The organism is Roseomonas aerilata DSM 19363, assembly GCF_000711725.1.
GTDB lineage: Bacteria > Pseudomonadota > Alphaproteobacteria > Acetobacterales > Acetobacteraceae > Roseomonas > Roseomonas aerilata.
In genome coordinates, this window is sequence record NZ_JONP01000014.1 from 106,680 (window position 1) to 154,462 (window position 47,783).

At 71.3% G+C, this 47,783-nt stretch carries 46 protein-coding genes, 1 tRNA gene and 1 rRNA gene (1 of these 48 only partly in view); 22 read left to right on the plus strand and 26 right to left on the minus strand.

Features of this window, described 5'->3' with window-relative positions; genetic code table 11:
* From fdxA to BO39_RS17140, 3 genes are all read right to left on the minus strand, one after another.
* On the minus strand, nt 1-225 hold the 5' portion of the coding sequence (gene fdxA, locus BO39_RS17130; RefSeq protein ID WP_043835573.1) for a ferredoxin FdxA. It extends 108 nt beyond the left edge of the window; 225 of the gene's 333 nt are visible here — the first part of the coding sequence; its start codon is at nt 223-225; the stop codon falls past the left edge of the window.
* Nucleotides 226-361: 136 nt separating this feature from the next.
* Entirely contained in the window at nt 362-655 is a 294-nt protein-coding gene (locus tag BO39_RS17135) for an RNA-binding S4 domain-containing protein (RefSeq protein ID WP_043835575.1), read from the minus strand.
* Between the two features lie 9 nt (nt 656-664).
* Nucleotides 665-3,655, minus strand: a complete 2,991-nt coding sequence (locus BO39_RS17140) for a helicase-related protein (protein WP_245615226.1) — start codon at nt 3,653-3,655, stop codon at nt 665-667.
* Nucleotides 3,656-3,725: 70 nt separating this feature from the next.
* Here BO39_RS17140 and BO39_RS17145 point away from each other — a divergent pair, with 70 nt between their 5' ends.
* On the plus strand, nt 3,726-4,997 hold the full coding sequence (locus BO39_RS17145; protein ID WP_169742775.1) for an MFS transporter: 1,272 nt from the start codon (nt 3,726-3,728) through the stop codon (nt 4,995-4,997).
* A gap of 16 nt (nt 4,998-5,013) precedes the next feature.
* Here the strand turns inward: BO39_RS17145 and BO39_RS17150 are convergent, their stop codons facing one another.
* The 3 genes from BO39_RS17150 to acnA all read right to left on the minus strand — a co-directional run bounded on the left by BO39_RS17150 (nt 5,014) and on the right by acnA (nt 9,544).
* Nucleotides 5,014-5,775, minus strand: coding sequence for a metallophosphoesterase family protein (locus BO39_RS17150; RefSeq protein WP_043835580.1), 762 nt, complete (start codon nt 5,773-5,775; stop codon nt 5,014-5,016).
* A complete protein-coding gene (locus BO39_RS17155) occupies nt 5,772-6,683 on the minus strand; it encodes a diacylglycerol/lipid kinase family protein (RefSeq protein ID WP_043835582.1) in 912 nt (303 codons plus the stop codon). The genes BO39_RS17150 and BO39_RS17155 overlap by 4 nt, the downstream gene beginning before the upstream one ends.
* 155 nt (nt 6,684-6,838) lie before the next feature.
* Nucleotides 6,839-9,544: an aconitate hydratase AcnA gene (gene acnA / locus BO39_RS17160; protein ID WP_043835585.1), complete on the minus strand. Its 2,706-nt coding sequence runs from the start codon at nt 9,542-9,544 to the stop codon at nt 6,839-6,841.
* Nucleotides 9,545-9,646: 102 nt separating this feature from the next.
* Here acnA and ccmA point away from each other — a divergent pair, with 102 nt between their 5' ends.
* The 4 genes from ccmA to BO39_RS17180 all read left to right on the plus strand — a co-directional run bounded on the left by ccmA (nt 9,647) and on the right by BO39_RS17180 (nt 12,847).
* A complete protein-coding gene (ccmA, locus tag BO39_RS17165; RefSeq protein WP_245615228.1) occupies nt 9,647-10,237 on the plus strand; it encodes a heme ABC exporter ATP-binding protein CcmA in 591 nt (196 codons plus the stop codon).
* Nucleotides 10,234-10,884 carry a heme exporter protein CcmB gene (ccmB, locus tag BO39_RS17170; protein WP_043835588.1) on the plus strand — a complete coding sequence of 217 codons (651 nt, stop codon included), beginning with the start codon at nt 10,234-10,236 and terminating at the stop codon, nt 10,882-10,884. Before ccmA ends, ccmB begins: the two co-directional genes overlap by 4 nt.
* 88 nt (nt 10,885-10,972) lie before the next feature.
* Nucleotides 10,973-11,344 (plus strand): hypothetical protein, encoded by a 372-nt coding sequence (locus BO39_RS17175; RefSeq protein ID WP_043835590.1) that lies wholly within the window; start codon nt 10,973-10,975, stop codon nt 11,342-11,344.
* Nucleotides 11,345-11,791: 447 nt separating this feature from the next.
* A complete protein-coding gene (locus BO39_RS17180; protein ID WP_169742776.1) occupies nt 11,792-12,847 on the plus strand; it encodes an alginate lyase family protein in 1,056 nt (351 codons plus the stop codon).
* Between the two features lie 3 nt (nt 12,848-12,850).
* Here BO39_RS17180 and BO39_RS17185 read toward each other — a convergent pair whose 3' ends face one another.
* Nucleotides 12,851-13,303, minus strand: coding sequence for a response regulator (locus BO39_RS17185; RefSeq protein ID WP_052402227.1), 453 nt, complete (start codon nt 13,301-13,303; stop codon nt 12,851-12,853).
* A complete protein-coding gene (locus tag BO39_RS30090; RefSeq protein ID WP_052402228.1) occupies nt 13,264-14,274 on the minus strand; it encodes a histidine kinase dimerization/phosphoacceptor domain -containing protein in 1,011 nt (336 codons plus the stop codon). The genes BO39_RS17185 and BO39_RS30090 overlap by 40 nt, the downstream gene beginning before the upstream one ends.
* A gap of 139 nt (nt 14,275-14,413) precedes the next feature.
* Between BO39_RS30090 and BO39_RS30095 the strand changes: the two genes are divergently transcribed.
* Nucleotides 14,414-15,913 carry a sensor histidine kinase gene (locus BO39_RS30095; RefSeq protein WP_052402229.1) on the plus strand — a complete coding sequence of 500 codons (1,500 nt, stop codon included), beginning with the start codon at nt 14,414-14,416 and terminating at the stop codon, nt 15,911-15,913.
* 8 nt (nt 15,914-15,921) lie between these two features.
* Here the strand turns inward: BO39_RS30095 and BO39_RS17200 are convergent, their stop codons facing one another.
* The 3 genes from BO39_RS17200 to tsaD are packed head-to-tail and all read right to left on the minus strand — an operon-like array spanning nt 15,922 to nt 18,769.
* On the minus strand, nt 15,922-16,920 hold the full coding sequence (locus BO39_RS17200) for an NAD(P)H-dependent glycerol-3-phosphate dehydrogenase (RefSeq protein WP_043835599.1): 999 nt from the start codon (nt 16,918-16,920) through the stop codon (nt 15,922-15,924).
* Complete coding sequence (locus BO39_RS17205) at nt 16,917-17,741, minus strand: 23S rRNA (adenine(2030)-N(6))-methyltransferase RlmJ (RefSeq protein ID WP_043835600.1); 825 nt, start codon at nt 17,739-17,741, stop codon at nt 16,917-16,919. Before BO39_RS17205 ends, BO39_RS17200 begins: the two co-directional genes overlap by 4 nt.
* A complete protein-coding gene (gene tsaD / locus BO39_RS17210; protein WP_043835602.1) occupies nt 17,738-18,769 on the minus strand; it encodes a tRNA (adenosine(37)-N6)-threonylcarbamoyltransferase complex transferase subunit TsaD in 1,032 nt (343 codons plus the stop codon). Before tsaD ends, BO39_RS17205 begins: the two co-directional genes overlap by 4 nt.
* Before the next feature lie 121 nt (nt 18,770-18,890).
* Between tsaD and hemC the strand changes: the two genes are divergently transcribed.
* The 7 genes from hemC (at nt 18,891) to BO39_RS17245 (ending at nt 25,178) form a co-directional block, all read left to right on the plus strand.
* Nucleotides 18,891-19,919 (plus strand): hydroxymethylbilane synthase, encoded by a 1,029-nt coding sequence (hemC, locus tag BO39_RS17215; RefSeq protein ID WP_084698201.1) that lies wholly within the window; start codon nt 18,891-18,893, stop codon nt 19,917-19,919.
* On the plus strand, nt 19,912-20,673 hold the full coding sequence (locus tag BO39_RS17220) for a uroporphyrinogen-III synthase (RefSeq protein WP_052402231.1): 762 nt from the start codon (nt 19,912-19,914) through the stop codon (nt 20,671-20,673). Before hemC ends, BO39_RS17220 begins: the two co-directional genes overlap by 8 nt.
* Nucleotides 20,674-20,683: 10 nt before the next feature.
* Nucleotides 20,684-22,261: a mitofilin family membrane protein gene (locus BO39_RS17225; protein ID WP_043835605.1), complete on the plus strand. Its 1,578-nt coding sequence runs from the start codon at nt 20,684-20,686 to the stop codon at nt 22,259-22,261.
* Nucleotides 22,261-23,571 (plus strand): heme biosynthesis HemY N-terminal domain-containing protein, encoded by a 1,311-nt coding sequence (locus BO39_RS17230; RefSeq protein WP_052402232.1) that lies wholly within the window; start codon nt 22,261-22,263, stop codon nt 23,569-23,571. Before BO39_RS17225 ends, BO39_RS17230 begins: the two co-directional genes overlap by 1 nt.
* A gap of 102 nt (nt 23,572-23,673) precedes the next feature.
* A tRNA-Thr gene (locus tag BO39_RS17235) sits at nt 23,674-23,748 on the plus strand.
* 201 nt (nt 23,749-23,949) lie between these two features.
* On the plus strand, nt 23,950-24,579 hold the full coding sequence (locus tag BO39_RS17240) for a trypsin-like serine peptidase (protein WP_052402233.1): 630 nt from the start codon (nt 23,950-23,952) through the stop codon (nt 24,577-24,579).
* 212 nt (nt 24,580-24,791) lie between these two features.
* Nucleotides 24,792-25,178, plus strand: a complete 387-nt coding sequence (locus BO39_RS17245) for a hypothetical protein (RefSeq protein ID WP_169742777.1) — start codon at nt 24,792-24,794, stop codon at nt 25,176-25,178.
* 103 nt (nt 25,179-25,281) lie between these two features.
* On the opposite strand, the gene BO39_RS32660 is transcribed toward BO39_RS17245, so the two are convergent.
* The 13 genes from BO39_RS32660 to BO39_RS17305 form a co-directional block, all read right to left on the minus strand.
* Entirely contained in the window at nt 25,282-25,449 is a 168-nt protein-coding gene (locus BO39_RS32660) for a hypothetical protein (RefSeq protein ID WP_156963729.1), read from the minus strand.
* Nucleotides 25,450-25,563: 114 nt separating this feature from the next.
* Nucleotides 25,564-26,586, minus strand: a complete 1,023-nt coding sequence (locus BO39_RS17250) for a hemin-degrading factor (RefSeq protein ID WP_043835610.1) — start codon at nt 26,584-26,586, stop codon at nt 25,564-25,566.
* Nucleotides 26,587-26,676: 90 nt separating this feature from the next.
* Nucleotides 26,677-27,711: a uroporphyrinogen decarboxylase/cobalamine-independent methonine synthase family protein gene (locus BO39_RS17255; protein WP_043835611.1), complete on the minus strand. Its 1,035-nt coding sequence runs from the start codon at nt 27,709-27,711 to the stop codon at nt 26,677-26,679.
* Between the two features lie 2 nt (nt 27,712-27,713).
* Complete coding sequence (locus BO39_RS17260; protein ID WP_043835612.1) at nt 27,714-28,085, minus strand: nuclear transport factor 2 family protein; 372 nt, start codon at nt 28,083-28,085, stop codon at nt 27,714-27,716.
* Between the two features lie 9 nt (nt 28,086-28,094).
* Nucleotides 28,095-28,994 (minus strand): NAD(P)-dependent oxidoreductase, encoded by a 900-nt coding sequence (locus tag BO39_RS17265; protein WP_052402234.1) that lies wholly within the window; start codon nt 28,992-28,994, stop codon nt 28,095-28,097.
* A gap of 2 nt (nt 28,995-28,996) precedes the next feature.
* Nucleotides 28,997-29,728, minus strand: a complete 732-nt coding sequence (locus BO39_RS17270; protein ID WP_043835613.1) for an ABC transporter ATP-binding protein — start codon at nt 29,726-29,728, stop codon at nt 28,997-28,999.
* Entirely contained in the window at nt 29,718-30,431 is a 714-nt protein-coding gene (locus BO39_RS17275) for an ABC transporter ATP-binding protein (RefSeq protein WP_043835614.1), read from the minus strand. The genes BO39_RS17270 and BO39_RS17275 overlap by 11 nt, the downstream gene beginning before the upstream one ends.
* Nucleotides 30,428-31,408, minus strand: coding sequence for a branched-chain amino acid ABC transporter permease (locus BO39_RS17280; protein ID WP_084698204.1), 981 nt, complete (start codon nt 31,406-31,408; stop codon nt 30,428-30,430). The genes BO39_RS17275 and BO39_RS17280 overlap by 4 nt, the downstream gene beginning before the upstream one ends.
* Nucleotides 31,405-32,286 carry a branched-chain amino acid ABC transporter permease gene (locus BO39_RS17285; RefSeq protein ID WP_043835616.1) on the minus strand — a complete coding sequence of 294 codons (882 nt, stop codon included), beginning with the start codon at nt 32,284-32,286 and terminating at the stop codon, nt 31,405-31,407. The genes BO39_RS17280 and BO39_RS17285 overlap by 4 nt, the downstream gene beginning before the upstream one ends.
* On the minus strand, nt 32,286-33,551 hold the full coding sequence (locus BO39_RS17290) for an amino acid ABC transporter substrate-binding protein (protein WP_043835727.1): 1,266 nt from the start codon (nt 33,549-33,551) through the stop codon (nt 32,286-32,288). Before BO39_RS17290 ends, BO39_RS17285 begins: the two co-directional genes overlap by 1 nt.
* A gap of 63 nt (nt 33,552-33,614) precedes the next feature.
* Nucleotides 33,615-34,520 carry a dioxygenase family protein gene (locus BO39_RS17295; protein ID WP_043835618.1) on the minus strand — a complete coding sequence of 302 codons (906 nt, stop codon included), beginning with the start codon at nt 34,518-34,520 and terminating at the stop codon, nt 33,615-33,617.
* A 70-nt stretch (nt 34,521-34,590) separates the two neighbouring features.
* Entirely contained in the window at nt 34,591-35,583 is a 993-nt protein-coding gene (locus tag BO39_RS17300; protein WP_043835620.1) for a Bug family tripartite tricarboxylate transporter substrate binding protein, read from the minus strand.
* A 2-nt stretch (nt 35,584-35,585) separates the two neighbouring features.
* A complete protein-coding gene (locus tag BO39_RS17305) occupies nt 35,586-36,452 on the minus strand; it encodes a fumarylacetoacetate hydrolase family protein (protein WP_043835622.1) in 867 nt (288 codons plus the stop codon).
* Nucleotides 36,453-36,563: 111 nt separating this feature from the next.
* Here BO39_RS17305 and BO39_RS17310 point away from each other — a divergent pair, with 111 nt between their 5' ends.
* The 5 genes from BO39_RS17310 (at nt 36,564) to BO39_RS17330 (ending at nt 43,045) form a co-directional block, all read left to right on the plus strand.
* Nucleotides 36,564-37,256 (plus strand): GntR family transcriptional regulator, encoded by a 693-nt coding sequence (locus tag BO39_RS17310; RefSeq protein WP_043835624.1) that lies wholly within the window; start codon nt 36,564-36,566, stop codon nt 37,254-37,256.
* A gap of 177 nt (nt 37,257-37,433) precedes the next feature.
* Nucleotides 37,434-37,976 carry a (2Fe-2S)-binding protein gene (locus tag BO39_RS17315; protein WP_084698206.1) on the plus strand — a complete coding sequence of 181 codons (543 nt, stop codon included), beginning with the start codon at nt 37,434-37,436 and terminating at the stop codon, nt 37,974-37,976.
* The gene (locus BO39_RS17320; RefSeq protein ID WP_043835626.1) at nt 37,973-38,992 is read left to right on the plus strand and encodes an FAD binding domain-containing protein; all 1,020 of its coding nucleotides are present in this window, start codon (nt 37,973-37,975) and stop codon (nt 38,990-38,992) included. The genes BO39_RS17315 and BO39_RS17320 overlap by 4 nt, the downstream gene beginning before the upstream one ends.
* A gap of 12 nt (nt 38,993-39,004) precedes the next feature.
* Complete coding sequence (locus tag BO39_RS17325; RefSeq protein ID WP_043835629.1) at nt 39,005-41,251, plus strand: xanthine dehydrogenase family protein molybdopterin-binding subunit; 2,247 nt, start codon at nt 39,005-39,007, stop codon at nt 41,249-41,251.
* 123 nt (nt 41,252-41,374) lie between these two features.
* On the plus strand, nt 41,375-43,045 hold the full coding sequence (locus BO39_RS17330) for a methyl-accepting chemotaxis protein (protein WP_043835631.1): 1,671 nt from the start codon (nt 41,375-41,377) through the stop codon (nt 43,043-43,045).
* Between the two features lie 38 nt (nt 43,046-43,083).
* Here the strand turns inward: BO39_RS17330 and BO39_RS17335 are convergent, their stop codons facing one another.
* The gene (locus BO39_RS17335) at nt 43,084-43,794 is read right to left on the minus strand and encodes an ImuA family protein (RefSeq protein WP_052402235.1); all 711 of its coding nucleotides are present in this window, start codon (nt 43,792-43,794) and stop codon (nt 43,084-43,086) included.
* Nucleotides 43,795-44,052: 258 nt separating this feature from the next.
* Here BO39_RS17335 and BO39_RS17340 point away from each other — a divergent pair, with 258 nt between their 5' ends.
* Nucleotides 44,053-44,766 carry a serine protease family protein gene (locus tag BO39_RS17340; protein ID WP_043835633.1) on the plus strand — a complete coding sequence of 238 codons (714 nt, stop codon included), beginning with the start codon at nt 44,053-44,055 and terminating at the stop codon, nt 44,764-44,766.
* A 3-nt stretch (nt 44,767-44,769) separates the two neighbouring features.
* On the opposite strand, the gene BO39_RS17345 is transcribed toward BO39_RS17340, so the two are convergent.
* Nucleotides 44,770-45,021 (minus strand): DUF1127 domain-containing protein, encoded by a 252-nt coding sequence (locus BO39_RS17345; RefSeq protein WP_043835635.1) that lies wholly within the window; start codon nt 45,019-45,021, stop codon nt 44,770-44,772.
* Between the two features lie 74 nt (nt 45,022-45,095).
* Between BO39_RS17345 and BO39_RS17350 the strand changes: the two genes are divergently transcribed.
* The 3 genes from BO39_RS17350 to BO39_RS17360 all read left to right on the plus strand — a co-directional run.
* The gene (locus BO39_RS17350; RefSeq protein WP_245615230.1) at nt 45,096-46,016 is read left to right on the plus strand and encodes a LysR substrate-binding domain-containing protein; all 921 of its coding nucleotides are present in this window, start codon (nt 45,096-45,098) and stop codon (nt 46,014-46,016) included.
* Nucleotides 46,017-46,127: 111 nt separating this feature from the next.
* On the plus strand, nt 46,128-47,126 hold the full coding sequence (locus BO39_RS17355; RefSeq protein WP_043835637.1) for a Bug family tripartite tricarboxylate transporter substrate binding protein: 999 nt from the start codon (nt 46,128-46,130) through the stop codon (nt 47,124-47,126).
* 443 nt (nt 47,127-47,569) lie between these two features.
* Nucleotides 47,570-47,783 (plus strand): 16S ribosomal RNA (locus BO39_RS17360); the annotation flags it as partial.

A 47,783-nucleotide genomic window follows, 5' to 3' on the forward strand; every position in this document is an offset into this window, starting at 1 on the left:
CGCGGAATAGGTGCGGTTCAGTTCCGCCCAATCGGTCGCGCGCTCGTCGCTGTCCGGGAAGATCGCCTCGGCCGGGCATTCCGGCTCGCAGACGCCGCAGTCGATGCACTCGTCGGGATGGATAACGAGCATATTCGCGCCAACGTAGAAGCAGTCCACCGGACAGACCTCGACGCAATCCATGTACTTGCAGCGGATACAGTTCTCGGTGACGACGTAGGTCACAGTCAGCCCCTTATACGGCCCACGGAACGGTGGGCGGCCCCGACGGGGCGGAGATGGACCGGGCAGGCCCGGCATGCAAGCGCGGGAATCGACAGGCAGGACCGCAGCGGGCGAACAGCGCGCGTGGGAGGCTCACTCAACCGGCCGGAAGCTCCTCGTAGAGCAGCCGCGCCTCGGCCGGCGGGCCGCGCCGCTCGGCCAGTGCCTGCACGCGCCAGACCTTCACCACACCGCGCTCCGCCCCGCCCAGGGCAAGAGTCAGCACGTCCCCCGGGCGGAGCCGCGCGTGCGGCTTGTCCACGGGCTGGCGGTTCAGGCGCACCCCCCCGCGCTCGACGAAGGCGGCGCAGGCGGACCGGGTCTTAATCAGGCGCGCGCACCAGAGCCACTTGTCCAGGCGCTGCCAGTCCCGGTCCTCGGTCTCCGCCATGCCGCCGCGTCAGGTCTTTCCGAGCTTCAACCGCGCGAGCACGGCGAAGGGGCTGTCCGGGTCGGCTGCCTTGTCGCGCCGCGCCTCGAAAACGGGGCGGGGCTGCGGCGGGCCGTCGTCGCGGCGGTCGCGGCGGGGGCCCCGGTCGCCGCGAGGCCCATCGAAGCGCTGCCCCTCGGGGCGCGGCCCACGCGGCGGTCCGTCCCCGCTCGGGCGGGGGCCACGGTCCTGGCGGTTGCCGCGGTCGCCGGCGGGCCGGCCTTGCTGGCCACCTTCCGCATTGCGCTCGCCGCTCTGGCGGTTGCCGTGCCGGTTGTCGCGGCGCGGCGGGCGCGCCTCGCGGGCGGCCGGAGTCCCCTCGGCCTGGGGGGCGCCTTCGGTGGGCGCGGTCTCCGCACCCTCGGGAAGTGGCGTGCCCTCCGCCGGAGCGGCCTGGGCGCCGTCGCGGTTCTGCCGGTCGCGCCCGCGGCCGCGACGCTCACCGTCGCGCTGCCGTCCCTCCGCCGGCTGCCCCTCGCGGCGCGGGCCGCGATGGCGGTGGCCGTCCTCGCGCCGGGCGGCCACGAGCTGCGGCGCGGGCGGTCCGTGGGCACCCTCCTCCAGCGGCTCCGGTGCGATCAGGCGGAATCCGAGGGCGTTCAGCACGGCCGGCAGCGTGTCGGCTTTAGCGCCGAGCCGGCTGGCCACGTCCATCGGCAGGGCGGCCGGGGAGCGGCGGGTCAGGTGGCCCAGCTCCCCTGCGATCCGCTCGGCGACGTCCAGCCGCACCAGGGCAGGTCCGGCCTGGACCCAACCCATGGTGGCCGCGAAGCCGCGCGGCCAGTCGCGCGGTGGCACGATGGAGACAAGGCCGCCGCCGGGCAGGGAAGGAACGGCGGAGTTCGCCTGCAGCGCCCAGAGCTGGGCGCGCAGCGCCATCGGGCGCGGCTTCAGCATTTCCGGGATGTAGAGGGCGAAGCGGCCGGCGCGAACGCCGATCGCCTTCAGCTTGCCGCGCAGCTCCGGCGTGATCTCGCGCTCCGTGCCGCCGGGGAGCAGGCCGAGGTATTCGCGCAGGCGGAACAGATGGCCGCGCAGCTCCGCGTCCTCGGCGGCCTTGCCTTCGGCCTCGATCAGCGGGGCGAAGTCGCGGGCCACCAGGGCGTCGAACCAGGTGGCGAGCTTCGCGCGGATACGGTCGCGCTGGGCGCTGTCGATGAACTCGGAGTCGATCGGCTCGATGACCGGCTTCTCGGGGGAGGTGCCGGGCTTGAGCTTGGCGACCTCCGCCGGCTCGTCCGCGCCCTCGGCCTTCCAGGTGATGCGCTGGAACTTCGTCAGGGCGAAGGCATCGTCCGGCGCGGTCTCCAGGGCGGCGACGCGGCGCGGCATCTCCTCGCGTAGCGCGCGGCGAGCGGCGCGGAGCATCACCTTGCGCTCCTCCTCGTCCTCGGCGTCGGCCGAGGTCTCGAAGACGAAGCCCTTCACCTGCCCGACGGGATGGCCTTCCACCACCACGTCCCCGTTGCGCGCGACGGCGGAGAGAAGGTCGTCCTCCCCCTCGTCGAGCTTGCGGATGAGGTGGGCCGCCCGGCGGTCCACGAAACGGGCGGTCAGGCGTTCGTGCAGCGCGTCGGAGACGTGGTCCTCGGCGGCGCGTGCGGCCTCCTGCATGGCGGTTGCGTCCTTCAGCCAGTCGGCACGTGCGGCGACATAGGTCCAGATCCGGATACCCGAGAGCCGGGCCATCAGCGTATCGAGGTCGCCCTCGGTGTTGTCGAGATAGTTAATCTGCGATGCCACCCAATCGCTGGGCAGCGTGCCCTCCTGCGCCAGGTGCCCGAAGACCCGGGCGCAGAAGCGGGTGTGGCTCTCGTCCGCCAGCTTGCGGAAGTCCGGGATCTGGCAGGCCTCCCAGAGGAGGCGCACGCGGGCGCGGGAATCCGCCAGCCGCCGCACATCCGCCTCGCGCGAGAGGGCCTCGAGGGTCACGTAGTCGGTCGCGTCGTTCCCGCGCGCGAGGCCCTGGAAGGGTGGCGGCTGGGAAAGGCTGTTCAGCAGCCCGTCAATGCTCGCCAGATCGAGGTCGCTGTTGCGCCAGGCAAGTGTCGTCAGCGGCTCGAAGTGGTGGCCCTCGATCTTGTAGACCATCTCGTCCGAGAGCGGCGGGCAGTCGGCAGTGACGCCGAAGGTGCCGTCGCGCATCCCGCGCCCGGCCCGGCCGGCGATCTGTGCGGCCTCCTGTGGGTGCAGAAGGCGGGGGCGGTGGCCGTCGAACTTCTGGAGGTTGGCGAAGGCGACATGGTCCACGTCCATGTTCAGCCCCATGCCGATCGCGTCCGTCGCGACGAGGAAGTCCACCTCACGATTTTGGTAAAGCGCCACCTGGGCGTTGCGGGTGCGGGGGGAGAGGCGCCCCATCACCACCGCGCAGCCGCCACGACGCCGCCGGATGGCCTCCGCGATCGCGTAGACCTCCCCCGCCGAGAAGGCGACGACGGCGCTGCGCGACGGCAGGCGGGTGAGCTTGGCCGGGCCGGCATAGGTGAGCTGGGAGAGGCGCGGGCGGCTCTCGATCTCGGCCTGGGGCACCAGCCGCTGGAGGAGGGGGCGGATGGTCTCGGCGCCCAGGAACATCGTCTCGACCAGCCCGCGCGCGTTCAGCAGCCGGTCCGTGAACACGTGCCCGCGGTCGGCATCGGCGCAGAGCTGGATCTCGTCAACCGCCACGAACTCGGCCTGACGGTCGAGCGGCATGGCCTCCACCGTGCAGGCGAACCACTTCGCCCCCGGGGGGATGATCTTCTCCTCCCCGGTGATGAGGGCGACGTTCCGCTCCCCCTTGGCGGCCACCATGCGGTCGTAGTTCTCGCGGGCCAGCAGGCGCAGCGGGAAGCCGATGATGCCGCTGGAATGGGCCAGCAGGCGTGTGATGGCCAGATGTGTCTTGCCGGTATTCGTGGGGCCGAGAACGGCCTTCACGCGGGAGGGAAACATCTGGCGGTCTGAGGACGGGCTCATTGGGCGCGACGTGTGGCCCCGCGTGGCCGCCTTGGCAAGCGCCGAGGTTGGGGGGAGGGTGGGCCAGCCCATGAACGCACCGCTTCCCGGACCCTCGCCCGCCGCCGAAACCCTCCCCCGCGGCGACGATCCGGCCACAACCGCGCAAAGTGAGGGAGCTGCCGCCGCCAATCCTGCGCCATCTGGCAAGCCGCCGCCGGAGCCCCTGGTCCGCCTCGCCCTGCTGCTCGCTGCCTGCTTCCTCGGCGTGGGCGTCACCATGCCCTTCCTGCCGCCCTTTCTTGCCGGCAAGGGGCTCGGGCCGCAGGCGGTGGCGGGGGTGCTCTTCGCGGGCTCGCTGGTGCGCTTTGCCGTCGGCCCCGCCTTCGGGCGCCTCGCAGACCGGCTGGGGGACGGGCGGCTCGTCCTAGCGCCCTGCGCGGCGGCGGCGGGCCTGGCCGCGCTGATCTTCCTGCCGGCGGAGGGGTTCCTGGCGATGCTGGCCGTGCAGGTGGCCTTCGCGGCCGCCATGGCCCCCCTTGGCCCACTGGGGGAAGCCTTGACCTTGGCGGCGACGCGTCGTGCCGGGGCCGATTTCGGGCGCGTTCGCTCGGCGGGATCGGCGGCCTTCATCCTGGGGGCGGCCGGGGCGGGGGCCGTGGCCTCCTGGATCGGCTACGCCGCGATGCCATGGCTCCTGGGCGCCTGCTATGCCGCCGCGGCCTTAACGGCCTGGGCGTTGCCCCGTGCCGGGCAGCCGCCGAGCCCGCCCGTGGCGGCGAAGGGTGGGCTTCGAAGCCTCTTCGCGCTCCACCTGCTGCGGCGGCCCGGCTTCGGGCGGCTGGTCGCCATCACCGGCCTCGTCCAGGGCAGCCACGCCGCCTATTATGGCTTCTCCTCCATCCACTGGGCGCGCGCAGGGCACTCCCCGGACACGATCGGCCTTCTTTGGTCGGAAGGGGTGCTGGCGGAGGTGCTGCTCTTCTTCTGGGCGCGGCCGCTGCTCGGGCGCCTCTCGCCGCGCGCCCTCATGCTGCTGGCGGCGGGCGCCGGGCTGCTGCGCTGGTCCGCCCTGGCGGCCACGACCGAACTCTGGGCCCTCGTTCCTCTGCAACTCCTGCACGCGCTCACCTTCGGCGCCCAGTATCTCGGCGCCATGCGCTGGCTCTCGGCCCATGCGCCGCCTGGGGAGGCGCTCTCGGCCCAGAGCCTGCACGCGGCGCTCGGCAATACCGGGGCGCAGGCCCTGGCGATGCTGGCGGCCGGTGCACTCTACGCCGCTGCTGGCCCCGGCGCCTTTCTGGCCATGGCGGCACTTTGTGCTCTCGCACTGCCGGTGGCCTGGCATTGGCGGGCGGGGTGAGGGGAGGTGCCGGTCCCTAGGACCAACGCTCCCCGTCCCAGTGATGCGCGGTCCATCGCGCCCTGCCGTTCTCCACCACCACGCGGTTATAGGCGTTCTGCTCTCCTCTGAGCCGCGTGGAGATGGCCGAGCCCGCCTGCAGGACGAGGAGCGTGTCGCCCTCCGCCGCGGTGACGGCGTGGAGGTTGTGGTAGCCCACGTGCAGGTGCCCCGAGAGCACCAGCCGCACCCCGGACTGGGCGAGGTCCCGCAGCGCCCGCTCCCCACGCTTCACCACCGGCGTGTCCGGCCGCTCCGGGGGCGCGAGGAAGGGGTGATGGGCCACGACGATCCGGAAGGGCCCCTCCGGCAGGCGCCTGAGCCGGCGGAGCAGCCGCAGCAGGCCGGAGCGGGGGATCTTCCCGTTCTCCCAGTTGAGGTGCAGCCCCCCGCGCGAGACGGTGTTGAGGCCGATCACCTGGATCTCCTCATCCTCGAACATCGGCTCGGTGTCGGGCGCGATCATCGACTGCCATCGCCCGAAAGGATCCAGCAGGCGTTCCCAGAGGTAGTAGGCGGTAATGTCGTGGTTCCCCGGCACCGCCAGCCAGGGCACCTTCAGCGCGTCGAGGAAGGCGCGGGCGGCGCGGAACTCGCGCGGGCGGGCGCGCATGGTCAGGTCGCCCGAGATCACGACGAGGTGGGCGGGGTCCGAGTTCAGCCGTTCGAGCAGCGCGTCCGCGGCCCGCAGGTCGACCCGCCGGAAATGAAGGTCGGAGATGTGGTCGATGATCCTCACCTTTCCGCCTCCGGCGGGGCAAGGACCGTCAGCGCGCGCGGGTGGATGGCGTATTGCAGGGGCGTCTCAAGGATGCAGGCCTCGCCGTCGTTCATCACCCGAAGGCGCCGACGTCGGGAACGGATGGTGAAGGCAGGGCCGGAGACGATCTCGATCTCGCGCGAGCGCTTCCAGATGCCGAGCGCCATGGCCAGCAGCATTTTCGCCGACCAGCCGATGGAGAAACGGCGGCTGACATAGAGGTGCAGCGCCCCACCATCGAGGGAGGGGCGGTGGAACATCCTTCCCGTCCCCTCCTCGTAGTCGTTATTCACGACCGAGAGGGCGCGGGTCCAGATTCGCCAGGGCTTGTGCCAGCCGGGCGCATTGACCATCAGCCGGTGTGGCCGTTGGCGCAGCAGCGTGCGGAAGGCCGCGATGAAGACCTTCAGCAGGGAGCGCCAGGTCTTCTCCCGCCGGTGCAACTCACGATAGCGATTGATCGTGTTCGGCAGGCCGATGACGGACTGGCAGAGGAAGACCTCGCCGTTCACCTCGCCGACATCGATCCGCCTCTCGGTCGCGCGGCCAAGGGCGAGTGCCGCCTCCACGGGGTCGAGCGGCATGCCGAGGTCCCGGGCGAGCAGGTTGAGCGTGCCGAGCGGCAGGACCGCGAGGACCTTGCCGCTCTCGCCGAGGCGCGCGGCGACGCTGCGGATGGTCCCGTCGCCGCCGCCGACGATAACGACCGGCGCATCCGTGGCGATGGCCGCCTCCACCCGCCCCTGCATGTCGGGCGCGGCGTCCTCGGCGATGATGGTGAGGTCGAAGCCCGCGCTGCGCAGGGCCTGCGGAATAAGCTGTGGCAGTTCAGGACGGGCCGACAGCGTCCCCGCCCGCCCGTTCATCACCAGGACAGCCCGCCTCATGGGGCGCCGAACGTCCAGGACCCTAGCTCCCCCTTTTGCGCCGGGCGAACGCGGCGCGGCGCGGCAGGGTTTCGCGGGCGGTACGGCCTGCTTGCGAAAAGGGGCGCGGACCCTTCGGCCCGCGCCCCCTCAACTTCTTCGCCGTAGCCCCTGGATCAGGCGGCGACCTTAACCCCGGCCATGCTGCGGAGCACGTAGTGCAGGATGCCACCCTGCTTGTAGTACTCGACCTCGTCAGCCGTATCGACGCGGCACTGGACCTGGGTGCGGACCTCGGTGCCGTCGGCGCGGTGGATGACGATGTCGAGCAGCATGCGGGGCTTGAGGTTCTCAAGGCCCAGGATGTCCACCGTCTCGTTGCCGGTGATGCCGAGGCTCTTGCGATCCTCGCCCGGCTTGAAGACCAGCGGCAGCACGCCCATGCCCACGAGGTTCGAGCGGTGGATGCGCTCGAAGCTCTCGGCGATCACGGCCTTCACGCCGAGCAGCATCGTGCCCTTGGCCGCCCAGTCGCGGGAGGAGCCGGTGCCGTATTCCTTGCCGCCGAAGATCACCAGCGGCACGCCCTCGGCCTTGTACTTCATGGCCGCGTCGTAGATCGGCATGACGTCGCCCGAGGGGTAGTGCTTGGTGATGCCGCCCTCGATGCCCGGGACGAGCTCGTTCTTGATGCGGATATTGGCGAAGGTGCCGCGCATCATGACCTCATGGTTCCCGCGGCGCGCGCCGTAGGAGTTGAAGTCGTTCTGCCGGACCTGGTGTTCCAGCAGGTACTCGCCGGCGGGCGAGGCCTTCTTGATGGAGCCGGCCGGGGAGATGTGGTCGGTCGTGATGCTGTCCGCCAGCTCGGCCAGGATGCGGGCGCCCGACACGGAGGCGACCGGCGCGGGCTCGGGCGAGATGCCCTCGAAATAGGGCGGGTTCTGCACGTAGGTGGAGCCCGAGTTCCAGCGATAGGTGTCGCTGCCCATCTCGACCTGGATGCCCTGCCAGTGCTCGTCGCCCTTGAAGACGTCGGCGTAGCGGGACTGGAACATCGTGCGGGTCAGGACGCGGTGGACGACCTCGTTAATCTCCGCCTGCTCCGGCCAGATGTCCTTGAGGTAGACGGGCTGGCCATCGCTGCCGGTGCCGAGCGGCGCCGTGGTGATGTCCTTCGTGATGGTGCCAGCGAGGGCATAGGCGACCACCAGGGGCGGGGAGGCGAGGTAGTTGGCGCGCACGTTCGGGTGCACGCGGCCCTCGAAGTTGCGGTTGCCCGAGAGGACGGAGGCGACGACGAGCTTGTTCTCCTCCACCGCGTCCACGATGGCATCCTCCAGCGGGCCGGAGTTGCCGATGCAGGTGGTGCAGCCGTAGCCGACCGTCTGGAAGCCGAGCGCGTCCAGTTCGGGCTGCAAGCCGGAGGCGTTCAGGTAGTCGGTGACGACCTGGGAGCCGGGGGCGAGCGAGGTCTTTACCCAGGGCTTCGGCTTCAGCCCCTTGGCCCGCGCCTTCTGCGCGACGAGGCCGGCGGCCACGAGCACATAGGGGTTGGAGGTGTTGGTGCAGGAGGTGATGGCGGCGATCACCACGTCCCCGTGCCCGAGGTCGTAGTTCGCGCCGGCCACCGCCACGCGCGCATCGGCCGGCGGGGCGCCTGGGGGCGTGAGGTTCGGCAGCTCCTTGGCGAAGGAGGGGGCGATGTCGGTCAGCACCACCTTGTCCTGCGGGCGCTTCGGGCCGGCCATGGAGGGCACGACGGTGGAGAGGTCGAGCTCCAGCATGTCGGTGAAGACCGGGTCGGGCGTGCTGTCGTCGCGCCACATGCCCTGGGCCTGGGCGAAGGCCTTCACGAGGGCGATGCGGTGCTCCTCGCGGCCCGAGAGGCGGAGGTAGCCGAGCGTCGCCTCGTCTACCGGGAAGAAGCCGCAGGTGGCGCCATACTCGGGCGCCATGTTGCCGATCGTCGCGCGGTCGGCCACGGGCAGGTGCGTCAGGCCCTGGCCGTAGAACTCGACGAACTTGCCGACCACGCCCTTCTTGCGGAGCATCTGCGTGACGGTCAGCACGAGGTCGGTCGCGGTGACGCCCTCGCGCAGCTTGCCGGTCAGCTTGAAGCCGATGACGTCGGGGATGAGCATGGCGATGGCCTGGCCGAGCATCGCGGCCTCGGCCTCGATGCCGCCCACGCCCCAGCCGAGCACGCCGAGGCCGTTCACCATCGTGGTGTGGCTGTCGGTGCCGTAGCAGCTGTCGGGATAGGCGTACTCGTCGCCGGCATCGGTCGCGGTCCAGACCACCTGGGCGAGGTATTCGAGGTTCACCTGGTGGCAGATGCCGGTGCCCGGGGGAACGACGCGGAAGTTGTCGAAGGCGGCCGAGCCCCAGCGGAGGAACTCGTAGCGCTCGCCGTTGCGCTCGTACTCGATGTCGACGTTCTTCTTCAGCGCGTCGGCGGTGCCGGAGACGTCCACCATGACGGAGTGGTCGATGACGAGGTCGACCGGGACGAGCGGGTTCACCTTCTGCGGGTCGCCGCCGAGCTTCAGCATGCCGTCGCGCATGGCCGCGAGGTCCACCACGGCGGGGACGCCCGTGAAGTCCTGCATGAGGATGCGCGCGGGGCGGAAGGAAACCTCGCGGTCGGACTGGCCCTTCTCGAGCCAGCCGGCGATCGCCTTGGCGTCGTCCACCTTGTAAGTGCCGCCATTCTCGAAGCGGAGGACGTTCTCCAGCAGCACCTTCAGGCTGTTCGGCAGGCGGGCGAAGTCGGTGCCCAGGGCCTTACCGGCTTCGGGGATGGAGAAGTAATGATAAGTCTTGCCATCGACGGACAGCGTGCGCCGCGTCTTGAGGGTGTCCTGGCCGATCTTGCTCATGCGTCGCAACTCCCCTGGGCATGCTTGAAATTCGTGGCTGCTTGAAGCATGGCGGTGCTTTCCGGTCCAGGGGCAGGACCGATACCTTGGGGGTATGGCACCTTGCTGGCGGCGGATGAACTGGCCGCCCGGCGCGGCGGCAGGGTGGTCTTCGCCGGTCTCTCCCTACGGGCCGAACCGGGGGAAGCGCTGCTGCTTCTAGGCCCGAACGGCGCCGGCAAGTCGACCCTCCTGCGCGTGCTGGCCGGCCTGCTCCGCCCCGCCGCCGGAAACCTGAGCTGGGAGGGGGAGGAGATCGCCCTCGATCCCGCTGCTCACGGCGCCCGCACCCGCTATCTCGGCCACCAGGACGCCATCAAGCCGGCCATGACGCCGGCGGAGGACCTCGCCTTCTGGGCCCGCCTCCGCGGCGGCGACCCGGGGGCCGCGCTGGCGGCGCTGGGCCTCTCCGCCTTGGCGGGGCTGCCCTGCCGTACCCTTTCGGCCGGCCAGCGTCGCCGGCTGGCGCTCGCCCGCCTCCTGCTCGGCGATGCGCCCCTCTGGCTGCTGGACGAGCCGACGCTCGGGCTCGACACCGCCTCGGTTGCGCGGCTCGGCACCCTCCTTGCGGCGCATCGCGCGCGCGGCGGGATCGTGCTCGCCGCCACCCACCTGCCGTTGCCGCTGCCTGGCGCGCGCGAGTTGCCGCTTTGATCGCCGTGTTCCTGCGCGAGCTGCGCCTCGCGCTCCGCCACCCCGCTGAGGCGCTGGCAGCGGTGCTCTTCTTCGTCATTGTCTGCGCGCTGTTTCCTTTCGGTGTCGGGCCCTCGCCCGAGGCACTGGCGCGGCTGGCGCCGGGCGCGCTCGTTACTGCGGCGCTGCTCGCTGCCCTGCTGCCGCTTGACCGCCTCTTTGCGGCGGAGGCGGAGGACGGCTCGCTCGACCTGCTGCTCACCACCGGCCTTCCCCCGGCTGCGCTGGCCGGCGCCAAGGCCGCGGCGCACTGGGCGGTGACGGGCGTGCCCCTGATCCTCGCGACGCCAGTCGCCGCCGCCCTCCTTGCACTTCCAACCGAGGCCTGGGGTGTGGCGATCCTCGCCCTCGGCCTCGCCTCGGCCGTTCTTTCGCTTCTCGGCACGGTGGGTGCGGCGCTGACCCTCGGCGCGCGTCGGGGAGGGGTTCTGCTCCCGCTGCTCGTCCTGCCGCTCGCGGTACCCGTCGTCATCTTCGCCGCCGGGGCCATCGAGGCGGCCTCGGCGGGCGGAGAGGCGCGGCCTTTCCTGCTGCTGCTCGCGGCCTTCCTCGCCGGTGCCCTGCCGCTGACCCCTCTCGCGGCCGGCGCGGCGCTGCGCGAGGGTTGAACGCGGAGGCGTCTTCCCCGCAGGCCCGGCCGCGCTACGATGGGGCATGGCATTTAAGGGAAAGCCGCCGGGTTCCGGCTCCGGGGAGATGTCGCGCCGCACGGTGATGCTGCGCCCCGCCATCGACCTTGAGCCCCGCAAGCGCGACGAGGCCCGCCGCCTCCGCCGCGCCGGCCACGAGCCCGCCTTCATTGCCGAGACCATCGGAGCGCCCATCGAGGAGGTGGAGAAGGCCCTTGTCCAGATGCGCATGCCGCGCCCCGAGACCACGCGCGGCACCCTGAACGTCACCCTCGCCGCCCACGCGCTGGTGATGAAGGAACGCCAGGGAAACGAGCCGCTCTGGCAGACCATGGACCGGCTGCTGGACGAGCTGCTCCGCCTCCGCGCCGCCGAGGCCGCCCGCGCCCGCCGCCGGCGAGAGGATGAGGGCGCGCTGCCCCTCTTTCCCGAGGGCTGAGGGCGGCCTGACGCGGGCCGCCCCTCGGTGCAGAATAGGGATATGACGTTCCGCCGCGCCGCGCTGATCCTCGCTTGCCTGCTCGCCGGGCCGGCACTTGCCCAGGCGCCGCGGCCCCCGGGCACCGGCTCCTCCGCCCGGTCGCAGCTGGGCGTCGCGCCGGGCAAGCAGGCGACGGTTAAGGGAACCGCCGCGCCTAATCGCCCGGCGGCCACGGCATCGCGCGGTGCCGTGCCGCCCCGCAGCGCCTCCGCATCCCGGCCTGCCGCGCCGCGCGGCGGCGCAGCTCGGGGCACTGCGGCTTCGCGAACAAGGTCCCCGGGCGCCGCCGCATCCCGCCCGGGTCTCGCGGCGTCGCGCCCTCCCGCCCAACCGACACCCGCCGCTGTTCCTGCCGCGCCCGTCGTCCTCCCCGCGACCGAAGCGGCCGTCGTGCCGCATGGCGCTGTGCCCCTCCTCCCCGCGGCAGCGGCCGCGCCCTCGGCGGTGCCGGTCGCGCGTCGCGGGGCACCCGTGCTCGCCGGCCCCTTCCTCCCCGCACCCGAACCTTCCGGCCCCATCGCCTCCTGCGAGCCACCCGGCGCCCCCGTGCGGAACCTCGAGAGCACCGGCTTCTACGCAGACCCTGCCTTCTCCCGGCCCGATCCCCTGCGGATGCGCGCGGATGCGGAGGCCGGGCGTCCGCTGGTCGATTGGCTCTCCCTCGTCCAGCGCGCCGTCGCTCGGCACCGCGCGGGCGAGGCCGGGGCGGCGGCCTGCGCCCTTGCGGCGCTGGACCAATGGGCGAAGGGCGGCGCGCTGCTTGGCGCCTTCAACCTCCAGGGCGGCTACCACCGGAAATGGGCGCTCGCCGGCGCCGCGCTTTCCTTCCTGGCCATCCGCGAGGCGCCGGGACTCGACCCCGTGGCGCTCGGCCGTACCGCCCGCTGGCTCGGCGAGGTGGCTGAGGCGGTGCGGCCCCATTACGAGCGCACCTCCACCGCCATCATCAGCGACGTCCGTAACAACCACGCCGCTTGGGCCGGCCTCGCCGTTGCCGCAGCCGGGATCGCCGGTGGCAACCGGGCGCAGCTCGACTGGGGCGTGGCCCGCCTGCGCGCCCAGCTCGCCCAGGTCGATGAGCGCGGCGTCCTCCCGCAGGAGGCCAAGCGCGGCGCCATGGCCCTGCACTACCACCTCTTCGCACTCGACGCGGTCGCGGCGCTGGAGCGACTGGCCGCCGCGAACGGCATCGCGCTGACCGAGGGGGAGCGCGCCGCCTATGCCCGCCTGCGCGACCTCTGCCTCGCCGCGGGGCGCGACCCGGCCCGGATGGAGGCGATCGCAGGGGTTCCCCAGTCCGACCCCTGGCTGGGCGAGCGCGCGCCGCTCGCCACGGCGAATGGGCTGGAGATCGCCTCCATCGCCACGCCCGATTCTGGGCTGGAAGAGGCTCTGGCCCCCTTCCGCCCCTATGCCGCACGCTGGCTCGGCGGCGCGATTACCGGATGGTGGAAGGGCTGAGGCCTACCCGCATGCGTCGCGCGGCGGGCTCCCGCTCGGGCCGCTCTCTTCCTGGCGCTCGGCACCACGGGCCGCGCTTGCCAGCACGGCGGTCAGCGCCGAAGGGCTCACGGGTTTCTGCAGGATCGCGAGCGGCCCGGTCGCCTCGCAGCGTGCGCGGAAGGCCGGGTCGCCGGAACCGGTGACGAAGAGGAAGGGCGGCCCGCCGCGCGCCCGCAGCATCCCCGCGAGGTCCACGCCGTCCGCCCCGCCCGGCAGCTTCACGTCGAGGCTGACGAGATCGACCGTCTCGCCGTCTAGGATTCGAAGGGCCGCCGCCACGGTTGGCGCGATGCCCGCCACCTCGTGGCCAGCATCCTCGATCACCTGCCCGAGGTAATCCGCGATGAGAAGCTCGTCCTCGACGACGAGCACCTTCAGGGGCCGATGCCCCGTGTTGGAACCGTGATTCGCCATGTCGTGCCGGGGAGTGATGCCCCGCCAGTCTCCATCTCGCCGCCGACCTGCTGCACGAGGCGATGGACCAGCCGCATACCCAATCCCCCCGATCCCCCCGATCCGCCCTTGGGCTCCGCCGGCTGCTTGCCGTTGCCGTTGTCCGATATCTCAAGGCGGAAGCGGTCCGCGTCAATCCGATGGAAGCGGACACCCAGCCGTCCCTCGCCCTCGGCGAAGCGGGCGTGCTGGAGCGAGTTGGTGATCAACTCATTCGCGACCAGGGCGAGGGGCACCGCCAGGTCCACTGGCAGGGGGGTGGCCTCCACCTCGACCGATGCCGTGACGCCACGGCTGTCGAGCCCGAGCAGGTCGTCCACGAGCTGCCCCAGGAAATCCGCGAAGTCCACGCGGCGGAAGTCGCCCCCACGGTAGAGCCGTTCCTGCAGGAGGGAAAGCGACTGCACGCGCCGGCCGAGATCCTCGAGCTTCGTCCGCGCGTCCGCGTCCGCGATCGCGCGGGCCGTGAAGCTGATCAGCCCGACCATGAGCTGCAGGTTGTTGTGCAGGCGGTGGTAGAGTTCCTGGGTCAGGAGGTCCCGGTTCTCCTCCAGGCCGCGCCGTGTCTCCGCCCTCGTCACGGCCGCCCGCGCGGCGGCGGCCAGCCGCTGCAGCTGCCGTGCCGACTTCACGACGTAGTCATCGAACCCTGCCTTGATGGCGCGGACCGCGACCTCCTCGCTGCCGGTACCGGTGAACATCACGGCGGGGCAGCCTGGCGCTACGGTCCGAACCCTCTCCAGGATATCGAAGCCGGTCGTCCAGTTCAGTTCGAGGTCGGAGACGAGCAGGCCGGGCGGCGTTCGCATCGCCTGGTCGAGGGTGGCCGGATCGCCGGCTTCCAGGATCTCGGCCCCCGGGAACTCGCGCCGCATCGCCCGCGCGGCCAGGCCTCGGAAATCAGGGTCATCATCGGCAATCAGGATTCGCATCGCCCGAGAACGACGCGGCCCCGGCCAGGGTTGATCCCGGCTCTGCGGCGCGATCGTACCGCAGGATGAAACCCACCATGGGCTGCTTGCCTTGGAATGTACCCTTGCTTGAGACGGACGAGAGGAGACGGTCCCGGGCATGACGGCGATGCTGAGCGAGGCAGAGCCCTATGGCCGTTCGACGGGGCGAGGGGGCCTTGGCCCGCCCGCTTGGCGACCGCGATGGACAGGCGACCTCTCGGCCCTTGCGGCCGTCGCCGTGGCCACCTCCCTGGCCATGCTCATGGCAGGGGTCATCCTGCTGAACATCAACCTGAGGCGCATCGCGGAGGCGCGGGCGCTGGTGGAGGTCACGGTCGCCGTGCTGGACGGCGCCAGGTCCGTCGTCGTCGGAATCGTTGACGCCGAGACCGGGCAACGCGGCTACCTGCTGACGGGGGAGGCGCGATACCTCCAGCCCTATGACACGGCGGTCCGGCGGATCTGGAATGATTGGGAGCACCTGATCGTCCGGGTACGCCTCCCCGAACAGCGGCGGCGGCTGTTGGCGGTCCGCCCGCTCATCGAAGAAAAGCTGGCGGAGCTGGCGGAGACCGTCCGCCTTCGCCAGCACTCGCTCGACGACGCTCTGCAGGTGGTGCGGACCGACCGGGGCATCCGGATCATGGACGAGATCCGCACCCGCTTCAGCGAGTTCGAGGGGGTGGCGCGCGACCTGCTGGTGGAACGTAGCCGCATGCAGGAGGAGCGCACCCGCTTCACCACATGGGTGGCGCTCGGCTGCGGCGCCCTGGCGCTCATCTCCGCCGCCCTTGGGGGCTTCATGGTCCTGCGCCGCCGGGATGTGCGCCGGCTGGCCGAGCAGAACCTCAGCCTGGAGCGGCAGGTGACGGCGCGGACGGCGGCGCTGGAGGAGTCCAACGACGAACTGCAGGCCTTCGCCGCGGCCATCTCGCACGACCTGCGCGCCCCCGCCCGCGTCATCGGCGGCTACGCGGCCGCACTGGAGGAGGATGCCGGCGAGCGCCTGGCCGCGGAGGAGCGCGGCTTCCTCGCGCGGATCGCCGGGGCGGCGGCGCGGATGGATGGGCTGATCGACGACATTCTCGGCTACAGCCGCCTCGCGCGGCAGGATCTGCCGCTGAGACGGGTTGCGCTGGAGGACGTGGTCGATGCCGTGCTCGACAGCCGGCGGGAGGAAGCCGCCGCGGCCAATGCACGGATCGAGCTGCGCCGCCCGATGGGCGCGGTGCGTGGCCACCTTTCGGCGCTCACCCAGGCCTTCGGCAACCTCTTCGGCAATGCGCTGAAATTCACCGCGCCGGGCCAGCGGCCGGAGGTGCTCATCCATACGGAGCCCGGCTCGCCCGGGACGATCCGTCTTCTGGTGGAGGACCGTGGGATCGGCGTCGCGCCCGGACAGGAGGAGCGGGTCTTCCGCCCCTTCGAGCGCCTGCACGGCCGGGAGGCCTATCCCGGCACCGGGGTTGGGCTTGCGATCGTGCGGCGCGTGGCCGAGCGCCTCGGCGGCCACTGCGGTGTCGCTTCACGGCCGGGAGGTGGCAGCCGTTTCTGGATCGAGCTGCCGGCCTGGACGGAGGAAGGCGCCGGCGACCCGCCTCGCCGCCCGCCGGAATAGGGAACCGGCTACTCGGCGCGCGGCGGGCGGCCCATCAGGCGCTCCACGGCCGCGTCCATTTCCAACGTGCCGTCCAGCACGGCGGCCACGGCGGCGCAGACCGGCAACTCCACCCCCGCCTGCGCCGCACGGGCGAGAAGGGCCGGCGCCGTCGCCACACCTTCCGTTACCGACTGCCGCCCGGCCAGCACGGCCGCCGCCGATTCCCCGCGCCCGAGGGCGAGGCCGAGCGAGAAGTTCCGGCTGCCCGCGCCCGCGCAAGTGAGCATGAGGTCGCCGAGGCCCGAGAGCCCCGCCACTGTCTCCGCCCGCCCGCCGAGGGCCACGACCAGCCGCGCGATCTCGGCCAGGCAGCGCGTGACGAGGGCGGCGCGAGCGTTCTCGCCCAGCCCCGCGCCCATCACCGCCCCGGCCGCAATCGCCGCCACGTTCTTCGCGGCCCCTGCCACCTGCACCCCCAGCGGGTCCGTGCCGGCGTAGAGGCGGAAGCCCGGGGAAGCGAGGCGTGCCATCACCTCTCCCCGCAACGCCCCGTCCGCCCCCGCTACCACGGCCGCGGCGGGAAGGCCCGCCGCCACTTCATGCGCGAAGTTCGGGCCGGAGAGCACCGCCGCCGCCAGCTGCGGCCGGGCCTCCGCGAGGATCTCCAGCGGGAAGCGCAGCGTCCCGGTCTCTACCCCCTTCGCGACCACGACGCAGGGCGGCAGCGCGCCCAACCCCTTCAGCACGGCGCCGAGGTGCTGGGTCGGCACTGCCAGGATCGCGAGGGAGGCACCGGCCAGCGCCGCCCGCGCATCTCCCGTTACCGCCAGGCCAGGGGGCAGGGGGGTGCCCGGGAGGTGCCGCGCGTTCTTCCGAAGCGCGTCGATCGAGAGGGCCTGCGCCGGCTCCCTTGCCCAGAGAACCACCTCCTGCCCTGCCGCCTCGGCCGCGCGCGTGGCCTGGATGGCCAGTGCGGTTCCCCAGGCACCGGCGCCGATCACCGCGACCTTATTGCCCCCGCTCATTCCGGCACGATCTCCGTCACGGCCCAGCCGCCGCCACTCCCGTGATCGTCGAAGCGCGCTTGGAGGGCGGCCAGGAGGGAGCGGGCCGTCTCCGCGAAGCCGTAGGGTGGGTTCACGACGAGAAAGCCGCAGCCGTTCAGCCGCCGCGGGTCGGTCGGCTCGCGCAGCCACAGCTCGCAGCCGATCACGTCCCGCAGGCCGGCGGCGGCGATGGCATCGGTGAAGGCCCGCACCGGCGTTCGGTGCTTGATGGGGTACCAGGCCGCCTGCACCGCTGGGCGGAAGCGCTGCGCCAAGCGAGCTATCGCGGCCGAGAGCCGGGCGAACTCGTCCTCCACCTCGAAGGGCGGGTCGAAGAGCACCAGCCCGCGCCGCTCCGGGAAGGGAGTGAGGGCGGTGATGGCTTCGTACGCGTCCCGCCGGTGCACGGACACCTGGGGATCGCCCTTGAAGGCCGCGCGCAGCGTCGCGGCGTCCTCCGGGTGCAGCTCGCAGAGGGAGAGGTGGTCCCCCGGCCGCAGCATGGCGCGGATCAGCGCCGGGCTGCCCGGATAGGTGCCCGGCGGAAAGCTCCGCACCAGGGTGAGCCAGGGCAGCAGCGGCCCGTCTTGAATGGCCTCCAGCAGCCCGATGCCGTCGCGCCATTCTCCGGTGCGCCGGGCCTCCTCGGATTGCAGGTCGTAGAGGCCGATGCCCGCATGGGTATCGAGCACGCGGAAAGGCGTCGCCTTCCGGCCCAGCGCCGCGACGAGGGCGTGCGCCAGGGCGTGCTTCATGCAATCAGCGAAATTCGCGGCGTGGAAGGCGTGCCGGTAGTTCATGCGGGCGGGGTCAACTCGTCCAGTGGCCAGCGGGGGCGGGGGGCGTGATCCCAGGGATCGGTGAGGCCGGCGTGCAGGCGCTCGATCCCCGCCCAGGCGACCATCACCGCGTTGTCGGTGCAGAGGCGGATGGGGGGCGCGACCATCGGCAGCCCCGCGGCCGCCGCGACGGCGGTCAGCGCCGTTCGCACCCCGGTGTTGGCCGCGACGCCGCCCGAGACCACCAGCGCGGTCGCGCCCGGCGCCATGGCGAGGGCGTGGCGCGCCCGATCCGCGACCACCGCCGCGACCGAGGCCTGGAAGGAGGCCGCGATATCGGCCGGCGCGGCCACGCCCTTGGCCACCGCCTGCGCAACGGCGGTCTTGAGGCCGGAGAAGGAGAAGTCGCAGCCCGCCCGCCCGAGAAGGGGGCGTGGCAGCGGCACGCGGGCGGCGTCGCCCCCGGCCGCCAGCCGTTCGAGATGTGGCCCGCCCGGCCAGGGCAGGCCCAGCAGCTTCGCCGCCTTGTCGAAGGCCTCGCCCACCGCGTCGTCCAGGGTGGTGCCCAGGCGGCGGTAGCGTCCCAGCCCCTCCACTGCCACGCACTGGCAATGCCCGCCCGAGAGCAGAAGGAGAAGATAGGGAAAGGCCGCCCCGCCCGGCAGCAGGCCGGGAAGCCGGGGGGTGAGCGCGTGCGCCTCCAGGTGGTTCACCGCGACGAAGGGCAGGCCTTGGGAGAGGGCCATGCCCTTGCCGAAGCTCGCGCCCACGATCAGCCCGCCGATCAGCCCAGGGCCCGAGGTGGCCGCCACTCCGCCGAGGTCGCCCGGCGCGACGCCCGCGCGCTCCATCACCCCGGCCACCAAGCCCGGCAGGTGGGACAGGTGGGCGCGCGCGGCCAGTTCCGGCACCACGCCGCCGAAGCGGGCGTGGTCCTCGGTCTGGCTGAAGACCGCTTCGGCCATGATCGTCCCGTCCGGCGCCAGCACGGCCGCCGCTGTCTCGTCGCAACTGCTCTCGATGCCCAGGACCGGACCCTTCAGGTCCATCCGCCATGCCCCCGCCTGCTCGCGGCGGCTTCTAGAGCAATTCCGGCGCGGGGAGGAAATGCGCGGCAGATTCCCGCTCCGGTCGTTTCCGGGGAGCGGTGAACGTCTCTATAAGGCCGCCATGTCGCTCGCCCATCCCGGCCCCCGTTCCAGCCACGGGGGCGGCGCATCCGCGGAAGCAACGCGGGTGCGGCCCCATATGCGCTCCCTGCCCCTTCGCGTGGGCACGCGCGGTTCGCCGCTCGCCCTTTGGCAGACCCGCTGCTTCGTCGGGATGGTCACGCATTTCTGCCCGGTGCTCCGCGCCGCCAATGCTTTCGAGGAGCACGTGATCCAGACCTCGGGGGACCGGATTCAGGACCGGCGCCTGGCGGATCTCGGCGGCAAGGGGCTCTTCGCGAAGGAGATCCACGAGGCGCTGCTCGACGGCCGCATCGATTTCGCGGTGCATAGCCTGAAGGACCTGGAGACGGAGATGCCGCCCGGGGTGGTGCTCGCCTGCACCCTCAAGCGGGAGGACAGCCGCGACGTCCTCATCCCCGGCCCGCACCTGCCGCCGCTCGACCCTTCGGACCCGATCGGCAGCATCCCGGCCGGCACGCGGCTCGGCACGGCCAGCCTCCGCCGGCAGGCCCAGGTGCTGCACGTCCGGCCGGACCTGCGGGTCGGGATGATCCGCGGCAATATCCAGAGCCGCCTTCGCAAGCTGGAGGAAGGGGAGGCGGACGCCACCCTCCTTGCCCTTGCCGGCCTTCGGCGGATGGAATTGGCGCCGGAGGGAATGATGATCATCGACCCCGAGGCGATGGTGCCGGCGGCGGGCCAGGGCATCGTCGGCGTCACCGTGCGGGCCGAGGACACCGAGCTGCACGAGCTTCTCTCGGGCATCGAGGACCGGGAGGCCCGCGCCGTCTCCCGCGCCGAGCGCGCCCTGCTCGCCTCGCTCGACGGCTCCTGCCGCACGCCCATCGGTGGCCATGCCCGCCTGTTGCCCGATGGCCGCCTGCACCTGACCGGCCTCGTCGCGCGGGCGGACGGTTCCTTCCTCCTCAAGCGCAGCCTGCACGGCCCGGCCGCCGACGCGGAGCGGATCGGTGTGGAGCTGGGCAGCAGCCTCCGTGCCGACAGCCCGGCGGACATCTTTGGTTGAGAACGAGGATGAAGCGGGCGCGCCCGCCTGCCTGATCACGCGGCCCGAACCGGGGGCCGCCGCCACCGCGGCGCGCGTTGCCGCGCTCGGGTGGCGCCCTGTTCTGGCGCCGGCCCTTGTCCTCACGCCCCTGCCGATGCCGCCCGCGCCTGCCGCGCAGGCTGCCCTGGTAGCCAGCGCCGCCGCCATCCCTTCCCTCGCCGCCGCCTGCCCGCCCGGTTTGCCGCTGCTCGCGGTGGGGGAGGGGACGGCCGAAGCCGCGCGCGCCACCGGCTTCGCCACCGTGTTCGCCGCCGGCGGTGATGCCGAATCGCTCGTGGCCCTCGCTACCGCCCGGCTGGCTCCGGGCGATGGTCCCCTCCTGCTCGCCGCCGGCCGCGGCTACGGCGACGACCTCGCCGCGTCCCTTACCGCTCGCGGCTTCGCCCTTATCCGCCGCGAGGCCTATGCCGCCGCCGAGGCCGCTGAACTGCCCGCGCCCGCCCGCGCCGCACTCGTTGCAGGCTCGGTCCGCGCGGCGCTATTCCTCTCGCCGCGCAGCGCGCGCGCGGCCGTTTCCCTCCTGCGATCGGCCGGCTTGAGCGGCGCGGCAACTGCCATCCGCGCCATCGCGTTGAGCGGCCGGGTGGCCCGCGCCCTGGACGACTTGCCCTGGGGGGGGCTGGACGTGGCGGCGCGACCGGATCAGGACACGTTGCTGGGCCTTCTCGGCCCCGCTCCCCCGCTGGCCCCTCACGCCCGACCAGAAGGATGACCCCGACCTCATGAGCGACAAGCCCAGCACGCCCCCCGGGGGACCCGGCGCCAAGGGCCGGCCCGCGGCGGATACGTCAGGCAGGGGGAACAAGCCCGGCACGACCAACGCCACCGGGCGGGACGCGACGGCCTCCAGTGCCGGCGTTCCCTCCGCGGCGGAGCTGGCCTCGTCCTCGTCCTCCTCGGCCGCCGCCTCCTCCGCAGCTGCGCCGATTCTGGCGGCCACGGCGCCCGTACCACCCAGTGCTGCGGCGCCCTCCGGCGGCACGGGCCCCTCGTCCGCGCCGGCCATGCCGCCCCGCCCGCCTGCCGCGCCCGCGAAGCGATTCGAGCCGGCGATCCTTCCGATCGCGGCCGCGCTGATCGTGCTGGTCGGCGCCATCGCCTATCTTCTCTCCAGCCCGCGCGCCACGGTGAACAACCCTGTCGCGCTGCAGCAGGCCGATGCGGCGCGGATGAACGCGGTGGACACGCGCCTCGCCGCCCTTGAGGCCCGTCCCTCCGCCGCTGGCTTCGCCGAGCGCGCCGCCGCCACCGAGCGCCGGCTGGACGCCGCCGAGACGACCGTACGCGAGCTGGGCGCCAAGCCCATCGTGGACGCCGATGCCCGCGCGGGCGTCACCGCCCTGACCGCCGCGGTCGAGACCGCCCGGAACGCCTCCGCCGAGGGGCTGAAGCGGCTGGAGGAGCGTCTCGCCGCCCTCGATGCCCGCACGCAGGAGGAGCGGCGCCAGGCCGATGCCCGCCTCGCCGCCCTCGACACCCGTGCCCAGGAGGACGCCCGCCGCACGGAGGCGCGAATCGCCCAGGCCGAGGCGACCCTCGCCAACCGCCTGACCGGCGCCGAGCAGTCCCTCGCCGCCCGCGTGACCGCGGCCGAGCAGGCCTTCGCCCCGCGCCTGGCCGCCCTCGACGCCGCGCTGAACCAGCGAGTGGAGGCGGCCGGACAGTCCATGGCCCAGCGCCTGGACGCCGCCGGCAAAAGCCTCGACGAGCGGCTCGCCCGCGCCGAGGCCGGCGTGAACGAGCGCATGGGCCAGCAGGAGGCCGCCCTCGCGCAGCGGGTGCAGGGTTTCGAGCAGCGCCTTGCCCAGGCCGAGGCCGCTGAGCGCCGGCTGACCGCGCTCGCCGCCCGTGGCACCATCCAGGCCGCGCTGGAAGCTGGCCGTCCGCTCGGGCAGGCCCTTTCAGGCCTGCCGGGCACGCCGCCGGTCGCGCTCACCCGCTACCGTGACGCGGCGCCGCCGACGGAGGCTGCGCTGCGCCTCTCCTTCGAGGACGCGGCCCGTGCGGCCCGCGTCGCAGCCGAGCCGCAGGGGCAGTCGGTGACCGATACCGCCCTTTCCCGCCTCCAGGGCCTCGTTACCGTTCGTCGCGGCGAGCAGGTGGTGGTCGGCGACGCTGTCTCGGGCGAGCTGGAGCGCGCCCGCCGCTCGCTCGACGCCGGCGACCTGTCCGGCGCGGTGGAGCGGCTGGAGAAGCTGCCCGCTCCGTCGCGCGATGCCATGGCGGGTTGGATCGGCCAGGCGCGTGAGTTGGTGGAGGCCCGGGTGGCCCTCCGCGACATCGGCACGGGGTCCAACTGATGCTCCGCGCGATCTGGCTGCTGATCCTCCTCGCCCTCGGGGTCTGGGCGGCGCTTTTCCTCCGCCAGATGGGCGGGAACGTGGAGATCAGCGTCGGGCAGACCTTCATCGGCATCCCCGTCTGGCTGGGGCTGCTCGCGCTGGTGGTCGGCTTCGTGGTGCTGCACGGCATCCTCTCCGCCTGGAAGTCGCTGCGGGGCTGGCCGGCGCGGATGCGTGCCCGCCGAGCCGAGCGGCACCGCCGCGACGGCGATGCCGCCGTCACCCGCGCCCTGGTGGCGCTGGCCGCCGGCACCCCGGATCAGGCCCGCACCGAAATCCGGCGCGCCCGCGGCCTGTTGGGCGACACGCCCCACACCCTGCTGCTGACGGCCGAGGCCGAGCGCATGGCCGGGCGCAACGACGCCGCCAACGAGGCCTTCCGTGCCTTGGTGGCGCGGGAGGACGGCAAGTTCCTCGGCCTGCGCGGCCTGCTGCGGGACGCCATGCAGCGGGAGGACTGGCCGACCGCGCAGCGCCTTGCGCGCGAGGCCGAGGCCGCCCAGCCCGGCGCCGAATGGGTGAAGACCGAGCGTGCGGCGCTCGCCCTTCGCACGCGCGACTGGCGCGAGGCGCTGGCCCTCTCCCCGCCAGGGCAGCTTACCGGGCATCGGCGCGCGGCGCTCGCCCTGGCGGCCGCCATGCAGGAGCCCGACCCGGCGAAGGCCGCCACCTTGGAGAAGGAGGCGCTCTCGGCCGATCCGCGCTTCGCCCCGGCCGCGCTGGCTGTGGCCCGGCGGCAGGCGGCCGAGGGCAGCCCGCGCCGTGCGAAGACCACGCTGCAGAATGCCTGGACCGCCGCCCCGCATCCCGACCTCGCCACCGCCTATCTCGGCGAAGAGGTTGACGCACTGGCGCGGGTGAAGTCGGCGGAAGCCCTGACGCATGACAACCGTGGTCATCCCGAAAGCCGCCTCGTGCTTGGCCGCACGGCGCTCGCCGCCGGGCTGACCGGGCGGGCGCGGGCAGAGCTGGAGGGGCTGGTCTCCTCCGGTCAGGCCGACCGCCGCGCCTATCTGGCGATGGTGGACATGGACGCGGTGGAGTTGGGCGACAGCGCCGCCGGCCGCGCGACCGAGGCGAAGTGGCTGCGCCTCGCCGCTGCCGCACCGCCCGAGCCGCGCTGGCAGTGCCTCTCCTGCGGCACGGCGCACAAGGGCTGGGAGCCGCTCTGCGAGAGCTGCGGCACGCCCGGCCGCATCGAGTGGACCGGCAGCGCGCCGGTGGTGGATCCCGGGGCGGCCAAGGGCGGTGCGGTGGCCACGGCCTGAGCTGGCCGGAGCCCCGCGCGAAGCAAGTGGTGTTGCCCCCGCGCGCGGGGGCGGCTAGAAGGCGCCGCAGGACGTCGTCGCCCCCGCAGGCACGGCGTCGGGGCCGGGTTAGCACAGCGGTAGTGCAATCGATTCGTAATCGATAGGTCGCGAGTTCGATTCTCGCACCCGGCACCATCCTTTCCCCGAAGAACCATGTCAGATCGCCCTTCTTCGCCGCGTTCCAGGCCGAGGCGGACATCCCGCGCGCGCAGGGGATGCCGTGCGATCCTGTGCCTGTTCGTAGCGCTCATCCTCCCTTTCGCGGCCGATGCGCGCGAACCGCTCATCCCCCGCTCGGAACTGCCCGGCCTCGGCGCCGCCGACCCACGGCAACCCGTGGAGTCCGGTGCCGCGCCCTGGGCGGCGCTCGGGCGGGTGCAGACGGAACTCGGTGCCCGTTGTACGGGCACCCTCATTGGTCCTCGCAAGGTGCTGACCGCCGCGCACTGCCTTGTGGCGCCGGGCGCCGAGAGATGGGTGCGGCCTTCCTCCGTTCATTTTCTTCTCGGCTACCGGCAAGGGGCCTGGAGAGGGGAAGGGCGGGCCAGCAGCTTCGTCACTGGCCCCGGCTTCGACCCGGTATCGCGCACGCCGGCGGGCGCCGACTGGGCAATCCTCACCCTTGCCGCGCCCCTGCCCAATGACGCCGCTCTGCCACTGCTGGGCATAGAGTTGTTGTCCGGGACGCCCCTGATGCTGGGCGGCTACCAGCAGGACCGGCCGGAGATCCTCTTGGCAGACATTTCCTGCCAAGTCCTGGGCGGTGCCGTTCACGACGGGCGCCCGCTGCTCATCCATGACTGCGGCGGCACGCGCGGGACCAGCGGAGGACCGGTGCTTGCACGTGGAAGCGATGGAGCCTGGGCGGTCGCGGGCGTCGCAGTCGCCGCGTCCCGCGCCCGGGCGCTCGGCCTTGCCGTGCCTATCGCCGCCCTGCGCCAAGCTTCCGAGCGGGCAGGGGAGTAGCGTGAGGTGTGGCTGCGGCGTCCGGCACAGTGCGGCCCCCGCTGAGGCAGCGCTGCGCGTAGCCTTCCTATAGCGGCCTGGGCCATGCGCCGACATCCCAGGCTGCGGGGCGGCACAGTTGGGCTCTTCGATACGAAGCCGGACCGTGTCATGTTTCCCGGCATGACCGCAGCGAACAAGGCGGGCCGAAGCGCCGCCACATGTCCCCCGCCATGAGGATCTTCGGTGTCCTCATCCTGGCGGCGCTGATGATCGGGGGCGGCTTCCTGGTGACGGAGGCCCTAGGGTTACGCGAGCCGTCTACCTCGGCCGACCGCTGCGCCGAAGCGACGGATGGCGCCCGTCAGGCCTTCGAAGCAGGCCCTATGGCGCGCGGAGGCCTGCGTCTGGCTGAACTGTCGCCGGGCAGGCGAGCCGAAGCAGGAGAGGCGGCGGCTCCAGGCCTCGTTCTCTGCCGGGCAGAAGCGCTCTTCGCCAACGGCATGCGGGATACGCTCTGGTTCGCCCTCGTGCCGATGGCCAATGGCGCCGATAGAAGGTTCATGGTGCACGCGGCCCCCGGCGACATCGGGCGCCGAAGCATTCTCGCCCTTCGCTAGAAGGGGGCGGTCAGAAGGCAGATGGCGGGAGAAAGGGAAGGCACGGGCATCCCCCTGCCTTCCCTGCCGGCGGAAGCTTCCGCCGGAACCCGGCTAACAAGCCTCAGCGAACGATGACGGACGGGCTGGCCGGCGTCGGCATGACCATCGGCGCCGGCGCGGGCGTGACGACGGTGGCCGTGGGCGGCGGAGCCGGGGGAGCGGTGTTCACCGTGCAGGCGGCGAGGCCCAGGGAAACCGCCACGACCGCAAGGACAGGAAGCAAGCGCATTCGAGTTCTCCGTTGCATGAACCAACAAGGGCGTAACTTCGAACCCCGCATTTCGTATCGAATGGCGCACCATGACAGCTTCGTGAAGATTGCCGCCTGGAGCGTGCAGCGCGGTCAGGCTGCGGCGTCGATGGCCCCGTCCTCTACCGCCGCCACCAGGGCACGCCAGTCCTCACGCTCGGGCTGCCCCGGTTTGCGTTCCCCAAAGAGAAGGGTGATCGGCGCGCCGTTCGCGTCCAGCAGCTCGATGCTCGTCACGGCCCCGTCTGCAGTCGGCTTCACCACGCGCCAGGCTTCGGCCACGCCCGCTTCGCGCAAGTGGAGGTTGAAGTCGGTGTCGAGCACGTTGAACCAGCCGTAGACTTCAGCCAGCCGGTGGATGGGACCGGTGTGGATCTGGATGGCGTGGCGGTTGCCCACGAAGACCATCACCGGCACCGCGCCGGAGGCCGCCAGCCGCAGCGCCGCCGATCCGGCCCGGCCGTCCAGCCGCCGCGCCAGGTCCTCGCCGGCCAGGCGGAAGGCTTGGCGCCGTGTTGCCTTGTGCCGCCGCAGCATGGCGATGAAGTCGTGCGTGTCGCGAAGCGCTAGCCAGTCCTCGCGCAGCGTCTTGGCGTCCACCAACCCCTCCGAGGGAGCGGCGTGGATCGTGGGCATGGCAGCGGGGGGCGGCGTCCCGGCGGTTGCGAACTCCGCGACCAGCGCGGCCCAGGCGTCGCGGTCCGTCCTCTCGGTCGCGAAGACCTTGTGCACGGCCTCGCCGTCCTTGTCGAAGATCTGGATCGAGGGGCGGGCACCATCCAGCGCGTAGGCATTGGCCCAGGCGCCGGGAAAGAGCCGGAGGTCGATCTCCGGCCCGAGCACGAGGATATGCCCCGGCCCTGTCGAGACATGGCGGAAGCTGCCGTAGCGCTCGTGCACCGCGTGCTCGTTGCGGGTCAGCGCCATGATGCGCCCGAGCCGGGGAAGGGCGCCGACCAGCGCCGGCCAGTCGCGGCGGATCAGCGCCACCGGCCCTTCCGCCCCCGCGGCCACCAGCGCGGCCTCCGTCGTCCCGAGGCTGGCGGCCGCGTCGCGGATCCGCAGCCTCGGATTTTCCCCCTTCAGCGCAGCGTAGCGTTCGAGGAGGTCCGTCATCCAAGCTCTCCCGCCGGCCCGCCGTCCAGGCGCGACGGGCCGGAAGAGGAGTTTGCGCCCGATTACGCGCGCCGCAAGACCCGTGGGGCGTCAGCCCTGCAGCTCGCGCCGCACGATCGCGGCCCCCTCGGCCATGGCGCGCAGCTTGCCGAAGGCGCGGGCGCGGGGGAGGTACTTCATGCCGCAATCGGGCGCGACCACCAGCCGCTCGGCCGGCAGCCGCTCCAGCGCGGCGCGGATCCGCTCCGCCACCACGTCCGGTGTCTCCACCTCCGCGCTGCCGAGGTCGATCACGCCGAGCATGATCGTCTTGCCGGAAAGCTCGTCCAGCACGGAGAGGTCGAGCTTCGGCTGCGCCGCCTCGATCGAGATCTGCGCCGCCGTGCAGTCAGCGAGCTGCGGCAGGAAGGAGTAGCCGGAGGGCTTGTCCTTCACGACGGCCGCGTAGCCGAAGCAGAGATGGACGACGGTGTCCCCCTCCAGCCCTTCGAGTGCGCGGTTGAGGGCGCGGACGCCGAAGCGGGCCGCCGCCTCCGGCCGGGCCTGCATCCAGGGCTCGTCGATCTGAATGATGTCGATCCCCGCGGCCTTGAGGTCACGCGCTTCCTCGTTCACGGCGACGGCATAGTCCATCGCCATCGCCTCTTCGTCCCGGTAGTGCTCGTCATAGGCCTGCTGGGACATGGTGAAGGGGCCGGGCAGGGTGATCTTCGTACGGCGCTCGGTGTTGGCGACGAGGAACTCCACGTCGCGCACCTCCACCGGGCGCGTGCGGCGGATGGGCCCGACCACGCGGGGCACCATCGTCTCCTTGCCGGCGCGGCCCATGGTGCGGGCGGGATTGTCGAGGTCCACGCCGTCGAGCGCGAGGGCGAAGCGGTTGGAGTAGCTCTCCCGCCGGATCTCGCCGTCCGTCACGATGTCGATGCCCGCCCGTTCCATGTCGCGGATCGCGAGCAGCGTCGCGTCGTCCTGCGCGCCCTCCAGCGCGTCCTCCGCCACCCGCCACATGCCCTTCATCCGCACGCGCGGCACGAGGTTCTGCGCCAGCACCGCGCGGTCCACCAGCCAGTCCGGCTGCGGGTAGCTACCAACGACGGTGGTGGGAAGAAGGGTTTCGGTCATGCTCAGGCTTTCGGTAGTGAGGTCGGCTGGTAGGCGAGAAGGCGCCAGACCCCATCCTCGCGCGCCCAGACCGCACAGGTAAGGGAGCCGATGGTGCGGTCGGTGCCGTGGCGGGTGATGTCGGCCCCCATCGTGCCGAGTGCAACCGCGGCATCGGCACCGGCGGGCAGCACGGTCTTCACCTCGTGCCAGGTCTTGCGGTAGCGCAGCGTGCCGTCCGACAGCGTGGCGAGGTAGCTCGCCTTCGTGTCCTGGCTGCCGTCCGAGTGCGAGTAGACGAGCCGGTCCGATAGCAGCGCGCCAAGCGCCTCCATGTCGCCCGCCTCCATGGCGGCGTAGCGGCGCGCCTCGAGCGCGCGGATCTCATCCCTCATGGTGCTTCCCTAGCGTGGATTGGGCGCGAGCAGCCGCTCGGGCCAGGTGGCGACGCGGAAGAAGTCGAGCCCGCCCTCGCCGGAGGCCTGGTAGGCGGCGGCGAACTGGCGGGCCATGGCCGAGAGCGGCATGGGCGCGCCCTCGCGCTGCCCAACGGCCAGCGCGAGGTCCAGATCCTTGGCTACGAGGTCCACGTCCGCCGCGGGCGTCCAGTCGCGAGCCTTCAGCATCTCCGCCTTGTAGGCCAGGAGCGGGGAGGCCACGACGCTCTTCGACAGCGCCTCCACCATGGCGGACCAGTCGAGCCCAAGCCGGCCACCGAAGGCCAGCGCCTCCCCGATGATGGCGGGGGTCATGGCAACGACCATGTTCACCATGAGCTTCACCGCCCGCGCCTCCTCGGCCGGCCCGCAGCGCAGCGTCTCCCGGCCGAGCACCGAAAGGAGCGGCGCGCAGCGGTCCAGCGCGGCCTCAGGGCCGGAGGCGAAGATCGTCAGCGCGCCGGCCGCCGCCGTGGACGTGCTGCCGGAAACGGGGCAGCGCAGGTAGTCGGCCCCGCGCGCCGCGATCACCTCGGCCACGCGCGCGGAAGCGGCGGGGGAGACGGTGCTGAGGTCGATCAGCACCTGCCCGGGCCGCATCTCCTCGGCCAAGCCGCCCGGCCCCGTCACGACCGAGAGCAGGGCGAGGTCGTTCGGCACCATCGAGAGGACGATATCCGACGCCTCCGCCAGCGCCGCCGCGGTCACCGCCGGGCGTGCCCCGGCCTCGGCCATGGGCGCGAGGCGGGCCGGGTCCGTATCTGTTACCGACAGCGCGGCCCCGGCCTCGATCAGACGGTGGCAGAGCGGCGTGCCCATGCGGCCGACGCCGATCCAGCCGAGCTTCCAGCCCTCCAGTGCAGCCATGCTTAAAGCCCCAGGTAGAACTTGCGGACCAACTCGCTGTCGCCGAGCGCCGCGGGGCTGTCCCCCTGGAACTCCACGTGGCCGTGGACGAGGACGTAGCCGCGGTCGGCGATGCGGATCGCCTGGTGGAAGTTCTGCTCGGCCATCAGCACCGTGAGCCCGAGCTTCTCCTTCAGTTCCGCGATCTTCTCGATCGTGCGCGCGACAAGGATGGGCGCGAGCCCGACCGAGGGTTCGTCCACCAGCAGGATCTTCGGCGCGCACATCACCGCGCGGCCGAGCGCCACCATTTGCTGCTCGCCGCCGCTCATGCTGCCGACGGCCTGGGAGCGCCGCTCCTTCAGCCGGGGGAAGGCCTCGTAGCAGAACTCCAGGTGGCGCGGGATGGAGGGCCGGGCGGCACGGCGATAGGCGCCGAGCAGCAGGTTTTCCTCGACACTCAGGCGCGGGAAGAGGCGCCGCCCCTCCGGCACGATGGCGATGCCGAGGTTGACGATATCCTCCGGCGAGCGCCCGACGAGATCCGTCGTCACCCCGTCGATAGTCACGCTGATCCGCCCGCGCGTCGGCTTGAGCAGGCCGAGGATGCAGCGCATGAGCGTCGTCTTGCCGTTGCCGTTGGTGCCGAGCAGCGCGACCGTCTCGCCGCTGTCCACCCGCAGCGACACGCCGTCCAGCGCACGCACGGCGCCGTAGGCGGCGTCCACGTCCTCGATGAGAAGGCTAGCGGCCAAGATAGGCCTCCTCGACCTCGGGCATGGAGAGGACGGCGCGCGGATCGCCGTCCGCTACCTTCTTCCCGGCCACCAGCACGGCGATGCGCTGGGAGAACTCGGTGACCGCCCGCATGACATGCTCGATCATGATGATCGTCGTGCCGCGCTCGTTCAGCCGGAACAGCAGGGCGAGGATCTGGTCCACCTCCGTGTGGGAGAGGCCGGCCATGGCCTCGTCCGCGATCAACAAGTCGGGCTTCAGGGCCGTTGCGCGCGCCAGCTCCAGGCGGCGCAACTCCACCTGGGTCAGCTCCTTCGGCATCCGTGAGGCCTTGCCCGCCAGCTCCACGGATTCGAGGCAGGCCATGGCCGCCTCGTCCGTCGCGGCCTCCCGCCCGGCGTAGGCGAGTGGCACGCGGATGTTGTCGATCACGGAAAGGCCGCGGAAGGGCCGCGGAAGCTGGAAGGTGCGTGCCAATCCGCGCCGCGCCCGCTCGTGCGACTTCAGCCCGGCCAGCTTCTCACCCTTGAAGGTGAAGCCGCCGTCATGGCTCGGGAAGGCGCCGGCGAGGCAGTTGGTGAAGGTGCTCTTGCCCGAGCCGTTGGGGCCGATCAGCCCCAGCCGCTCCCCGGCGCGCACCTCGAGGTTGATGCCGGACAGCGCGGTGAAGCCGCCGAAGCGCTTGCCCACACCGTCGGCGCGGAGAACGATGTCGCTCATCGACGCCCCCGGAACAGCCCGATGATGCCGTGCGGCGCGGCGCAGACGAAGACCACCAACAGCACGCCCACGATCAGCAGGTTCGCCGCCGAGGAGATCGTCACCGTTGCCGCCTGCTGCAGCGAGGAGAGCAGCACCGCCCCGATCAGCGGCCCCGCCCAGCTCGAGGTGCCGCCGATCAGCGGCATCGCGATGGCGTTCACCGCGTAGGAAAGCCCGAAGGCCGAGCCCGGCTCCACATAGGAGCCGATGAAGGGCAGGGGGGCGCCCGCCACGGCCATCATCGCGCCACTGACGGTGGTGGCCACCAGCTTCAGCCGCAATGTCGGAACGCCCGTGGCCTCCGCCGCCTGCTCGTCGTCGCGCAACGCGGCAAGCCCGAGGCCGAGCCGCGAGGTCTCGATCGTCCGCGCGATGGCGACAGACGCCGCGGCGAGCACGACAAGCACCGCGCAGAGAAAGCCCGAATAGGTCTCGAAGGGCCAGGGCACGTCCCGCGGGCGCAGCACATAGGCGCCGCGCGAGCCGCCCACATAGGACCAGTTCACCACAATCGTCTGGAGCACCACCGAGAGGCAAAGGGTGGCGATGGCAAAATAGGCGCCGCGCAGCCGCAGCGTCAGCACCCCCGTGCCGAAGCCGAGCGCCCCGCCGACAACGGCCGCCAGCCCGATGCAGGGCAGCAGCCCCAGCCCCATCGCCTTGCCGAAGGCGACCGTCGCATAGGCCCCCGCCGCGAAGAAGGCGGCGGCGCCGAAGTTCACGTAGCCTGCGTAACCGCCGAGGATGTTCCAGGCGGTGGCCAGCACGACGTATTGCAGCACGATGGTGCTGACGAAATAGACGTACTCGCTGCCGATCCCCCTGAGCGCCAGAATTACTGCCAACCCCACGGCCGCGGCGGCCAGCCAGAAAGCTGCATGACCCATCCGGCGGGGGGCTGTCAGCGTCACGCCGGGAAGCGTCGCATCGCTCATGCCGCCCTCCCGAACAGGCCCTGGGGCCGCACCGCCAGCACGAGCAGCAGGCAGCCGAAGGCGACCGCCGGGGACCAAGAAGGCCCGTAGAAGGTCGCCGTCACGTTCTCCACCACGCCGAAGGCGAGGGCGGCCAGCACGCAGCCGCCGAGGGAGGAGAGCCCGCCCATGATGACGATGGCGAAGACCCGGCCGATGAACACATGGCCGGAGGTCGCGTCCACCGGCTGCACCACCACGAGCGCGCCCCCGGCCAGCGCCGCGAGGGCGATGGAGATGCCGAAGGCGAGGCGCTTCACCCGCACGGGGTCGATGGCCAGCAGCCGCAGCGCCTCCCGGTCCTGCGCGACGGCCGCGATCGCGCGCCCCATGAAGGTCCGCCGCAGGAAGAGCGAGAGCCCGCCGATGGCCAGCAGCGAGACCAGCATCGGCACCAGCATGCGCAGCGGCAGGTCCACCTCGCCGAGCTGGATGGTGGTGTTGGCGTAGGAGGCGTCGGCGAAGTGCTGCTCGGGCCCGAGGGTCAGCACCAGCCCGACCTCGATAATGAAGAGAACGCCGAAAAAGAAGGCGAGGCCCTGGATGGCCTCGTCCCCGCGCCGCTCGAAGAAGTGGTGATAGGCCACGTAGAGCGCCGCCCCCAGCGCCCAGAAGGCGGGGGTCAGCAGGATGGAGAGAACCAGCGGGTCGATCCCCGTCGCCCCCCAGAGAAGGGCGACGAGCATGGCCCCCAGCACCATGAAGGCTGGGTGGGCGATGTTGACCACGTCCAGCATCCCGAAGGAGACGGAGAGTCCCGCGGCCGCGGCCGCGTAGAGGCCGCCCAGCAGCAGGCCCGAAACGATGCCGTTGAGAAGGAGGACGAGGTCGGGGTCCATCAGGCACCCGCCGTGTAGGGCTTGCGCAGCTCGCCGGACTTATACTTCGGCGGGTACAGGACGACCTGGGTGTCGGGCCGGCGGAACTGCTCGATCCCGTTGCCCTGGATGCCCTGGTACTGGGTATAGAGGTTGCGGTCCTCGGTCCACTCGCCCTGGGCGTCGAAGCGCATCGGGCCGATCACCGTGTCGAACTGGTTGGCGTGCATGTCCGCTGCCAGCGCCGCCTGGTCGATCTTGCCCACGCGCCGCACCGCCTGCTCCAGCACCTGCATCTGGGCATAGGCCATGGGCGGCACGTAGTAGCCGAGCGCGTCCGTCCCCTCTCGGGCGGCGATCGGCTGGTAGCGCTCGATCAGCGCCTGGACGCCCGGGAACTGAAGCGTCGGGGCGGGCGCGTACACATCCCAGACCACCAGGTTGTTCAGAATGGGGCCGAGCTGGAGCTTCTGCGCCGTGATGTGCGGCCCGATCATCGGCCCCCCCATCAGCGGGAAGTTCACGCGCAGCTCGCTCGCGGCCCGCAGCATGCCCGCGGTATCCGGCGGGTAGGAACCGATGAAGACCGCGTCCGGCCGCGCCGACTGGACGGAGCGCATGATGGGCGAGAAATCCACCGTCGTCGGCGGGTAGGCGCGGTCGTAGACGATCCGCAGGCCGCGCTCCCTTGCCAGGAACCGCGCGCTCTCGGCGGCGCGCTGGTGGAAGTCGCTGTCGAGATAGGCGATGGCGATGGTGCGCGGCCGCGGCTCCATCGCCATGGCGATGTCGATGAAGCCCTTCGCGAAGGTGCCCTTGAGGTCCGTGCCGGTGGTGGTGACGGAGAAGTAGCGGTCGTACTTGAAATCCGCGTTCACGTTGGCCGCGAAGAGCGACACGAAGGCCATGTTCCGCTGCATCACCACGGGCATGGCCGGCGCCGCGATCGCCGTGGAGTAGCCGGAGACGACGAGGTCCACCTTATCGACGTCGAGCAGCTTCGTGTAGATGCCCGGCACCTGGGAGCCGTTGCTCTGATCGTCGTAATAGACCAGCTCCACCGGCCGCCCGAGCAGGCCGCCCTTGGAATTCACGTCCTCCGCCCAGATGCGGTGCGTGGTCAGTGCCGGGCGGCCGTTGCCCGCCAGCCCGCCCGAGAGCGACATCGAGAAGCCGATCCGGATCGGCGGACCCGAGGGCGCCGTCTGCGCGCGGGCGGCGGCCGGCAGGGCTGCGGCCGTCGCCAGTGCCAGCCGGCCCATGTCGCGCCTGCTGATCTCTTTCATGAACCTAACCTCCTCCATGGCCGGGCTTTCCGCCCTGGTCCGGTGTCGATGCTGGGGCCGGGCTTACTCCGCGGCGATTTTGGACGGATCGGCGCCCACGCGGCCGGTCTTGTCGTGCTCCGCGCGGCGGGCGATGTGGAAGTCGTAGTGCACGCTCGGCACGGCGGGGTCGGGCGAGCCTTCCACGCCGGTCCGCGGATTCACGACGAGGGATTCCGACACACCGAAGACCACGTCGCTGTCGATATACTGGTCGCTGCCGAGATAGAGGGCCGTCACCAGCTCGCGGTAGCCCTCGGCGCCGATCAGCATGTGGATATGCGCGGGGCGGCAGCCGTGGCGGCCCTGGGCGGTGATCATGGTGCCGACCGGCCCGTCCATCGGGATGTAGTAGCCGAGCGGGAACAGGGTGCGGACGACGTAGCGCCCCTCCTCATCCGTGCGGAACTGGCCGCGCATGTCCATCTGCTGGGGGTCGATGGCCTGGAGGTCGTAATAGCCCTCCGCGTCGGTCTGCCAGACCTCTACGCTCGCGTTCGGCACGCCGCGGCCGTTCTCGTCCAGCACGCGGCCGAAGACGATCAGCTCCGGCCCCTTGGCGTGGACCGCGATGCTCTCGCCCATCTCGAACTTCGGCGAGGCCTCGCGGTAGAAGGGGCCAAGCAGGCTCGCCTCCGTCGCGTCGCCCATCCGGTTCGCCTTGTCGTCCATCAGGTTCACCAGGCGCGACAGGCCCAGCGTGTCCGAGAGAAGGATGAACTCCTGGCGCGACGGCGTGCAGGTCTGCCCGGTGCGGGTGAGGAAGCCGATTGCCTTCAGCCACTCGTCCGGGGTCAGGCGGATCTCGCGCGCGAAGCTGTGGAGGTGGCGCACGAGGCTCTCCATCACCTCCTTCATGCGCGGGTCCTCGGTGGTCGCCATCTGCGCGATCACGGCATCGGTGATGCTGTTCTGGTCAAGGTCGGCCATCTCGTCGCCCCTCTCTGGGGGTGGTCCCCGCGGCCACCCCTCGATCCTCTTTGCCTGGCCCCTGAAGAGGCTAGTCCGGCCTGATGTTGGCAGCGGCGACCACGGGGCGCCACTTGGCAATTTCGGCCCGCGTCATCTCGCCCAGCGCCTCGGGCGTGCCGCCGAGCGGCTCTACCCCCTGGGCGCGCAGATTGGCCAGGGCTGCGGGGTCGGCCAGCAGGTCGTTGGTCGTCTTGTTCAGCCGCGCCACGATCTCGGGCGGCAGGCCCGCGGGGCCGAAGAGATGCCAGCGTCCCTCGACCACGAAGTCCTGCAGCCCGGCCTCCGCCATGGTCGGCAGGTCCGGCAGGATGCTCACCCGCTTCTCGGAGGTGACGGCCAGCGCCTTCAGGGCGCCGACATCCAGCTGCGGCTTCAGCCCCAGCGGATGGTAGAACATGCCGTCCACCCGCCCCGCCACGAGGTCCGTCACCCCCTGGCCGGCGTTACGGTAGGGCACGTGCTGGGTGTCGATCCCCGCGCGCAGGTTGAGCAGCGCCTGGGAGAGGTGCCCCGTGGTCCCGTTCCCCGCCGAGGCGAAGGTCAGCGGCCGACGCTTCGCCAGCGCCACCAACTCCGCGACCGAGGAAACGCCGAGCGACGGCGTGATGCCGAGAACCGCCGCCGTCGTCACGAAGGGTGCGATCGGCGTGAAGTCCTTGACGGGGTCGAAGCCCTGGTCGGTGAAGAGGCTCGCGTTGATCCCGTGCGTGCCGTTCGTGCCGAGCAGCAGCGTGTAGCCGTCCGCCGGTGCCCGCGCGACCGCGAGCGCGCCCACGTTCCCGCCCGCGCCGGCACGATTGTCCACCACGATCGTCTGCCCGACCTGCCGGCCGATCGCCTCGGCCAGGATGCGGCCGAGGATGTCGGTGGTGGTGCCAGCGGCGAAGGGCACGATCAGGCGGATCGGCCGGTTCGGCCAGGCGCCCTGGGCCAGGGCCGGCCGGACGAGGAGCGCCGCGAGACCCCCCAGCGCCGCGCGGCGGGAGGCCCGGATCGTCGTGGCAGCTGGGTGGGGTGCCATGCTCAGGCCGCCTCGTCCTGGACCGGGTTGGACAGCACGCCCAGCCCCTCGATCTCGACCTCCATCGTGTCCCCCGCCTTCATGAAGATCGGCGGCTTGCGGGCATAGCCCACGCCGCTCGGCGTGCCCGTCGCGATCATGTCGCCCGGCTCCAGCGTCATCACTTCGCTGAGGATCGCGAGGATGCGCGGCACCGGGAAGATCATGTCCGAGGTGTTCGAGTCCTGCATCGTCTGCCCGTTGAGGCGGGAGGTGATGCGGAGCGCGTTCGGCCCCTGCGGGATCTCGTCGGGCGTCACGATCTCGGGCCCGACCCCGCCGGTCCGCTCGAAGTTCTTGCCCATGGTCCATTGGCCGCCCTTGCGCTGGTAGTCGCGCACCGAGCCCTCGTTCATGATCGTGTAGCCGGCCACGCAGGAGAGGGCGTCGGCCTCGCTCAGGTGGCGGGCCCGCTTGCCGATCACGATCACCAGCTCCGCCTCGTAGTCGAACTTGTCGGAAACCTTCGGCCGGATCAGCGGCTCGCCATGGCCTACGAGCGAGGTCGGGCCGCGCATGAAGACGGCCGGGTAGTCCGGAATGGGGTTGCCGCCCTCCTTCGCGTGCAAGGCGTAGTTCAGGCCGATGCAGATCATCTTGCCCGGGCGCGGGACGGGCGGCAGCAGCTTCAGCCCCGCCATGGGCCGGCGCGGCGCGCTCTTCAGCTTCTCGGCCAGCGCGGCGGTGCCCTCGGGCAGGTTCAGCGCGGCGAAGGCGGGCAGGATATCGGCGGGCAGGCCCGGCACCACATCGGCCAAGGCCACCACTTCATCGCCCAGGCGGGCGCCAAGGGCCGGGCGGCCCTCATGCTCGAACGCGATCAGTCGCACGCTGCGTTTCCTCCAACTTGGGTGCGGAGGTTTTGTCGAAATTCCACGGCCGTCAAGCAGGATCATCGGTAGGGTTGCGGAATCAGGGGCTTTCGCGATGATACATTCGGTATGTCAGACGCCACGCCGCTTCCCGAAGGGCGCGACCCCACCCTCGCCACCGCCGTTCACCGGCGGCTGCGCGAGGACATCCTTTCCGGCCGCCTGCCACCCGGGCTGAAGCTGAAGCTGCGCGACCTCGCCCAGAACTACGGCGCCGGAGCCTCGCCGATGCGGGAAGCCCTGTCCAAGCTCGCGGCCGAGGGGCTGGCGGAACGGCTGGAGCATCGCGGCTTCCGTGTTGCCGCCGCCGCGCCCTGCCAGCTTGAGGGCCTGATCCGCGCGCGGGTGCTCGCCGAATCCGCGGCGCTGCGCGAATCCATCCGTCGCGGCGACGCCGCCTGGGAGGACGCACTGGTGCTGGCCGAGCACCGATTGAACCGCTTGGCCCGCTCGCTCGACCCCGCGCGCTATTCCCTCAACCCGGATTGGGAGTGCTGCCACCGGGTATTCCACCAGGCACTGCTCGCCGCCTGCGGGGCGCCGCCACTCCTCGCCTTTTGCGAGCGGCTGCAGGAGGAGGCGGGCCGCTACCGGGCGCTGGCGAATACCATTGCCTATCCGGGCCGCGACGTGGAGGCCGAGCACAGGGCCATCCTTCGTGCCGCCCTGGCCCGTGACGCCGATGCGGCCGTCGCCCTGCTGGCCGAGCACTACGAGCGCACCGGCGCCCTCGTCGGGGCCGACCTCGGCCGCCGGGGCTGATCCCGCCGGCGCCGAGCGACCGACGCAACTGCCGTAGCCGTCCTTACGTTCCGCCATCCAGGAACGGAGGCTCGGCACGGAGCGACCCGGCCCCTGGCCGGTGCGTGAGGTGCCTCGCTGCCCGCCCGGTGTCCGCCGGGCCGCCTCCGGTGCCCAAGCCCCTTGCAGGACACCGTCATGGCCGACCTCGACCTCCCCGCCCGGCAGGGCTTCACCCCGGATGCACCTTCCGCGGCACTCCCCGGCGAGATCCCCCTCACGCTGACCATCAACGGCGAGCGCCGCGAATTGCACGTGCGCCCCTGGACCACCCTGCTCGACCTGCTGCGCGAGGACCTGCACCTCTACGGCACGAAGAAGGGCTGCGACCACGGCCAGTGCGGTGCCTGCACGGTGCTGGTGGACGGGCAGCGCATCAACTCCTGCCTCGCACTCGCGGTGAGCAAGGATGGCTGCGAGGTCACGACTGTCGAAGGCCTGGCCGCCCCCGACGGCGCCCTGCACCCGATGCAGGAGGCCTTCATCGAGCACGATGCCTTCCAGTGCGGCTACTGCACGCCCGGCCAGATCTGCTCAGCGGTCGGCCTCGTCCAGGAGGGGCATGCGAGGACTCCCGACGAAATCCGGGAACAGATGAGCGGCAACATCTGCCGCTGTGGCGCCTACACGAACATCGTCGATGCCATCGAGGACGTGCTCGCGAAGGAAACCGCGAAGTGAACCGCTTCTCCTACGCCCGCCCGGGCAGCGTGGCGGATGCCGTGCGTGAGGTCGGCTCGAGCCCCGCCGCGAAGGTCCTCGCCGGCGGAACCAACCTCGTGGACCTCATGAAGTACAACGTGGAGCGCCCCGCGCACCTCGTGGACGTCACCCGCCTGCCGGGGCTGAAAGAGATCGAGGAAACGGGGGAGGGCGGGCTGCGCATCGGCGCCCTCGTCAGCAACAGTGATGTCGCCTACGACCCGCGCGTGCAGGAGCGCTACCCGCTGCTCTCCTCGGCCATCCTCGCGGGCGCCACCGCGCAGCTCCGCAATGCCGCGACCACCGGCGGCAACCTGCTCCAGCGCACGCGCTGCTACTATTTTTATGACGCCGCCACGCCCTGCAACAAGCGCGCGCCTGGCACCGGCTGCCCTGCCAAGACCGGCGTGAACCGCATCCACGCCATCCTCGGCACCTCCGAGCACTGCATCGCCACCCACCCCTCCGACATGGCCGTCGCGATGGCGGCGCTGGAGGCGGTGATCCATGCTTCCGGCCCGAATGGCGAGCGTGAGATCCCCATTGCCGAGTTCCACCGCCTGCCCGGCGACACGCCCGAGCGTGACACGAATCTTGGCGCGGACGAGGTCGTTACCGCCGTGACCCTGCCGACGCCCCGCTTCGCCACGAACTACACCTACCTCAAGCTGCGCGACCGCCTCTCTTACGCCTTCGCCCTCGTCTCGGTGGCGGCGGCTTTCGACATGGAGGGCGGCACGGTGCGGGAGGCGCGCATCGCCCTCGGCGGCGTCGCCCACAAGCCCTGGCGCGTGCCCGAAGCGGAGGCGATGCTCAAGGGCGTGGTGCCCGAGCGCGGCGCCTTCGCCATGGTGGCCGAGCGCATCCTCCAGGGCGCGCAGGGCTATGGCGGCAACAGCTTCAAGATCGAGCTCGCCCGCCTCGCCATCATCCGCGCCCTCTCCCAGGCCGCGGCCGGCACGCCGCAGTCCCAGACCGACAAGCGCATCCAGTAAGGGGGACGAACCATGCACGAGACCCATTTCGGCTCCCCCCGCAACCGCGTGGACGGCCGCCTGAAGGTGACGGGTGCCGCGCCCTATGCCGGCGAGTTCACGGCGCCCGACCTGGCCCACGGCTACGTCGTCTCGGGCGCCATTGCGAAGGGGCGGATCAAGAGCATCGACACGAAGGCGGCGCTCGCCGTGCCCGGCGTGGTGCAGGTCTTTACACACGAGAACCGCCCGCGCACCGCCTTCCGCAGCAACGCCTACCAGGACGAGGTGGCGCCGCCCGGCAAGCCGTTCCGCGCGCTCTACGACGAGCGCATCGTCTATAGCGGCCAGCCCGTCGCCCTCGTGGTGGCGGAGGACTTCGAGATCGCCCGTTACGCCGCCTCCCTTGTGCAGGTGACCTACGAGGCGGAGCCGCACGAGACCGACCTCGAGAAGGTGCGGGGCAAGGCCTATGTGCCGCCGGTCAAGCGCCAGGGCATCTCCCCGCCGCCCAAGCCGCGCGGCGATTCCGAGGCCGCCTTCGGCAACTCCCCCGTGAAGATGGAGGCCGGGTACCGGATCGCCATCGAGCACCACAACCCCATGGAGCCGCACGCGACCACCGTGGTCTGGGAGGGCGACGAGCGCATCACCGTCCACGACAAGATCCAGGGCGCGCAGAACAGCCAGTCCTACATCACCAGCGTCTTCGGCCTGCCCAACAGCGATGTGCGGGTGATCTCGCCCTTTGTGGGCGGCGCCTTCGGCTCGGGCCTGCGCCCGCAGTACCAACTCTTCCTCGCTGTCATGGCGGCGCTGGAGCTGAAGCGCTCCGTCCGCGTGGTGCTGACGCGCGACCAGATGTTCACCATGGGCTACCGCCCGGACGGGCTGCAGGAGGTGGCGCTGGGCGCAAACCAGGACGCCTCGCTGCAATCCATCCGCCATGACCTGATCGCCAATACCTCCACCTTCGAGGACTACCAGGAGGCGACGGTCAACTGGTCGGCCATGCTCTACCACTGCGACAACGTCACCACGACGCACAAGCTGGCCACGACCGACCTCTACACCCCCGCCGACATGCGCGCCCCGGGGGCGCCGACGGGCCTGTTCGCCATGGAATCCGCGATGGACGAATTGGCGTACAAGCTCGGCGTCGATCCGGTGGCGCTGCGCCTGAGGAACTACGCCGACATCGACGAATCCACGAACAAGTACCACACGAGCAAGGAGCTGCGCGCCGCCTACCAACTCGGCGCCGAGCGCTTCGGCTGGTCGAAGAGGAACCCCAAGCCCCGCTCCATGAAGGAGGGACGGGAGCTGATCGGCTGGGGCATGGCGACCGGCGCCTGGGAGGCGCAGATGGCCCAGACCTCCGCCCGCGCGACGCTGACCGCGGACGGGCGGCTAGAGGTGGCGACCGCCTCCGCCGATATCGGCACGGGCACCTACACCATCCTCACGCAGATCGCGGCCGACGCGCTCGGCCTGCCGATGGAGCGGGTGACGACGAAGCTCGGCGATTCCTCCCTGCCGAAGTCGCCGGTCGAGGGCGGTTCCTGGACCGCCGCCTCCGCGGGCTCGGCGGTGGAGCTGGCCTGTCACAAGGTGTGGGAGACGCTGTTCAAGTACGCCCGGGGCATGGACGGCTCTCCGCTGGCCAATGCCGACATCGACCGCGTGACCTTCCATGACGAGCGCATCGCGCTCGTCTCCGATCCCTCTCGCTACGTGACTCTGAACGATGCGCTCAAGGCCGGCGGCGTCGAGAAGATTGAGGCGGAAGAGACGGCCGCCCCGAGTAAGCTGACCCAGATGCGCTACAATTCCTTTACCCATTCCGCGATCTTCGCCGAGGTGCGGGTGGACGAGGAGTTGGGCCAGGTGCGCGTGACGCGGATCGTGGATGCCGTGGCGGCCGGGCGGATCATCAACCCCAAGACCGCGCGCTCGCAGATCATCGGCGGCGTGGTCTTCGGCATCGGCATGGCGATGCACGAGGAATCCATGGCGGACCATAATCTCGGCCGCTTCATGAACCACAACCTGGCCGAGTACCATGTGCCCGCGAATGCCGACATCCACGGCATCGAAGTGATCTTCGTCGAGGAGCACGACACGTTGACCAGCCCGCTGGGCGTGAAGGGCCTGGGCGAGATCGGCATCGTCGGTACCGCGGCGGCGATCGCCAACGCGGTGTTCCATGCGACGGGCAAGCGCATCCGCGAACTGCCGATCACGATCGACAAGGTGATCGGTACGCCCGAAGCGGTCTGACCAATGCGCCCGGCCCGGTGGGAATCCTTTTCCTGCCGTGGCCGGAAGCCCGTGAATTTTCACATTTTTATAACCCAGTTCGCGCAGGCTTGAGGCGATTGAAACGCTGAGGCTTATCGGAAAATGACCCTGCGCACCCGAATCATTGGCGCGATGGCGGCCTGTGCACTGACGATCGCGGGAATGGGGGGCCTTGCGGCCTACAGGATTTCAGCGATCAACCATTACGTGAACACGGTCGCGGCGAACTGGCTGCCGAGCGTCGATGCGATCGCGCGGGCCTCGGAGACGGTGCAGATCCTTCGCCAGTTCATTCTGCGCCACAGCATCGTCAGCGATGCCGCCGGCAAGCAGGAGGTCGAGGGGCGGTTGAATGAGCTCCAGGCGTCAATCGACAAGTTCTTCGTGGACTACCAGGCGCTGCTGACAAGCCCTGCCGAGCAGCGCCTGTTCGACGCTTCGAAGCAGTCTTGGCAGGCCTACCGCGTGGAGATCGAGCCGACCCTGGCTCTCTCTCGTGCCGGGCAGAACGCCGCCGCCGCGGCCCGCATTATGGGTGTGAACACCAGCCGCGCGCGCACCCTGACCGCCGATTTCGATGCGCTCAAGGCCCTCAACAAGGAGGGCAGCACCAAGGATGCGGAGGCCGCAGCCAGCACCGCCTCGTCCTCAATCATGGCAGCGGGCGCGGTGACGCTGCTTGCCTTCCTCGGGGCTGCTGGCATGGCCATCTGGCTGGTGCGCGGCGTGTCTCTGCCGATCCTCCGCACAGCGGAGCTGATGCGTCAGATCGCGGACGGCAAGCTCACGGTCACCATCGAGGGCAAGGATCGCACGGACGAGATCGGCCACATGGCCCGCGCCCTGGAGGTGTTCCGGGCCAATGCCGAGCGCGCCCGCGACCTCGCCGCCTCGCAGGAGGCCGAGCACCGGGCCAAGGAGCAGCGCGCTGCCCGCATGACGGAGTTGGTGAGCGGCTTCGAGGGCCGGGTGGGCGAGATGGTGAGCGTTCTCTCCTCCGCCTCCACCGAACTAGAGGCAACGGCCCGCAGCATGGAATCGACCGCCGTGCAGGCCCGCGCCCAGGCCACCGAGGTCGCCGGCGCCGCGACCCAGGCGAGCGGCGGCGTGCAGACCGTGGCGGCGGCGGCCGAGGAGCTGAGCGCCTCCATCATCGAGATCAGCCGCCAGGTGGCCCAGGCGAGCAGCGTTGCCACCAGGGCGGTGGACACCGCCAACGCGACGAACGCCACGGTCCAGAACCTCTCCGATGGCGCCAGCCGGATTGGCGAGGTGGTGAACCTCATCAACAACATCGCCGGCCAGACGAATCTTCTCGCCCTGAACGCGACGATCGAGGCGGCGCGCGCGGGCGAGGCCGGCAAGGGCTTCGCCGTGGTGGCGAGCGAGGTGAAGTCGCTGGCCGCCGAGACCGCGAAGGCCACGGACGAGATTGGCCAGCAGGTCGGCCAGATCCAGGGCGCCACGCGCGGCGCGGTGGAGGCGATCGGGCTGATCATGAGCACGGTCAAGGAGATCAGCGAGATCACCGTCGCGATCGCGGCCTCGGTGGAGGAGCAGAGCGCCGCCACCCAGGAGATCGCGCGCACGGTGCAGCAGACAGCCGAGGCCACCGGCATGGTCGGGCAGAACATTGCCGCGGTGAGCCAGTCAGCGAACGACACGGGGGCGGCCGCCAGCCAGGTCCTCGCCGCCGCCTCGGACCTTTCATCCCAATCCGAGCAACTCACCGCCGAGGTGCACACCTTCACGCGCGAGGTGAGGGCGGCCTGAAGGCGCGGCCGCCGCTGTGCCGCCCCATTCAGGGGCGCTCAGTGGCGGCGGCTTCGCCTCGGTGCCGGGCTCTCCTCGCGCATCTCCTCGTCCACCACCAGACTCTCTATCCCCGCGCGCCAGGTGACCTGCCAGCGCTGCGGCCGTCCGGCGCGGCAGCGCAGCAGGTCCAGCGTCCATTGCGGGTCGCCCAGGTCGTGCATTGACCCGCCCGCGCGCCCCGTCACGTGCCAGCGCGTAGCCGCCAGGGACGGACCTTCTTCGGCCTCCGCCTCGCACAGCAGCAGCCCGATCCCCCCGCCCGTCTCCGCCGCCAGTTGCAGCCGGCGCATGGCCGTTGCATCCGGCCGCTCGTCCATCAGCAGCACGGCCGAGACCGCGTGGCAGCGTAGCGCCTCCTCCGTGGCCCAGAGTGCGTCCACGTGGTTCGAGGGCTGTGCCACGATCAGGCGAGAGGGCGGCAGGCCGAAGCCCATCAGCCCGGGCGGCCAGGGATCGGGGTCGCGCGCGATCCAGAACACCGTGCCGCCGGAGCGCGCCATCAGCAGCGCCGCGAACCCCACTGCTGCCCCCGCGCCATCGGACAGGATCTCGTGCACCGCCGCGCGCGGCAGGCCGCCGCCGGGCAGGGCCCGGTCCATTTCCGGGCAAAGGGGAATGGCCGAAGCCTCTTCCCGCCCGGTCAGGCCTGCGCGCTCGATGCGTGCCACGCGGGCGCGGAGTGCGGCCAGAACGGCGTGCCTGTCCATTCCTGTTCCATCCGCTGAATCGCGACCTCGCACACGGTCGTCACATCGGTCCTCAACCCCTTGCAAGGAAGGGGTGGGGGCAGGAATCAGCCGGGGCCTTGAGGGCGAATCGGAGGGCATGTCCGTTCATACTATGTTCCTTTTTGGGCCGCATCCTTCCTCTGCGTGCCGCTACGCCTCCATGGGTCATGCCAAAGGTCACATGCGGGTGCAGCCTTACCTTGCGCGAAACGTTCCGGGTTTGAGGAACCCAATTTGATGATGCAGCGGCGCGCCCTTCTCGCCCTTATGACCCTGCCGGCCAGTCTGGCCGCCTGCGCCGGTTTGCCCGGCATGGAGGCTGCCGGAACCCCCGTGGCCCCGCTCCTCGGCACCGGCTTTGCGGCGCTGCACGCGGATGGAGCATGGGGGGCGGGTGCGGTCCTCGGCTCCGCCGTCGCGGTCGCCCCGGGCCGCGTCGCCTGCACCACGCACGCGCTGCCCCGCGGCGCGGATTTCGTCTGGCTCCGCCGCGGGGACGGCGCACCCGCCCGCCGCGTGCCCGTGCTGGCTCGCAGCCCGCGCATGGATCTCTCCATCCTCGGCGACGAGGCCGGCCTGCTGGTCCCCGCCGATCCCTGCGGGGCGGAAGTGATCACCGGCGACGCGGTCTGGGCCGCCGGCATGCCGGGTATCGGCCCCGGCGTCGCCACCGGCACGGTGGAGATCCCCGACGCCATCCTGCCCCGCTTCGGCCGCGGCTTCACCGCGCGCATGCCGGCGTTGATGGGCTATTCCGGCGGCCCGGTGGTGGGGAATGACGGGCGGCTGAAAGGCCTCGTCGCGGCCGTCCCGGACGAGGGCGGCTCGAGCGCGCTGGCGCTGCTTGCCGGAATGGACCTCGGCGGCCTTGCCGCGGGGCGCGGCCGCCGGGTCTTCGCCCTCTCCATCCACGAGGTCATGGAGGAGGTGGGGCGGATGGGTCTCGCCTGAGGCCTAGCCGCGGCGCGAGTTGTCCCGCGCCCCAATGTCCCAGGGTGCGCGCCCCATCTCGCGTTCCGCTTCTAAGCGGTTTGCCCCGATATCGGCGAGCATACGGTCATCGAGGGTAGCGAGGATGCGGCGCTCCTCGATGGTGCGGACCATGCGCGCGACCATGGCCAGCCAGCCGGAGGCCGGGACGCCCGGGGTGCCCTTACCGGCAGCCTCCCGAGCGAAGGCGCCGCGGTGGATGACGTGACCGGACATGATGCGATCCTTTCCTGGTTGATGTCGCGAGGGGGAGGATCGTCCCGGCGCCGTCATAAGGGAAACGAGTTGTTTTGAAGTTCGGCATCAGCGATGCTGATCCGGTCATGATGAACATCCCGCCCGGGATTGATCCCGACCTGCTGCGCTCCTTCGTGCTGGTTGCCGAGGGCGGCAGCGTGACACGCACCGCACTTCGCGTCGGCCGCACGCAATCCGCGGTCTCCATGCAGATGCGCCGCCTGGAGGAGATGCTGGGCCAGCCGCTGCTGCTGCGCGGCCCGCGCGGTCTCAGCCCCACGCCGCACGGCCTCTGGCTGCTCGACCGCGCGCGCCGGCTGCTCGCGATGCACGACGAGATCGTGAACAACTTCCGCGCGCCCGAGATCACCGGCCGCATCCGCCTCGGCTCGCCCGACGATTACGCGCTGCTCTGGCTGCCTGAGATCCTTGCCGGCTTCGCCGAGGCTCATCCGGCGGCCGAGGTGGAGGTGGTCTGCCTACCGTCGAGTGAGCTGCTGCGCTGCTACGAGAAGGGCGATCTCGACATCACCCTCTTCTCCGGCGGGAACGAGCAGCCGGGCACGCCAGCGGAAAGCCTCTGGCGCGGCCCGCTGCGCTGGGTGGGCTCCGCGACGCGCCCTGTCCACCTCCTGCGACCGGTCCCGCTCGTGCTCAGCCATATCGGCTGCAACTGGCGAATCGCCGCCACGGGCGCACTGGGCCGGGCGGAGGTGCCCTGGCGCATGGCCTATTCCTCTGCCTCCCAGACGGGCACGCACGCCGTCGTGCTGGCCGGCCTCGGCATCACGGTCGGCCTCTCCGTCGCCCTGCCGCCGGGCCTGCGCCTGCTCGGGCCGGAGGACGGCATGCCCGACCTACCCGAGTTGGAGATCGCCCTGCTGCGCCACCCCGGCGCGGGGGCCGAGGCGCTGGCCGAGCACATCCGCCGCGGCTTCGCCGCGCGCCCGGAGCCGAATGCCCGCGCGGCCTGACGCCGCGGCCATTCCGGAATGGGTTGCGCGCCGCGAAGGAGGCGTCAAAGCTGCGCCGACCGCGGGGCCGGGCGGAAGAGAAACCGGGAAGAGACGTTCAAGGAGCACTGCATGATCGAGAGCCCGAACAAGGGCCGGCGTGGGCTGATCATGGCGACCGCCGCTGGCCTCGCCATGCCCTCCCTTCTGCGCGCACAGGGTGCCGGTCCCGGCGCCTGGCCGGAGCGGCCGATTCGCCTCATCGTCCCCTGGCCGCCCGGCGGCTCCACCGACGCCGTCGCGCGCATCTTCCAGCCTCGCCTTTCGGACGTGCTGGGCCGTCCCGTTATCATCGACAATCGCGGCGGCGCCTCGGGCGCGATCGGCGCCGGCGAGGCGGCACGGGCCACGCCCGACGGCTATACCTGGATGCTCGCCTACGACACCGAGGCGACGAACCAGACCGTCATGCGCCTGTCCTACAGGACGCTCGACGCCCTGGTGCCGATCTCGCTCGTCGCCACGGGGCCGCTGGCCCTGGTCGCGCACCAGTCCACGCCCTTCCGTAGCTTCCAGGACGTCGTGGACGCGGCGAAGAAGGCGCCCGACAGCCTCAACTACGCCACCTCCGGCGTCGGCGGGCTCGCCCATGTCGCGACGACGCTCCTGCAGCAGAAGGGCGGCTTCAGCCTTACCCATGTACCCTACCGCGGCGGCGGGCCGGCCGTGTCGGACGCGGTGGCCGGGCACGTGCCGCTGTTCATGACCAACGTCGTTATCATTACCCAGCACATGAAGGCCGGCACGCTGCGCCCGCTGGGTGTCACCACGCGCACGGCCTCCCGCCACGTTCCAGGTGCCAAGTCCTTCGCCGAGCAGGGCGTCGGCGACTTCGAGGCGCCGACCTGGTGGATGCTGCTCGGCCGCGCCGGCACCCCCGACGCCATCCAGGAGCGGATGAGCACCGCCATCCGCCAGGTGCTTCAGGATCCGGAGGTGAAGTCGAAGATCGAGGAGCAAGGGGCTGACGTGGTGGGCTCCGACCCCGCCGCCGCGCGCGCCTGGCTCACCAGCGAGATCGACAAGTGGGGGGCCGTCATCCAGTCGGCCAACATCAAGGCCGACAACTAAGCCGACCCTTCCCGGGCCGCCACGCCGGTTGCCTGGGAAGGTTTCATGCTGCTTGCGGAAAATTCGCACGCGCCCCGAAAAAGGGGTTTGACGGCGTCGGGCCCCGCCCATATAAGCCGCCCACGCCGAACGGGACGGACGCTGAAACGCTCCGCTCTAACGGCTCCTCCCTCGGATGCAGGGTCGGTCATCAGGTGGCTCGAAAGGGTCGCCCGGTGACGCTTCGCCGCCTCCGAGTGGATTGTTCCTTCACAACAGCATCTGTTTCTTGAAGACGAGAGAGAGTTGTATCTTGCCTTATTTGGGGAGGGATGCGTGGCCAGTGCTGCGTGTTCTGAGCCGTTGGGGTGGGGTACGGGTGAGTAGCGAGTGCGCGTGATGGTCAGGGTTTTCTGAAGGTTTTGCTGATTGGGGCTTTAGGGTTCTGGTTGGTGGGATCTGATGAACTTGAGAGTTTGATCCTGGCTCAGAGCGAACGCTGGCGGCATGCTTAACACATGCAAGTCGCACGGACGGTTTCGGCCGTTAGTGGCGGACGGGTGAGTAACGCGTAGGAACATATCCAGGGGTGGGGGATAACGCTGGGAAACTGGCGCTAATACCGCATGTGAGCTGAGGCTCAAAGCAGTGATGCGCCTTTGGAGTGGCCTGCGTCCG

Bases quoted from the DNA above. Each gene is read 5' to 3' on its own strand.
- BO39_RS17300 (WP_043835620.1), bottom strand. From the start codon at position 35,583: ATGGCACCCCACCCAGCTGCCACGACGATCCGGGCCTCCCGCCGCGCG.
- BO39_RS17145 (WP_169742775.1), top strand. From the start codon at position 3,726: ATGAACGCACCGCTTCCCGGACCCTCGCCCGCCGCCGAAACCCTCCCC.
- BO39_RS17355 (WP_043835637.1), top strand. From the start codon at position 46,128: ATGATCGAGAGCCCGAACAAGGGCCGGCGTGGGCTGATCATGGCGACC.
- BO39_RS30090 (WP_052402228.1), bottom strand. From the start codon at position 14,274: ATGCGAATCCTGATTGCCGATGATGACCCTGATTTCCGAGGCCTGGCC.
- BO39_RS17330 (WP_043835631.1), top strand. From the start codon at position 41,375: ATGACCCTGCGCACCCGAATCATTGGCGCGATGGCGGCCTGTGCACTG.
- BO39_RS17265 (WP_052402234.1), bottom strand. From the start codon at position 28,994: ATGGCTGCACTGGAGGGCTGGAAGCTCGGCTGGATCGGCGTCGGCCGC.
- acnA (WP_043835585.1), bottom strand. From the start codon at position 9,544: ATGAGCAAGATCGGCCAGGACACCCTCAAGACGCGGCGCACGCTGTCC.
- BO39_RS17340 (WP_043835633.1), top strand. From the start codon at position 44,053: ATGATGCAGCGGCGCGCCCTTCTCGCCCTTATGACCCTGCCGGCCAGT.
- BO39_RS17285 (WP_043835616.1), bottom strand. From the start codon at position 32,286: ATGGACCCCGACCTCGTCCTCCTTCTCAACGGCATCGTTTCGGGCCTG.
- BO39_RS17255 (WP_043835611.1), bottom strand. From the start codon at position 27,711: ATGACCGAAACCCTTCTTCCCACCACCGTCGTTGGTAGCTACCCGCAG.
- BO39_RS32660 (WP_156963729.1), bottom strand. From the start codon at position 25,449: ATGCGCTTGCTTCCTGTCCTTGCGGTCGTGGCGGTTTCCCTGGGCCTC.
- BO39_RS17335 (WP_052402235.1), bottom strand. From the start codon at position 43,794: ATGGACAGGCACGCCGTTCTGGCCGCACTCCGCGCCCGCGTGGCACGC.
- BO39_RS17315 (WP_084698206.1), top strand. From the start codon at position 37,434: ATGGCCGACCTCGACCTCCCCGCCCGGCAGGGCTTCACCCCGGATGCA.
- BO39_RS17310 (WP_043835624.1), top strand. From the start codon at position 36,564: ATGTCAGACGCCACGCCGCTTCCCGAAGGGCGCGACCCCACCCTCGCC.
- BO39_RS17140 (WP_245615226.1), bottom strand. From the start codon at position 3,655: ATGAGCCCGTCCTCAGACCGCCAGATGTTTCCCTCCCGCGTGAAGGCC.
- BO39_RS17295 (WP_043835618.1), bottom strand. From the start codon at position 34,520: ATGGCCGACCTTGACCAGAACAGCATCACCGATGCCGTGATCGCGCAG.
- BO39_RS17230 (WP_052402232.1), top strand. From the start codon at position 22,261: ATGCTCCGCGCGATCTGGCTGCTGATCCTCCTCGCCCTCGGGGTCTGG.
- BO39_RS17200 (WP_043835599.1), bottom strand. From the start codon at position 16,920: ATGAGCGGGGGCAATAAGGTCGCGGTGATCGGCGCCGGTGCCTGGGGA.
- BO39_RS17135 (WP_043835575.1), bottom strand. From the start codon at position 655: ATGGCGGAGACCGAGGACCGGGACTGGCAGCGCCTGGACAAGTGGCTC.
- hemC (WP_084698201.1), top strand. From the start codon at position 18,891: ATGTCGCTCGCCCATCCCGGCCCCCGTTCCAGCCACGGGGGCGGCGCA.
- BO39_RS17345 (WP_043835635.1), bottom strand. From the start codon at position 45,021: ATGTCCGGTCACGTCATCCACCGCGGCGCCTTCGCTCGGGAGGCTGCC.
- BO39_RS17185 (WP_052402227.1), bottom strand. From the start codon at position 13,303: ATGGCGAATCACGGTTCCAACACGGGGCATCGGCCCCTGAAGGTGCTC.
- BO39_RS17245 (WP_169742777.1), top strand. From the start codon at position 24,792: ATGAGGATCTTCGGTGTCCTCATCCTGGCGGCGCTGATGATCGGGGGC.
- BO39_RS17175 (WP_043835590.1), top strand. From the start codon at position 10,973: ATGTCGCGCCGCACGGTGATGCTGCGCCCCGCCATCGACCTTGAGCCC.
- BO39_RS17275 (WP_043835614.1), bottom strand. From the start codon at position 30,431: ATGAGCGACATCGTTCTCCGCGCCGACGGTGTGGGCAAGCGCTTCGGC.
- tsaD (WP_043835602.1), bottom strand. From the start codon at position 18,769: ATGGACCTGAAGGGTCCGGTCCTGGGCATCGAGAGCAGTTGCGACGAG.
- BO39_RS17225 (WP_043835605.1), top strand. From the start codon at position 20,684: ATGAGCGACAAGCCCAGCACGCCCCCCGGGGGACCCGGCGCCAAGGGC.
- BO39_RS17250 (WP_043835610.1), bottom strand. From the start codon at position 26,586: ATGACGGACCTCCTCGAACGCTACGCTGCGCTGAAGGGGGAAAATCCG.
- BO39_RS17280 (WP_084698204.1), bottom strand. From the start codon at position 31,408: ATGAGCGATGCGACGCTTCCCGGCGTGACGCTGACAGCCCCCCGCCGG.
- BO39_RS17325 (WP_043835629.1), top strand. From the start codon at position 39,005: ATGCACGAGACCCATTTCGGCTCCCCCCGCAACCGCGTGGACGGCCGC.
- BO39_RS17290 (WP_043835727.1), bottom strand. From the start codon at position 33,551: ATGAAAGAGATCAGCAGGCGCGACATGGGCCGGCTGGCACTGGCGACG.
- BO39_RS17260 (WP_043835612.1), bottom strand. From the start codon at position 28,085: ATGAGGGATGAGATCCGCGCGCTCGAGGCGCGCCGCTACGCCGCCATG.
- BO39_RS17205 (WP_043835600.1), bottom strand. From the start codon at position 17,741: ATGAACTACCGGCACGCCTTCCACGCCGCGAATTTCGCTGATTGCATG.
- BO39_RS17155 (WP_043835582.1), bottom strand. From the start codon at position 6,683: ATGAGGCGGGCTGTCCTGGTGATGAACGGGCGGGCGGGGACGCTGTCG.
- BO39_RS30095 (WP_052402229.1), top strand. From the start codon at position 14,414: ATGACGGCGATGCTGAGCGAGGCAGAGCCCTATGGCCGTTCGACGGGG.